Raw genomic sequence first — 57,190 nt, 5'->3', positions numbered from 1 at the left:
GGCGAGCCGGGGGACCACCTGCGGCGGTACCTGCACACCCACGTGCCCGCCTCGGCGCAGTGGCAGGTGCGGTCCTTCCCGACGGTGGAGGCCGTGCTGGCGGAAGCGCCCCACGAAGCGCCGAACCTGGCGGTGGTCGTCTGCCCGCAGGAGGACGCGCTGCTGTGCTTCGACCTGCACCACCTGCTGGAGCATGCCAAGCGGCGCTGGCCCTACACCTTCTTCATCGTGGTGAGCCTGCAGCCCCTGCGCCACCCGGAGGCCCTGTTCGAGCGGTTCGGGGAGATGCCGGTCGTCGATCTGAGCGCGGCCTCGGACCTGGGGGCCGTCATCGAGCGGGAGATGGCGAGCGGCACCTACGGGCTGGTGCGCGGCGTGTCGCTGCCGAGCTTTCTTCAGGTGATGGCCTGGGAGCACAAGAGCCTGTCCATCCGCGTGGAGTCCCCGCAGGGGTGGGGGCGGCTGCACCTGCTCCGGGGCCAGCTCGTGGGGGCCTACTCGAACGTCTCGCGGCGGGAGGGGGAGGCGGCGGCGCTGGAGATTCTGTCGTGGGAGTCGGTCTCGCTTCGAATCGAACGCTCGTACCACAATGGCCGGGGCGGCGAGCTGCGCGACCTCCAGCATCTCCTGATGGACGCCATGAAGCTCAAGGACGAGGACGCCAAGCAGGGAGGGGACCTGCTCGGGGACCTGCTGTTCGACGACGGCCCGGAATCCGGCGGCGCGGACGAACTGGGGCTGGACCTGGGGCTGGACCTGGGGCTGGACCTGGGGCAGCGGCGTCCGGGACCCCCGACCTCCAACATCGGGGAGACGCTCGGCGCGGCGATGCGGGAGCTGGACGGCGCGCACGCCGTTTCGCTCGTGGACTACCAGATCGGCATGGCGCTGGAGACCCAGGGCACGGGCTTCGACTTCGACGCCGCCGCCGCGACCTACACCACGGTGGTGCGCGCCCAGTTGCAGCTCATGGAGAGCCTGGGCCTGGGTGACGGCCCGGAGGACATCCTGATCACCCTGAAAGACCAGTACCACATCCTCGCCCTCGTCCCGAACGAGCCGCTGTTCCTGCACCTGGTCCTGTCCCGCAGGGAGGGCAATCTGGCGGTGGCGCGCTCCACCCTCGGGGCGCTGGGGCACCAGCTCGTCGTGATGTAGACCTGGGCGACGCCGGGCAGGAGTCTCCCGGTTTCCCCGGCCTGCTTGAGCGAGCCTGAAGTCTCGCCGTCCCCCGCTTCCCCTGGGGCGCGGCGACCCGCAAGATGACGGGCAGGAGGCCCACATGGCGCAGCGGGGCGAGAAGATCAAGAAGGCCAAGACCCAGGCGTTGCTGGACGACGCGACCTTTGCCGCCGCCGGGCAGAGCGGCCCCGGCAACGCGCCGATCACACGCACGGGCGCGCACGACGTCGGCAGGCTCGGCAGGACCGACCTCGCCGAGCAGGTCGCCGGGCGCACCAGCCTGAGCAAGGGGCAGGCGGCGGCGGCCATCGACGCGCTGCTCGGCGGGGTCGTGGAGGCGTTGCGCGGCGGCCAGAGTGTGGGCCTGCCCGGCCTGGGCACGCTCTCCGTGCGCGAGACGGCGGCCCGGACCGGGGTGCGGCCCGGCACCAGCGAGAGGATTCAGATTCCGGCGGGCAGGAAGGTCGCCTTCAAGGTCGCCTCCACCCTCAAGGGCGGCCTGGGCACCGAGTAGACCCGCCGGGCCGGGTTCCACCCCGCTCCCCCGCCGCGTAGCCGTGGGGTCCACCCCACACCGTCAGGGCAGGCCACACCGACCTCGACAGGACACCACCCGGTGGGGGATGGGCCGCCTCTCGCATCCGCGCGGAACAGTATCTTGACCCCGTGACCATCCCGTCCACGGTCTCCCCGGCGGTGCCTGTCCCCCTGAGCGAGCATCTCCAGAACGTAACCGAGGCGCTGGCCGCCGCCCAGACGGGCGAGGCGGTCTTCCGGGTCGTCCTGACCCCCGCCCTTACCGCCCTGAACGCCGTCGCGGGCGCGGTCCTGCTCGTCAGCGACGACGGCACACGCCTGGACCTCGCCGCCAGGCAGGGCTACCCTCGGCAGCGGGATGAACGTTCCCGTGATCGTCGGGGGCGAGGTGCGCGGCATCCTGGGCCTGGGGCGGCCCGGAGACCTGCGGTGGGAGGAGCGCGAGAAGGCCGTCGTGCGCGCGGTGGCCCGTGGCCTCGCCCTGGCCTTCGGGCGGGCCGAGCAGACCCGGCGTCTGGAGGCGCAGAACGCGGAGCTGGAGGCCCGGACCGGGGCGCTGGAGGGCTTCGCCCGCCTCACCCAGGACCTCGCCGTGCGCGACGACCCGCGCGCCTTCGTCCGCCGCGCGCAGGAGCTGATCCTCTCGCTGCTGCCGCCCGGCTACGCCCTGTACTACGAGCGCGAGGGGGACCGCTGGCGCAATCAGGTGCAGGTGGGGGACGTGGGCAACGCCGAGTTGCAGGCCCCTTCATCGACGCGGGGCCGCCCGTGGGGGTGGTGACGCCCTCGGTGGACGTGCCGTGGACGACCGGGCAGCCCTTCTATCAGGACGCCTACGCCCAGGGCAGCGACACCCCGGCGGAGCTGGTGCAGCAGGTCAACGCCGCCGCCTCGCTGCCCGTCTTCCGGCGCGGCGAGCCGGTGGGAGTGCTCATCGCCGTGCTGTTCGAGGGGCGGGCGTGGACCCGCACCGACCGGGCCGTGCTGGAGACGGTGGTGGGCAGCCTCGGCCTCGCGCTGGAGCGTGTGGCGGGCGTCGCGGAGCTGGAGGCGCGCACGCGGGAGGTCAGCGGGTGGCGCGAACGCTACGAGGTCGCCGTGCGCGGCTCGGGCCACCTGCTCTACGACTGGGACCCGGCGACGGACGCCATCGTGTACGGAGGCGCGGTCGAGGGGATCACCGGATACACGGTCGAGGAACTGGACGGCCATCTGAGCGACTGGACGGGGCGACTGATCCACCCCAACGACCGCGAGACCTTCGCGCGGGAGATCGCGTCGGGTGACGAGGCCCACGTGGCGTTCCGGCTGCTGCACAAGGACGGCAGCGTCCGCGAGGTGGAGGACGACGGGTACTTCAAGCGGGACGCGGGCGGCGGGGTCACGCGCATGGTGGGCTTCGTCAGGGACGTGACCGAGCGCAGGCGGGCCGAGGAGGCGCTGGTGCGGCAGAGCGAGGAGTTGCGCCGCAGCAACGGGGAGCTGGAGCAGTTCGCCTACGTCGCCTCCCACGACCTGCAAGCGCCCATCCGGGCGGTGACGAGCCTCGCCGAACTCACCCTGCGCCGCTACGGCGACCTGCTCGACGACCGGGGGCGGCTGTACCTCCGTCAGATCGCTCCGTGAGGTCGTGGAGAGCGGGGAGCACATGAAGCGGCTGGTAGACGACCTGCTGGCCTTTTCCAGGGTGCATACCGGGCGGCGCGAGCCGTCCCCCGTGGACTCCGGCGCGGTGTTCGACGCCGTGCATAGGCGTCTGTCCGGCGAGAGCGAGGCGGGGGGAGCGGACGTGACGCGGGGCGGCCTCCCCACCGTGCGGGCGGACGCGCGGCAGCTCGACCAGCTCCTCCGGAACCTGATTACCACCGGGCTGAAGTACCGCCGCGAGGGTATCCCGCCGCGGGTCCACGTCACGGCGGCGCGGGAGGGCGACTTCTGGCGCTTCGCCGTCTCGGACAACGGCATCGGCATAGAGGCCCAGTACCACGGGCGCATCTTCGTGATCTTCCAGCGGCTGCACGGGCGCGAAACGTACGAGGGCACCGGAATCGGGCTGGCGGTGTGCAAGAAGATCGTCGAGGGGCACGGCGGGCGGCTGTGGGTGGAGAGCATACCGGGCGAGGGGTGTCCACCTTCTTCTTCACGCTGCCGGGGGCGTGAGGGCGCTGCTCCGGGGCAGGCCGCCGAGCGCCACGGGTTCGGGGAGCGGACAGGCCCTGTACCTCATGGGCCACCGCCGGGAGTCGGGGGGCGCGGGTCCGGTCCGGAAGCAGGAACCGTCGCCGTCGCCCCGGCCCAGGCAAGAGAGGATCAAGGTGGGGCGCATAGATGTCATCATGCTGACCGTCAGCGAAGCATCACCCGCCGCAGGGACCCTTCGCTCCGCTCACGGTGACAAGCTGCGTGAGCTTCGCCCTGACAGGTGAACGTCGGCCACGCGCCCACCACCGACGGGAGCACGTGATCGAGGAGGCGGGGCGAAACAGCGAGGGTCAACCCTGCCGCACACGTCGCGGAAGGCAGCGGGCCGACCACGTGTGCGCCCGCCCTCTGCCAACGGAGCGGGTGAACGATACGGCGTCACCCGGCAAGTTGCAAGGAAACCCTTATCCGACCCTTACACCCCGTCGTCATGCTGGGGAGCAAGGTGTGGGGTGCAGGCGGGCCACGACGTCGCCCCACCCGGATGTCACTCAAGTTCACCTGTTCGGCGGCGGCCACGGTGTCGTCCGTCCCCTCATTCCTCCGTGGGAAGGTCCTCCTGTGTTCAAACGCACCCTCTGGCTCCTCGGTTCCGCCCTCCTGCTCAACTCCTGCACGCTTATGACCAACACCTCCGGCACAAGGGTCTACAACCTCGACTTCGACGCCAACGCGTTCCGCCCGGTGACGACGCAGGTGAACGGCAGGGAGGTCCGCTACCGCGCCTACGAGCGTGTCGTCTACGTGCGCAGTCCCCAGGACACGACCTACCAGAGCATGAACATCTACGTCCCCGAGGAGTATTTCGGGGGCCGGACCATCGGGGCGTACAACGCGCAGACCGCACCCATCTTCCTCCCCAACGGGGTCGGCGGCTATATGCAGGCGGAGCCGGGGACGGCGGGCAACGACGAGCGCACGGGGAGTCCCAACGCCGCCCTCGTCGCGCTGTCCAGGGGCTACGTGGTGGCCGCTCCCGGTGCCAGGGGCCGCTCCACCAAGAACGCGGCGGGCGAGTTCGTCGGCAAGGCCCCCGCCGCCATCGTGGACCTCAAGGCCGCCGTGCGCTACCTGCGCTACAACGACCGGGCGATGCCGGGGAACGCGGAGAGGATCATCTCCAACGGCACGAGCGCGGGCGGGGCACTCTCCGCCCTGCTGGGAGCCTCCGGCAATAACCGGGACTACGAGCCGTACCTGACCGCCCTGGGTGCGGCGCAGACACGTGACGACATCTTCGCCGTCTCCAGCTACTGCCCCATCACCAACCTGGAGAACGCCGACGCCGCCTACGAGTGGCAATTCGGCGGGGTGAACGACTACACCCGGCTGCAAATCGCCAGGGACACGGACTTCCGCATCCAGCGCACGCTCGTTCCGGGGACGCTGACGGCGGAACAGATCGCGCTCTCGAACGAGCTGAAGCCGACGTTCCCGGCCTACCTCAACGGCCTGCGAATCAGGAGCGGCAGCGGAGGTGGCAGCAGCGTCCTGACCCTGGACCAGAACGGCAACGGCTCCTTCAAGGAGTATGTCGCGTCGTTCATTCAGGCCTCCGCGCAGACGGCCCTGGACGCGGGGCAGGACCTCTCCGCCGCGACCTATCTCACGGTTTCCGGCGGGCGGGTCACGGCGGTCGACTTCGACGCCTACGTTCGCGCCGTGGGCCGCCAGAAGATACCGCCAGCCTTCGACGGCCTGAGCCTGGAGAACGGCGAGAACGAGCTGTTCGGGACGAGCGCGGCGAATGCGCGGCACTTCACGGCGTTCAGCCAGCAGCGGAGCAAGGCGGGCGGCGCGGTGGCCGAACCCGAGGTGGTCCGCCTGATGAACCCCATGAACTACGTCGGGGCGACGGGCACCCAGCGGGCGCTCCACTGGCGGATTCGGACGGGCACGGCGGACCGGGACACGTCCCTGGCCGTCCCGGTGATCCTGGGAACCCGCCTCATCAACGCGGGCTACGACGTGGACCTGTTCCTGCCGTGGAACGTCCCTCACAGCGGGGACTACGACCTCGATCAACTCTTCGCGTGGATGGACAGGGTGGCGGCACCGTAGGTCATGCGGGGAGGCGGGGAAGAGAAGGAAAGTCAGGCCAAAGGGGAGGACGCGCAAAGGTCGCCGCTGCCTGGCGGCCTTCGACTTTTGTGTGTAGAGCGCCGTTCCAAACACATCTGAACCAGAGCTGGTGTGGGGGGCAGAGGACGCCCACGCCCCCTCCTCGACCTCCTCGTCCGCTGCGGTGAGGTCTCCGATGTGCGGGGAGCGGTCCTATACTCGGGGCCACACCCGCCGCCCCGCCAGCACTCCCCCGGAGGAAGCATGTTCAAACGCGCTCTGCTCACCCTCGCCCTCCTGTTCGCCCTCCCGCAGCCCGCCTCGGCCCAGGGCCTGGGCGGCAGCGCCTCCAGCCTGTCGAGTTCGATCTTCAAGCTGATGAAGGGGGTGAGCGGCCCGGCGGCCCCGGCGACCGGGGGGACAACCACCGGCCAGACCCCGGCGACCCCTCGCCCACCCGCCCCGGTCGCCCAGCCAGGGGCGCTGAACTTCAAGGTCAGCCCGGCGGTGCGCCGGGGGGTGATCGACACCTTCGTGGGCGAGGTCACGGCGGCCAGCCCGGAGTCGGGGGCGGAGTGGCAGAAGCTCTTCACGGGCGCGGACGTGTTTGCCGAGATCGACCGGCAGATGAAGACTCTGTTCGGCCTGAGTTCCACCAACGTCGCCGACGTGTGGGCGCTGTACTGGAGCTACGCGTGGCTGATGACCCAGAGCCGCACCGACGACCCCACGCGGGCGCAGGTGGTCGGGCTGCGCGACCAGTTCCGGCCCCTGCTGCTCTCCATCCCTGCCGTCGCCGGGCTGAACGACACCCAGAAGCAGGAGATGGCCGAATCATTGCTGCTGCAAACCGTCCTCTTCGGCGCGCTGGCCGAGGCCTGGAAGGACGACCCCGCCAGCCGCGCCGAGTTCGGCCAGGGCCTCGCGCAGGGCACGGCGGAGCTTGGTCTGGACCTCGGCCTCGTGGACCTGACCGAGCGAGGCTTCACCGTCCGCAAGTAGCGCGGGACGCGGAGGCTCAGCGCCCGCCCACCCGCTTCAGCCACGACCCGCCGATATTCAGGCGCTCTCCCCGTGTCGGGTCGTCCCCCAGGAAGACGGCGGGCTGGGGATAGACGAACAGGCGCTGAACCCGGCCATCGTCGAACGTGAGGGTCAGCCAGTTGTCCTTCACGGTGAGCTTGCCCTGTCCCCCTTCCGTGCGGGTGGAACTTCCGCCGCCGACCGCCCCGCCCAGCACCGGATTGGGCGAGATCAATGTGGAACTCGACGAGCTGGACTTCCACTGGAAGCCCCCCTGCGGGGTAAACAGGTAGCCGCCTGACAGCGCGTTGTAAACCCCGACCCCGCCGCCGAGGGCACCACCCGCCGGGCCGCTTCCGGTGAAGTCCTCCGACGTGTACACCCCGGCCAGCGCGGCGGCGGTGAGGGGCGTCACCCGGACGTACCGCGTCTCCCCCAGGGTGAAGCCGTCCGCCGTCTTGCGGTAGGCCTGTGGATCGTCCCAGGTGCCGTCGTCGTCCTGGAAGAGCAACTGGCCGCCTTTCAACGTGTAGCGTTCGCAGAAGGGGTCGCCGTTGGGCCGGGTGCGGGTGCAGTCGGGCACGGTGCCCAGTTCGGTGGGGTCGAGGCCGTCCAGATGGAAGCCGCCGGGCCGGAAGAGGGACAGTTCGAGTTCGTACCAGGCCGTGAAGAGGGTCCCGATTATCCGTGGGCGATTTTGCAGGCTGACGAACAGCCCGTCCGGCCCGCCGCCGACCCCCGTGTTCGGTGCGGGCGCGCGGCCATACAGCAGCCCCGGCCTGGGTGTGACCCTCGCGCGGCAGGTGGCGATCAGGGTGGTGGTGCTCTCTCGGTAGAACAGCCTGGAGTCGGTGGTCTTCTCAGTAATCTCCAGCTCGCGGTTGCCGTGCTCGTCCTCGTCCATCTCACCGACGGAGAGGTCGAACGGGCCGCCCGTGAACTGCACGAGGCCCGCCCAGTCCCCCGAGCGGCTTCCCGAGAAGACCAGCCGGGTGCGCCCGTTCCCCCTCGGGGTGGAGTAGGTGCCCGCCCCGAAGTTCAGGGCGTAGGGCGAGCCGCCCCGCGCGTCCCGGCAGGTCAGCGCCTCCGTGCCGACGCGCTTGCGGGTCAGCTCCAGGCGCAGGGCCTCGGCCCTCGGTCCGGCCTGATAACACAGGACTCCCCTTCGAGTTGCCGCGTGCTCGGCCTGGAAGGTCTGGCCGTCGTCGTCGTTGCCCCGCACGTAGCTTCTGGAGGCCGTCAGCGGACCCTCCAGCGTCAGGGTCGGCGTCTCCCCCGCCGCCTTGGGCTGTGTCCAGCGGCCAGACGTGCGCGTGGTGCCGTCCGTCAGGGTGTACGTGCCGCCCGCCGCCACCGCCACGCGCAGGTCGGGCGTCGGCGTCATGGCGCGCACGTCGTCGCGGTTGTACTCGCCCACGAAGTAGCAGTCGAAGGCGTCGGGCAACAGGTCCGTGCGCGGGTCCAGGCCACGCTTGCGGGCCGCTGGATACGTGACGGCGGCGGTGGAGGCCGCCACGCGGTCCGCGCGTCCGGTGGACCACGGCACGGCGGGCAGCCGGGGTAGCGCCTCTCCCCTCGCCGTCAGCCCCGACGGGCGGAAGGTGACGGTGCCCAACGGCTCCATCGCCTCGTCGATGTCGGCGTCCGCGCCCGCCAGCAGGAGCGCCAGCCCCCACTGGCCTCCCCGCGCGAAGAAGAAGTAGACCTGCACGTTCCCCTCCCCGGTGGTGGGGTCGGTGACGCCCCCGCTGTAGGCGAGCACCTCCGCGCCGTCCACGCTCTCACGGGCACCCAGCCGGACGGTGCTGTTCTTCCCCCGCGTGAGGTCGGCGACCGTGGCCCCGGCGACCGCCTCCAGCGTGCGGCCCGCGAGCGGTTCCGGCGGCGTGAACAGGTACGCGGCACCCCCCACCGCGAACGCACGCACGCCGTCTTGCACCGACTCCTTCGCCCCGTCCGGCAGCGTGAACGCCCACGCGCCGAGGGTGTAGGTCTTCGCGGCGGCGGCCCCGGCCAGCAGCAGGGCGAGCAGGCAGATTCTGAGCAAGTGCGTCATTTCTTCCACCAATCATGCTCGCCCAGCAGGGTCCAGTCCACGCTCTTCTCCCTGCGCTGAGCGCCGTAAGCCAGCGTATAGGTCGGCCCGCTGCGGACGCCGCCCCCGTCCGGGCGCAGGGTCAGGGTGAAGGAGGCCGGGTCGTAGCTCCAGCGCCCGCCCGCCTGGCGATCCCCGTTCGTGCCGCCCCCGACGTTGGGGCCGCTGACCACCGTGAAGCTCGTATTGGCCGAGAGATAGCGCCCGCCCTGCCGCAACTCCAGGTCGCGGTCGCTGCGGGAGAAGACGGCGGTGCCCCCCACGCTCGACGACGAGGTGCTCACCGTGCCGAAGATGCCCACGAGGTCGGCGGGCTTCAGGGGCGCGGCCTCGCGGTAGGTCGTGCCCCCCGCCGTCAGGGTCGCCTGCGGGCCGTTCTGACTCAGCCGGTAGACCGTCACTCCACCGTTCGGGGCCGTGACCTGAAAGCCGCCCGAGACTGCCTTCCACGTCGCGGGCAGCTCGCCCTCGCCCACGCGCCGCAGGTCGGGGGCGCGGTAGTCCGGCTCGGGATCGGCGCTCAGGAAGACGCCGCCGGGGAGAAAGGCCGCCAGCCGCACGTCCTGATAGGTCTGCATGACGAGGCCGAGGTCGCCGCCCGGCACTGCCATGACGCCCGTGTTGATGTACGCGAAGACCCGCGCCCGCTCGCCCCGCGCGTAGCCTTCTGCGATGGCCCGTTGCAGAGTGGCGAACCGCGCCGTGCGGGCCGTCAGGTCCTTCCTGACCGCCTCCGGGCTGAGGCGCACGCTGTCGGCCAGCGCGGTCAGCACGGCGAGGCGCGGGCCGGACACGTCCCCCTGCCGAAAGCCGTACAGCTCCAGCGGCAGGGTCACGCCCCCCTGGTCCAGCAGGACGAAGAGCGAATAGTCGGGGTCGTCGTCCTGAGCGTCGTCCGCGCGGGAGAGCACGGCCAGCGTGACCGTCACCCCACCAACCTTTTCACTGCCGCTGTTGAGCACCCGGACGACCTCGCCCCGGCCCTTTTCCATCCACGCGGTCAGGCTCGCCAGGGCACCCGGCCCACCTGCGGGCAGCGCCTCGTGGACGCGGATCAGCGGGAAATCGTCGGTCACGTCGCCCGTATCCCCCTCGTACACCACGCAGCGGCCAGGGCAGTTGTAGCGGTAGGCGTCCGTCACCTTCATCCCCGGCGGGTCCTGCCAGGTGACGCCCGCATACCGGGCCGGGGCCGCGCCCGCCGGGGTGGTCAGGGCCAGCGCGGCACTCAGCACGGCGGCGAGGAGGGGGAGTGGGCGAAAGGGTCCGGGCATGGGTCCTCCGTGGGTCTCGTTCTGTGGGGTGGGTGCTCAGTATGGAGCTATCACAGAAAAGAGGAGGAGGCACCTGTCCGCCGGGGTGGAACTGGGGATTCCTGCTCTGGCCCGTCGGGATGCGGGAGAGCGCCCTGCCCGAACGCCTCACCGACGGCACGGACGGGGGCAGCTCCTCCGGTGGCGTCTGCCCGTCTCGCGGACTCGAAAGGAGGTTCGGCGACGCCCTTCAGTGTGCGGCCACCAACTCATACAGATTCCGATTGAACAGTTACAAAAACTGTTCAATCCGAGCGGAGCGAGAAGGAACGTTTAGGGTTGCCGGGAAAGGAGTTATCAAATCGGGAGGACGCCGATTTGATAACGGATTGGACGGAAACCGTATCAGACACGGATAATTCCTCGCCTCACCTCCGCTTTCCCGCGAGGTCGGCGGTGTGCGGTGCCGGGGCCGCCGCGTGGGGGTGCTCCTCCGGCCCGGCCCTTCCGAGAAAGCCCAGCAGCGGGCGGGCCAGCGCCATGTCCTCCGTTCCCAGGCTGAGGACCGTGGAGAGGTGGTTGTGGCCGGGCACCTGAGAGAAGTGGGGGAGAGCGCCGTACTTCTCCCCGTACGCGGAGAGGAAGCGGAGGCTGGGCCGCTCGATCTCCTCCGGGTCGAACTCCGCCGTCATGAACAGCAGGGGCACCGTGTCGCCCCGGTACGCGCGGAGCAGGCCCAGCGGGGCGTTCGCGTCGATCTGCGCCCCGTCCGCCCCGAAGTACGCCTTCGTGACCTCCTCCCGTGGGCCGCCGTGCGGCAGCGTGCAGGGCGTGGAGAGCAGCACGGCGCGGGCCACCCCCGGCGTGCCCCCCTCTTGCAGCTCCTGACGAAACAGGTAGGTGGCAGCGTGAATGGCCCCCGCCGAGTTCCCGAAAAGGGTGAGGTCATGGGCGTCGCCGCCATACCCGGCGATGTGCTCGCGTGCCCAGGCCACCACCCGCGCCACGTCCTCCCCGCCGCCGGGAAAGCGGACGTGCGGGACCAGGCGGTAGTTCGCCACCACCGCGACGACGCCATGCCGCGCGAGGAAGCCGCCGAGGTTGGCATAGACCAGGCCCCCCGACTCCGGGAGGGTCTTGTCCCCCGTCCACAGGCCGCCGCCGTGGAAGAACAGCACCACCCCATGCGGTCCCGGCGCGGCGGGCCGGTATACGTCCAGGCGGTGACGTTCATGGGGGCCGTACGGGAGGTCACGGGTGACGCGCACGCCCTCCGTGCTCTCCCCGGAGAGTCGGCGGTGGACGGGCAGGTAGGCGGCCAGGGTCTCGTCGGCGACCGTCTTGTTCCAGGCGGGACCGAAGCGGGCGATCAGGTCCGGGGCCGGGGAGGGGACGGGGGACGGGGGCATCAGGCTGACTCCGACGGGACGAACGAGATGTCGAGGGTCTGCTCGGCGCGGGCGAGGTCGGGCTGATCGCCGGGGGCGGGGGACCCGTCGGGGAAGACGGGGTACGCCCACGCCTCCCCCGCCACGGCGAAGAGTTGCTCGATCCCCGCCCCCGCGTTCATCGTCAGGAGGCGGGTGCTGCTGCCCTCCAACGTGTAGCCGTGGACGCACCCGGCGGGAATGTTCACGCAGTCGCCGGGATGCGCCACCGTCTCGGCCCCGTCCAGCGTCACGCGCAGCCGCCCGTCGAGGACGTACAGCACCTCGTGGGTCCCCCGGTGGACGTGGGCGGGCATCCGTGCCCCCCTCGGCCCCTCGATGACCGCCTTGCCGAGCACCCCGCCCGTCTGGGCGCCGCCCGCCAGGACCGTGCAGAGCTGCCCGAACATCACGTGCCGCTCGCCGCAGTCCGCCCGCAGGAAGTACGAGGTCTCCCGCTCCGGCAGCGTCTCGTTCATCGGCCCCGTCCCGGCGGCGAAGGGCTGGAGGTCGCGGCGGAAGCTCACGTCATGCAACTCCTGCGCCCGGCCCAGCCGCTCGAAGGGGGGCGGCGAGGTGTCCACGGGCGGAAAGACCGGCCCCCCGTATGGGTTGGAGGTGGAGACGAAGAACTCCTCCCAGCCGCCGGGAGTGATCGCGCCGACCATCTCCGTCCGCTGCCCGAGGAAGCCGTAGGCGTGCGGGCTGCCGGGGGCGACGTAGGCGAAGTCGCCGGGATTGAGGACGTGACTCTCCCCGTCCGCCCAGAGCTGCATCTGCCCGCGCGTGACGAGGAAGGTGTCGCGCGCCTCCCGGTGGCTGTGGAAGGGGATGGGCTTGTCCTTCGGCCCGAGGACCATGACGACGGCGAGGGCACCCCCCGACTGCGCCCCGCCCACGAGGATGCGGGTGGTCTGGCCGAGCAGGACGCCGGACGTGCCGCCCCCGGCCTCCAGCACATAGGGCGTGGTCGTGTCGGGCAGCGTGGTGACGGGGGTGAGTGAGGGAGAGGTCATAGAGGCTCCTTCAGGTGAGAGGGTCAGGTGAGAGGGTGGGAGTCGGCAGGTGGCAGGGGTTGGGTCACATGCGGCCTCCTTGAGTCGTGAAGAGGGGAGAGCGGGCGACCATCACCGCTCCACCACGGGGTCCCGCCGCTCCCGCACCGGGCGCAGGGCCGAGGAGGCGTCCACCGGACTCACGCCGGAGAACGGCTGCCCCCCGGTCAGGGCACGCACCACGGCCTCCTGCATCGGCAGAACGGGCGAGTAGGCGTTGACGAGCGTCTTGCAGCGCGGCGCTTCAAGGGCGTAATACGGCGTGCCGAGCGAGACGATGGCCGTGGGCAGCACGTCCCAGAAGCGTTCCATCGCCCGGAAGGGGTTGCCGTGCAGCTCCATCCAGTCCAGCCGCAGGTCGTCCCTCACCATCAGCCCCTCCTGCGCCACCACGTAGAGCAGGGCGTCGAAGTCGTCGGGGCTGACCCGCGTCCCCGGCGTGTACAGCGTGACCTCGAAGCCCGCCTCCCCCAGCAGGTCGGGCACGCGCAGGTCGGGCAGCGGGAAGCCCAGGCCGTTCGTGCGGCGGGGCTGGCGGATGACGAGCAGGCGGCGGTGCTTGGTGGGATCGAGCGGCAGGAGGTTCTGGGTATCGCTGACCAGCGTCACGGCCCGCTCCGCGCATTCCTCCGCCCAGGCGAGATGTTCCGGGGCGCGGAGCGTGCTGGCCTCCGGGAGAGCGGTGCTCCTGTGCAGCCCCAGCGACGCCTTGAGCGCCAGGACGCGCGTCACCGCCTCGTCCACCCGCGCCCCCGTCAGCCGCCCGTCCGCCACGCCCCGGCGCAGGAACTCCAGGTCGCGCTCCACGTCGGTGGGGAAGAGCAGGATGTCGCAGCCCGCCGCGATCACCTGGGGCACGGTGTCCTCCCGCCGTCCCTGCGAGGTGAAGCCGCCCATCTCGGTCGCGTCCGACACGACCACGCCGCCAAAGCCCAGTTCCTCCCTCAGCAGCGTGGTGGTCAGCAGGGGCGAGAGGGTCGCGGGCAGGTCCGCCTCGTCCGGCCTCCCCCGCGCGTGGGCATAGGCGGGGAACGTGATGTGCCCCGGCATGACCGTCCTCACGCCCGACGCGATCAGGTGGCGGAACACCGCCCCGTAACTCGCCTCCCACGCGGGCAGGTCCAGCGTGTTCTCACTGGTGACGAGGTGCTGGTTGCGGTCGTCCATCCCGTCGCCCGGCCAGTGTTTGGCGCAGGCAGCGACCCCCTCGGCCTGGAGGGCCTGAATCGTCGCCTCACAGAAGGCCGTCACCCGCCCCACGTCACTCCCGAACGAGCGGGTGTTCACGATGGGGCTGCGCGGGTTGAGGTCGAGGTCCGCGACCGGCGAGAACGTGAGGTTGAAGCCGACGGCCCGGCCCTCGCGGCCCATCACCTGCCCGAGCCGCTGGGCGAAGACGGGATCGTCGGTCGTCGCCACCGCCATCTGGTTCGGGTAGGGCGTGCCCGCCGTGCCGCCGACCGAGGCGAGTTCCCCGCCCTCCAGGTCGGTGCTGAGCAGCATCGGCACGCGGCTGCGTTCCTGCAGGTAGGTCGTGGAGTCGCGGAGCGCCCCCGGATCGACGGTGACGAAGCGGGACACGCCGCCCACACCGAGGGCCAGGAAGCGGTCGAGTTCCGCGCGGTCCAGCCGCAGGCCGATGGGGACGAGCAGTTGCGCGAGCTTCTCGCTCAGGCTCAGCCCGTCGCGCGTGCGGGCGACCCAGGCTTGCGCCTCGGCGTCGAGGAAGAAGGGGGATGCGCTCAGATCGGGGAGTGTCATGGTTTACCTCGGAGGGGGGGAGAGGGGGTGGCAGCGTGGTGAGGGTGAGTTACGTCGTCAGGTCCACCCCACGGGGACTGAACATCTCCCGCCCGTCGGGCAGCGCGGCGGTGAACGTGTAGACGCCGCTGCCGACATTTACCCGAACCTCCCCATCCCGCGTCTCGATCCCGGACACTCCCGCGCCGGAACTCAGGGGGTGTCCGTCCACCTCCACATGCTCGACCGGGCCGGGCAGGTGGACGGTGGCCGTGGTGCCGGGGGGGACCGTGACCTCCACCTTGAGACTGTCCCCGTCCCGCGTCCACGCGACGGCGGCGGGACCGTACACGGTGTCGTGGCTCAGGCGGACGGAGGTCAGCCCGCAGCCGAAGTCGGGCCGCACCGCGAAATGCCGGTATCCTGGCGTAAGCCGCCGCAGGCCGCCCAGGTGACGGTACATCCAGTCGCCCACGCACCCGAAGGCGTAATGGTTGTACGAGACGGGCTGGACCTCCCCCTCCGGCGTGATCGCCCGCCAGTTCTCCCAGATCGTCGTCGCGCCGCGCTCCACCTCGTACAGCCACGACGGGCACTCCGTCTGGAACAGCAGCCGGGAGGCCACGTCCGGGCGACCGCCCTCACACAGCACGTCGAGCAGGAAGGGCACCGACGCGAAGCCCGTGTCCAGCCGGTCCCCGTTCGCCTCGATCATCCCCACCAGTTGGCCGAGCACCTGCGGTCGGCGCTCCTCCGGGATCAGGCCGAGGTGGAGCGCCAGGACGTAGACGCCCTGAAAGTGTGCCCTCAGCCGCCCGTCGGGCGAGAGGTACTCCCCGGCGAACGCCTGACGGACCCGGCGGTTCAGTTCGGCGTATCGCTCGGCGTCCTCCACCTTCCCCAGAACCCCCGCGACCTGTGCCAGAAGGTTCGTCGAATAGGCGTAGAAGCAGGTGGCGACGAGTTCTCTGGTCGCCATCGCCCCCTCCACCGGGTGGGGGATGCTGGGAATCAGCCAGTCGCCGAAGTGGAAGCCGGTGTTCCACAGATACCGCTGTCGCTCCCGTTCCGCAGGAGAGAGTTCTTCGGCAGAACTATTCTCCGGCAGTCCCTCCGCCGCCTGCCGTTCGATGTACGCCACCCACCGCTGCATGGTGGGATAGTTCTCCGCGAGCACGCCCTCGTCCGCGTACTCCCCATACAGCACCCACGGAACGATGATGCACGCGTCCCCCCACCCCGCCGAGGAGGGCGCGCCGAAGGGGTCCACCATGCTCGGCGTGGTCGGCACGAAGTTGGGAATCTGCCCGTCGGGCAGTTGCTCCCGCTGAACGAGGCGGAGCCAGCGCGTCAGGAAGGCGTTCACCCCCATGTTGAATACGGCGGTGGGCGCGAACGCCTGAATGTCGCCCGTCCAGCCCGTCCTCTCGCGCTGGGGGCAGTCGGTGGGGATGCTCAGGAAGTTTCCCCGCTGGCTCCACACGACGTTGGCCTGGAGGCGGTTGAGGCGCGGGTCGCTCGTCTCGAACGTGCCCGCCATCGGGAGGTCGGACGCGAGCACGACCGCCGTGAAGTCCTCCGCGCGAACCGCGCCCGGAGACCCGATCACCCTCACGTACCGGAAGCCGTGGAAGGTGAAGGTCGGCTCGTACGTCTCCTCGTCCCCACCCCGCAGGATGTACACGTCCGTCTGGTCCTTGTTGCGCCACGTGATGTTCTGGAAGAAGTTGCCGTGCTCGTCCAGCACCTCGGCGTGTTGCAGGAAGACTTCCGTTCCCGCCGCTCCCCGCACCGTCATCCGCACCCGGCCCGCGATCACCTGCCCGAAGTCCACCACCGTCTCCCCGGCGGGGGTCGTCAGCACCTGAAGGGCGGGGAGCGTCATGACCGCGCGCACCGCCTCCCCGTATTGCATCACGAGGTTGTCGTATCCGTACTCCGCGAGCGTGACGGGGGACCACCCGGAGTCGTCGAACGCGGGCGTGCTCCACCCCGGCATCTCCCGGCGGGCGTCGTACCGCTCCCCGATGAACAGGTCGCTGTAGACGAGGGGGCCGTCCACGGAGGAACGTATGTTCCCGTCGGAGGCGACGGTGAGCCGCACGCCGTCCTCAAGCTCAATCTCTAGCTGGAACAGCACCCCGAGGCGGTCGCCGAAGTTCAGGCTGTCCCCGGCGGCGCTGGTTCGCCCGGCATACCAGCCGTCGGCCAGGGTGACTCCGAGCGCGTTCTGGCCGAGCTGCACTTGCCCCGTCACGTCGTACGTCTGCACCATCAGGAACTGCGGGTACGACGTGTTCTCCGGGGTCAGTTCGCGGTCGCCCACCCGCTCCCCGTTGAGGTCCAGCGTGTAGAGGCCGTGGGCGGTGGCGTAGAGCCGGGCTTTGCGGACAGGACCAGGAATCTCGAAGGTCCGGCGCAGGCGCGGGCAGGGGTGCAACTTCCCCGGAAGCGTCCGCGTCTCCTCCGGCGTGCGCGGCCCCATCCCCATCGCCGCGAAGAAGTTGATGGGCGGCTCCGGGGTGACGGGTTCCTGCCGGGGTTCCACCCAGCGGGCCTGCCAGTCGTCCGGGTTCAGGAGGCCCATCTCCCAGAGGCCGGGTTCGCTCCAGCCGCTCACGGTCCCCGCCTCGTCCCAGACCCGCACCTTCCAGCAGTACCGCCGCCTCGATTCCAGGGGTGGGCCGTCATACCGGACGTGCGCGGACCCCTCGGAGGAGACGCGGCCCGTGCCCCACAGCGCGCGGTCGGGGGTGAGATCGGCCTCCTCCCCGGCGACGAGCACTTCATACGCGGTCTGCCGCACGCCCCGCCGGTCGCTCTGCAAGACCCAGCTCAGCCGGGGCTGACGCTCGCCCAGGCCCACGGGGTCGCGCATGAATTCGCAACGCGGCTCGGCGGGAGTGGGCGTCACGGGCACGCCTCCGGGGGTGGGCTGGCGGTGGGCTGAGGCACGGAACGTCATGGGAACTCCTTGTCGGGGAGGCAGCCAGGGGCAGGGGAGGACAGGCCCGGTCAAGAACCGTTCCCGCCGCGCCCGCGAGGCCTGGGAAGCCTGACGGGTGCGGCGAGAAGCGGGACCTACACGGCGAGGTCAGGTCGCACCGGGGCGGGACCCTCGGCAGACTGGGGCAGCGGACTCATCTCCGGGATGGGGGCGACGGCCACGGCGCTCAGAAGACCGAACAGGGCGAACACGCCGAAGAAGAGGGGGAAGCCTCCCAGGCCGATCAGCGCCGGGGCGAGGGCGGGCGCGATGGAGTTGGGGAGCGCCCCGGCGATATTCATGATGCCGAAGTCCTTCGCGGCGTCCGCCCTGTTCGGCAGGATGCGGGCGATCAGCGCGATGTCCACCGCGAGGAAGGCCCCGAAGCCGACCCCCAGAATCGCGCCGCCGATCATGAACACCGGGAAGCCGGGGGCGAGCGCCTGAATCAGCAATCCGAGCGCGAGGATGACCGCCGAGACGGCCACGAAGGGCTTCTGCTTGCGCGTCCGGTCCGAGAGCATTCCGCCCAGCACCGAGGCCACGGCGAGGCCCACCGTCGAGGTCAGGGTGACGAGCGCCATCATGCCCGCGACCCGCTCCTGGGGCACGCCGAAGCGCTGGATCAGGTACAGGGCACCGAAGGTCTGCGTGGCGAAGGCCAGCCCGGCGAGGAGGCGCACGGCGAACGCCCACGAGAAGGCGGGGTAACGGCGGGGGTCGGGGTAGATGCGCGCGAGCCGCTCGGGGAAGCTCAACCGCTGCGCCGTGGGGGCGACGTAGTGGTGCTGACGTTCGCGGACGAGCAGACAGGTGACGAGCGCCCCGACCACCGAGACGAGCGCGAGGATGTTGAACTTGCTTCCCAGCGAGAGGCTGTTGACCGCCGTCATCAGCGTGAAGCCGAGCATGATCGCCAGCGGGTTGAACATGCCGATCAATCCGGAGGCCGTGCCGCGCCGGGACTCCGGCACCTGATCCGGGATGAGCGCGGAGTACGCGGCGCTGGCGAAGGTGTACCCGACCTGAGCCACGCACCACAGGAGGATGACGGCGGGGACGGTGGTGGCCCCGCCCAGGGCGACGAGCGCGGCGGCCCCGACGAGCGTGCCGAGCAGAATCCACGGGCGGCGGCGACCGACGGCGAGGCCGGTCCGGTCGCTGATCGCCCCCCCGACGAAGTAGCTCACGAGGCTGACGAGCGAGCCGATGCCCACCGCCGCGCTGAAGTTCGCCGTGACCCGCTGCGGGTCGAGCGCCAGGAACTTGAAGGTGAGCAGCAGCGCGAGCGGAATGACCGTCGCCAGCGTGTACCCGAACTGGCCGATCACCATGCCGCTCAGGAGGCGGCCAAAGGGGGTGGCGGGCCGCTGGGGAAGGGGGAGGGGGGCAGAGGTTCCGCTCATGGTGGTCCTGCCTTTCTGCTCGGCCACGGTGGGCGAGCGGGGGAGAAGTGGCAGAACCCCGCGTCGGAAGTCAGTCGCCTGGTTCCGGCAGTCCCGCCTGCTGGTGCGCGGACGGGGAAACCCCCGCCGGGCACGGCCTGTGTTCGACTCGTTGTGTGGCCCCACTGTGCGCCACGGCCCGGCCCCTGACAATCCCCTCGTTTCATATACTGGGACCGAACTCGAATCCACGGCGCGCGCCGCAGAGGCAGGAGGTCCCCATGCTGGGAACGCTGGAGAAGGCCGGGCAGGTGCTCGATCTGTACTCGGACGATCAGCCGGAGTGGGGCGCGACGGGGGTGGCCGCCGCGCTGGGGATTCCGAAGGCCAGCGCCCACCACCTGCTCGCCTCGCTCGCCGGGATCGGGCTGCTGCGGCGCACGGCGGCGGGCCGCTACCGCCTGGGCTTCAAGGCCCTCGCGCTGGGGCGCATCCTGCTCAGGACGACCCCCTGGCGCGAGGCCGCCGAGCGGGAGATGACGGCCCTCGTCGCGGAGTGCGGCGAGACCGTGCAGCTCGCCGCGCTCGACAGTGGCCACCTCGTCTGCGTCACCCGGCTGGAGGGCACCCGGCCCGGCTGCCTGCGCGCCTCGGAGGTCGAGGGCAGCTTCATCCCGCCCCATTGCAGCTCGAACGGCAAGGTGCTGCTCGCCTCCCTGCCGGGCGAGCGGGTGGGGCAGGTCCTGCACAACCAGGGCATGGCCCGCTTCACGGAGAACACCATCGTCACGCCCGACGAGCTGGACTCCGAGCTGGAGCGCGTCCGGGCGCAGGGCTTCGCCTACGACATCGGGGAGTTCCGGGGGGGCGTGTGCTCGGTCGGTGCCCCCATCCGCAATCACCTCGGCGAGGTGGTGGCCTCCCTGAGCCTCGGTGCCCCCGCCGGGCGCTTCCACGAGCGCAAGGCCGCGTACCGCACGGCGGTCATTCGCGTCACCGAGCGCATTTCCCTCCGCATCGGCTACGGCCCGGCGGCGCTGTCCTGAGCGTGTGGGCGGGAGGGGAGAGGGGCGGTCCCGTCCCATACGACGCCTGCTGTGAACTGCGGAGTGGGCAGTGAAGGCTTGTTCGTCGTCCGGCGAGAGGACGAGTGCTGTTCGTCACCCCTCTCCCCGGCCCTCTGCTTCGCGGCTCTCCGGGTCTCCCACGAGGAGAGAGGGAGGAGAAAGCACAGGTGGGACGCTGGTTTTGTAGGGCACATCAGGCGTTTAGAGCAGTTGACAGAAGAACGGTTGTCACCCTGAGCGAAGCGAAGGGCCTCGTTCATTTCGTTTCGAGATGCCTCGCTGACGCTCAGCATGACCATGTTGGTGTCAACTGCTCTACGGGCGGACGCTCAGGCCGGGTCGTCCGTGGAGTCGGGGCGCGAACGGCCACGTCGTCTGGGCAGGGACCGCAGCTCCTCCCGGCCCGCCTCCGAGGTCCACACCCACCGCCCCTCGCCGGTGAGCAGGGGAGTGAACCCGATCAGGGCCGAGGCCCGCTCCCCCGCCGAGGTGACCGCTTCCCTGACCTCCCGCGCCCGCACGGCGCACCGCTCCACGGGCAGGCCGACGCCCAGCGCCGCGATGGCCTCCCCGTTGTGGTTGCGAATCGGCGCGGCCACCCAGCACGGGTCCGCGTGGTGCTCGCCCACCTCCAGCGCGTAGCCCTGCGAGCGGATGCGGGCGAGTTCCGCCATGAGGACCTCCGGCTCCGTCGAAGTGTCCGCGTGCTGCCGCAACGCCGCCTCCACCACGTCCGGGGGGCGGAAGGCCAGCAGCACCCGTCCCCCCGGACTCGCGGGCGCGGGCAGGGCCGCTCCCACCCCCGGCGGCGGGAGGCTGTCCGCCCGCCTCCCACCCAGCGAGGCGACCGTGACGAACTGCCCGCCGTCGAGAACGCCGAGCTGCACCGTCTCTCCGAACCGCTCCGTGAGGGGCCGCATCTGCGCCTGCGCCACGTCCCGCCACGGCGTGTTCGCCAGCAGGACCTGACTCAGGGCGAGCAGCTTGAACCCCAGCCGGTAGCGTCCGGCGAGCGTGCGGTGGAGCAGCCCCAGGTGCGCCAGCGAGGCGAGCAGGAGGTGGGCGCTCGACGTGGGCATTCCCAGATGCCGGGCGACCTCGCTCACCCCCCACTCGGGCTGCTCCGGGCTGTACAGGTCCAGCACGCGCCGGGCCTTCTCGAACGTGCCGAGCATCGTGGCTCCTCCCCGGTCGCGTGGCATGGGTCCGGCTTCCAGGATAGCTGGATAGGAGGCTTGCGGGCCGTGCCGGGAGCGCGCAGATTGGGGCGGATCAGTCGAGTAGGGTCCAACCGTCTGACTGTCGAACGGTCTAACGTTCCTGTCCCTTGAATCGAAGTTCGCCGCGCCCCGCCGACGTGCCGGGGGAAGGAGACCCCATGTCAGCCACACGTACTCAGGTCGGGATCGTCGGGGCGGGACCCGCCGGGCTGTTTCTCGCCCACCTGCTGCATCGCCACGGTATCGAGAGCGTCATCCTGGAGACCCGCTCGCGTGAGGAGGTCGAGGGCACCATCCGGGCGGGCGTGCTGGAGCAGTGGACCGTGGACCTGATGAACGAGCTGGGCCTCGGCGGGCGGATGGGGCAGGAGGCGCACTTCCACCGGGGTATCACCCTGCGCTTCGGCGGCGGAAGCCACCACCTCGACTTCGAGGACCTGACCGGCGGCAAGCGCGTCACCGTCTACCCCCAGCACGAGGTTCTCAAGGACCTGATCGCCGCGAGGCTGGCGGATGGGGGAGATGTCCGCTTCGGTGTCCGCGACGTGGAACTGCACGATCTGGAGACGGAGCGGCCCCGCCTCACCTACCGGGACGGGGACGGCGGAGTCTTTGAGGTGTGCTGCGACTTCATCGCCGGATGTGACGGCTTCCACGGCCCCAGCCGTCCGCACCTGGCGGGCCGCACCGAGTACGGCAAGCTCTACCCCTTCGGCTGGCTGGGCGTCCTCGTCGAGGCACCGCCCTCGCACCACGAGCTGATCTACGCCCGGCACGAGCGCGGCTTCGCCCTGCTCAGCACCCGGTCGCCGGAGATTCAGCGCCTGTACATCCAGTGCGGCCCAAAGGACGACCCGGCGGACTACCCCGACGAGCTGATCTGGTCCGAACTGCACCGTCGGCTGGAGGCGGAAGACGGCTGGACCTTGACCGAGGGCCGCATCTTCCAGAAGGGTGTGATCGGGATGCGCTCCTTTGTGTGCGACCCCATGCAGCACGGGCGGCTCTTCATCGCGGGGGACGCGGCGCACATCGTCCCGCCGACCGGGGCGAAGGGGCTGAACCTCGCGGTGGCGGACGCGGTGTACCTGTCGCGGGGGCTGGAGTGTTTCTACCGCACGGGCCGCCGGGACCTCCTCGAACGCTACAGCGAGACGTGCCTGCGCCGCATCTGGCGCGCCGAACGCTTCAGCTGGTCCATGACGACGATGCTGCACACGGACCCGCACGAGTCGGCCTTCGAGGACCGCATTCACCTCGCGGACCTCGACTACGTGGTGCATTCGCGGGCCGCCGCCACCGCCCTCGCCGAGAATTACGTCGGCCTGCCGCTGGACTGACCCGTTTGGACCGACCCGTTCCCGTCCGGTCCTGGGATTGGCCGAGCGCGTCCCGCCCAGGAGGACATGAGGGGACTCCTCGTCGGGGCGGTGTTCACAGAATCTTTGCAGCCCCCGTTCAACCTGGGTCGAAGGAGGGGAGTGACCTTTGAGCGAAGGTCGGTCGAACTTCTCCACGAGGCAACGACAGGTGAAAGCTCACCGCACAGCACACGGCGAGCCGCCCGTGAGGTGGCTGAGAACCGTGTGGCCGGGCCGGGGTGCCGAGCGTCGGAGAGGGAGAGTGGCTTGGAGGACCCTGCCGAGGCGTGAGGAGATGATCCCCACTCCCGCGCCGACTTCCACCCCTGGAACCCCTAGAACCCGCCTCCTGACCTTCCTCCCCCTCCTCTCCGAAAGGAACACCCATGACCCCCAGAGTGACCCGCCACGGCCCCCATCCCGTTCGTCGCCGCCTGCTCGAAGTGCGGCGCGTCACCGACCTCACTCCCCACCTGCGGCGCGTGACGCTGACCGGGGACCTGGACGGCTTCCGCAGCGAGGGGGCCGACGATCACGTCAAGCTGTTCTTTCCAACACCCGGTGCCACGGCTGAGGCCCTGCTCGCCGGGGAGGAGGGGGCCGTCCTCGCCCGGCGCGACTACACGCCCCGCCGCTTCGACCCCGGCGCGGGGGAACTCGACATCGAGTTCGCGCTGCACGGCGACGGCCCTGGGAGCACCTGGGCGGCCCACGCCCGGCCCGGCGACCCCCTCCTGCTGGGCGGGCCGCGCGGCTCCACGGTCGTGACCTACGACTTCGACGCCTACCTGCTCGCCGGGGACGAGGCGGCGCAACCCGCCGTCAGCCGCCGCCTGGAGGAGCTGCCGCCGGGAGCACGCGCCCTGGTATTTCTGGAGGTGGACGGCCCCGAGGGCGAGGTGCCGCTGAGCACGCAGGCCGACGCCCGGATCACCTGGCTGCACCGGTCGGGAGCCGCGCCGGGCACCACGGACCTGCTGGAGCGTGCGCTCCGGGAGGTCAGGTTGCCGGGGGGCGACGTGTTCGTCTGGGTGGGGTGCGAGAGCGCGGCGGCGGGGCGTATCCGCCAGCATCTGCTGGAGGAGCGCGGGCTGAACCGCGAGTGGGTGCGCGTGGCCGGGTACTGGAAGCGCGGCGTCCCCGGCCACGAGGAACCCAAAGGCTGAGCGCGGTTCACTCCTGAGGCTTTCTGTGGAGGTCGCAGAAGGCAGAAGGTCAAAGGCAGATGGCACCCGGCACGCGCTGTCGGCCTTCTGCCTGCTTCTCCGACGTTCGCAGGGGCCTGTGCGTCCCTTCGGGCATTGGACGCCGGGAGGCGGCGCTCCCGAGGCGCTGATCGTCGGAGCAGCGCGGGAGAATGGAGCCGAGCAGGACGGAGAGATGGAGCCGCCTGGACGGGATTCCTCCAATTCAGGGAGGGGGAGACCGCCGGAGGCAGACCGAGACTCGGTGCCTGGCGCTGCTTCCCAGAAAGACTCTCCTTTAAACCATAGTAATTTGATACCCGCCACTTCATCCCGTTCAGCGTGACCGGCCCCGCCGCCACGGCCATCCGCGCCACCGTGGGCGAGGCGATGAACCGCCTGGGCATCAGGCCCGAGGTCCGCGTCGCCCACTGGACCGTGGTGGACGCCCGAGTGCTGACCCGCCACTTCCGCCGCCTGACGGTGGACGTGTCCGGCGAGGGCAGCCTCGACTGGCGTCCCGGCTACGCCTGCCGCTTCGACGTGCCCGGCCAGGAGCACGGGCGGCCCTACACCCTGCGCCGCGTCCACCCGAACGCGGGAACCGCCGAGATCGACGTGTACTGCCACGACGGCACCCTGGGCAGCCGTTGGGCCGAGGGCCTGCGGGCCGGGGACCGCGTGACGGCGCGGGGCGGGCGTCAGGAGGGCCTGCCGGACTTCACGGCTGGCCCCGCCCTGCTGCTGGGCGACGAGACGGCGCTCCCCACGATTGCGGCGCTGCTGGAGGGCTGGGCCGAGGAGTTCCCGGTGCGCGTGCTGCTGGAGGTTGGGGACGCCGCCGAGCAACGGTACCTGGACGACGTTCACCTGCCCCCCGGTGCATACGTCAGTTGGTTGCCCCGCGTGGGCGAGAGCGGTGCCTCGCTGCGCGCGGTGCTGGACACCCTGGAGACTGCCCCCGCCGCCGTCTGGGGTGCGCTGGAGGTGAGCGGTGCCAGGACGCTGCGGAACATCCTGCGCGCCGACCATCCGGGGGCCGACGTGCGGGTCGTCGGCTACTGGCGGGTGAACGAGGGGCAGTAGGGCAAAGCTCATCCAGGTCGTCACCCTGAGCGCGGCGAAGGGTCCCCGCGACCAGAGAGGCTTCGCTGACGCTCGGCGTGACCACACCTGTGCGCCCTGCCCCGGACCTCCCGTGAATGTGAGCGTCGGGGAGCACGAGGCAGAGGGCGGCGTGGCCGGTGCTGTTGGCCCTCCGCCCTCTGCGACGTTGGCAGGAAACCTCGTCTCAAGGCTGGCGTTGTCCGACTTCACGTCCGCGCGGGGGAAAGGCCCCACTTCGGCGAGCTTCGGGACTTCTGGTGGGGCCGCTCCTCCCTCACCCCGAACAGAGGGTCAGCCGTGCCGGAGGTGGATTCCTCGCGCGGCTGACCTTGTTCCTGCGGTTCCTGTACTCCTCGCCCGTTACTTGATGTTGCCCTTGATCTCCTTGAGGGCCGCCGCGAGGATCGTCGCGTAGTTCGGGCTGGCCTTCTGCACACTCTGGGCGACGGCGCTGCCCCAGGGTCCCCAGACCGCGCCCATCTCCGGCACGTTCGGCATCGGCGTCCCGGCGGAGATGGCCCGGCTGAAGCCCGTGACCACCGGATCGGCCTTCAGGCGGGTGCGCGCGGCCAGGCTGACGGGGATGCGCCCGCCCGCCTGATTGAAGGCAAGCTGCGCCGGGCTGGTCGCCAGCGCCCGCGCAAATTGCGCCGCCGCCGCCTTGTTCCTGGAGTAGGCGTTGATCACCACGCCCTGCACGCCCACGAAGGGACTCCACCTGCCGGTCGCGCCGGGGGGCGTCGGGATGGTGGTGATGCCGTAGTCGATGCCCGCCTTCCTGATGTCGCCCATGTCCCACGGCCCGGTCACGACCATCGCCAGGCGACCGTCCACGAACGCACTCTTGGCCGCGTCGGCGGACACGCCCTCGGGAATCAGCCCGTACTTGAAGCGCAGGTCGTTCATCAGGGCCAAAGCCCTGGCGGCCCCAGCGTTGGCGATGCCCACGTCCGAGACGTTCAGGGTGCCGCCGTTGTTCTTGAAGATGTACGAGCCGTAGGCGCTGAAAAAGCCGTAGTTGGCGTAGGCGTTGGTCAGATCGACCAGGAAGCCGAACCTGCCGTTCCCGGTGTTCTTCTGCGCCGCACCCAGAAACTCGTTCCAGGTGGTCGGTGCCCTCGGCACCAGCTTCTTGTTGTAGATCAGCGCCACGGATTCCGCGAACATGGGCAGCCCGAAGAGCTTGCCCTTGTAGGTCATGGCCTGAACCGCCGTGCGGTCGAGGTCCGTCTTGCTCACGACGTAGCGGTCCATCGGTTCCACCACGCCCGCCGACGACAGTTGGCCCAGGCGGTCCTGCGGCAGCGTCACCACCATGTCCGGCCCCTGGCCCTTCGGTGCGGCCTGAATCAGCTTATCGGGAATCTGGTCGAGCGGCAGGCTGACAATCGTGACCTTATTCCCCGTGGACTTGGTGTAGGCGTCGGCCTGGGCGCGCAGCCAGGAGACCTCAGCGGCGTCCGTGAAGTGGCTCCAGACGGTGAGGGTAGCGGCGCTGGCTGGGGTCGCCAGGGCCAGGGACAGCAGAACGAGCATCTTTTTCATGGTCTCTCCTTGATTGGAACCCCGGAATGCTCCGGTTGCTGGCTGAATGGGGTCTGACTCAGGCCGTTCTTCATGCGGGCACCTCCGAACGTCGGAGCGGGTGGGCGCTGACCGGCCCCAGCTCCTGCCCCTGCCAGGTGACGGCGTGACTGTTCCAGTTCTGAAGCAGCGTGACCTCACCGCGCCGCGAGAGGCGAACGCCCTCGGGAAGCCGCGTGGGCTGGACTCCCGCCCCGCTCAGCACCTCCTCCAGCACCTCGGCGATCAGGGTCTCGCTGTGGGCACCGATCACCGTGACGTTCCCGTGGCGAATCACGGCGCTCTCGCCGTCCAGCGGGCCGCCCCGGTAGCGGGAGAGGGTGTGCGCCCCGTCCGGCTCATAGCTCTCCGCCCAGTGCCGGGCGAGATGGGACACTCCCCCCGCCACGACCTCCTGGCCCATCCCCGCGCACAGGCTGTCGTAGCGCAGGAGCGAGGCCCCGACCAGTCCGCTCAGCTCGCCGAACTGCCCCTCCTCGGGCGTGCGCCCGGACCCGGTGCGGAAGGCGGTGCGCGGCCCGAAAATGAGGTGGCTGTGTCGGGCGGCGGCCTCCAGATGCCGGGCACGCTCCGGGGTCATCAGTGTCAGGGCCGGGGCGACGATCACCGCGTAGCCGCCCAGGTCCCGGTCGGGGTGGAGGATGTCCACGTCCAGCCCGACCGAGCGCAGGACGCGGTAGTAGGCGAAGGTTTGCGCCCAGTAATTCATCCCCTCAGCGTGGGGCTGCATGTTGTACACCCACAGGCTCTCGTAGTCGTGCAGCAGGGCGACCCGCGCGGGCACCTCGCCGTTCGGGAACCGCGCCGTGTCGAGCGCCGCCACCTCCTCGTAGCCCCGGTCGGGTCGCCCACCATGCCGCAGGAGGCCGGAGTGCAGGACCTCCTGGGCCATCGTGGCGGCCCGCCAGCGGAAGTAGCTCACCACATCGGCCCCGTGCGCCCACGCCTGCGCCGTCCACAGTTCCACGGCCCCCCGCGCGGGCAGCGGGTTGGAGGGTGCCCAGTTGACCTGCCCGCACTGCTGCTCCATCACCCAGAAGCCCGGTGAGTGGTCAGTGGTCAGTGGTGAGTGGGTTCTATCTTTCTCCACTGAGCACTGACCACCTCCCACGGACCTCCCGACCATCCCCCGGTACAGGTCGTGGTTGAAGCCCGTCACGTCCGGGTGTCCCGTCCGGGCGAAGTCGAGGGCCAGCCGTGGGTCCGCGAGCTTCCACTCCCTGACGGCCTCCAGCGTGCCGGTCGGGTAGCTGTCCCAACTGGCGAAGTCCAGGCACTCGCTCACGCGGTAGTGGTCGAAGCCGCCGAAAAAGCCCATGTAGTTGTGGGTGACGAAGCGTCCCGGCGAGCACTCCCGCAGGATGGCGACCTGTTCCTCCTGAAAGGTGGCGATCTGGTCACTGGAGAACCGCAGGAAGTCGAGGGCGTGGGAGGGGTTGACCTCGGCCACCGCCCCGTTCGGGAGGGGAATCTGGTCCCAGGTCCCGTACTCCATGCTCCAGAAGACGTTGCCCCACGCCTCGTTCAGCGCCTGCGTCGTGCCGTACCGCGCTTCGAGCCAGCGCCGGAAAGCGGAGAGGGCCGCCGGGCTGTAGCTCTGGGCGGTGTCGCCCCAGCCGAACTCGTTGTCGGTCTGCCAGCCGACGACGGCGGGGTGCTGGCCGTACCGCTCCGCCATCGCCCGCGTGATGCGGCGGGAATGCTCACGGAAGACCGGGCTGGAGGGGTCGTAGTGCCGCCGGGAGCCGAAGGTCTTCACCCGCCCGTCCCGCCCGACCGGCAAAATCTCCGGGTGACGCTCGATCAGCCACGCGGGCGGCGCGGCGGTGGGCGTGCAGAGCACCACCTCCAGGCCCGCCGCCGCGTAGGTCCGGGTGGCCTCGTCCAGCCACGCCCAGTCGTACTCGCCGGGGCGGGGTTCCATGCGGCTCCACGCGAACTCGGCGATGCGGACGAAACGCAGTCCCAGCGCCTTCTGAGCCTCGGCGTAGGTCTGCCAGCGGTCCTGCGGCACGTGCTCCGGGTAGTCGCACACGCCGAGTTCGAGGTGGGAGGGGTGGGGGGGATGGGATGGGGTCATGGCTACCTCTGACAACATCTCCGGCACACGGGGATGCGCCGCAGGGTGGGATCACAGCGTCGGTGCTGTGCTGGGGAAGACCGGTCGGCCTCCCGGATGCTCGGATTGATGGCGCTATATTAGGAGGTGTTAAGGCTAACACTTGCGTGGCGTATCACTTTTCATCGCCCCACCGCGTCGGGCCTTTGCCGTCGCCGAAGTTCACCTGTAAAAACATCGCTCCAGGCAGTTGATGTTATGAGGTCTGATCTCCAGTCGCTTATGAGGCATCCGTCCTTGAGGCATGGGTTCGAGACGCCAACGGGATTTCCTCGCTGCTTAAGTGACTCTGTGTTAACCTTAACACCTAAGCGGAGGTGGGGGTGAAGACCGGAGGCAAGGCGGCGACGTTGGCGGATGTGGCGGAACTGGCGGGCGTCTCGCAGCAGACGGTCTCGCGGGTCGTCAACAACCAGGGGCCGGTGGCCGCCCGAACCCGCCTCCGGGTGATGGAGGCGGTGGGGCAGCTCAACTACGTGCCCAACCGTCTGGCGCAGGGGCTGGCCCGGCAGCGCAGTCAGTCCATCGGGTTCGCCACGAACGACATCTCCCTGCACGCCCCCTCACAGCTCACCTCGGCTATCGAGGGCGCGGCGCGGGAGGCGGGCTTCAGCCTGATCGTCTCCATCGTGCCGGGGTACGGGCTGGGCGGCGTTACCCAGGCGGTGCGCGCCCTCAAGGAACGCCAGGTGGACGGGGTGCTCATCAACGCGTCCCTGAGCCGTGCGGACGCCGCCGAGGTCGCCCGGCGGTTCGCGGACGTGCCCTGCGTCTTCATGGACGTTCCGCCCGGCTCGGCGGTGAACGCGGCGTTGCTGGACCAGTACCACGGCGCGGCGCTGGCCGCCCGGCATCTGGTGGAGCTGGGACATACGCGGATCGCCTGCGTCCATGCTCCCCAGGACGCGGTGGCCGAACACTCCCGGATGCAGGGCTGGCGGGACGTGCTGGCCGAACACGGCCTCACCCTGGTGGCGGGGCAGGAGGGGGACTGGAGTCCGGCGAGCGGCTACCGGGCGGCGGTGGCGCTCCTGGCCTCGGGGCTGAGCTTCACGGGCCTGCTCGTCGGCAACGATCAGATGGCGGTGGGCGTGTTGCGGGCGCTGTGGGAGCGGGGCCTGAGCGTGCCGGGCGACGTGTCGGTGATCGGCTACGACGACACGGCGGAGAGCGCGCTCCTGATTCCGCCCCTCACCACCGTTCGGCAGGACTTCCCGACCCTCGGACGGCGGGCCTTCGGGCACCTGGGGGCCTTGTTGGACGGGCAGGAGGAGCCGCACACGACCCTGACCCGGCCCGAGCTGGTCGTGAGGGCCAGCACGGCCCCGCCCCGCGTGGGCGAGCGCCTGCGGTTGCAAGAAGCCCTTCACCTCCTGCAACGCCACCTGGGGGAGGGGTCGGGCGAGGGTTGATTCCGAAAAGACCTCCTGCGAACGTGGGTGTTGGGGAGGGCAGAAGGTCAAAGGCACAACGCCCTCGTTGTTGGCCTTCTGCTCTCTGCCTTCCGCAAGGTTCGCGGGGAGTTCTCCCGTCCCGCGCGCCGCTCCGTCGAAGGACCAGAGCTGAGCGTCGGCTGGGGCGAGACTGGCCTTCCGTATCCCCGATTCCCTCCGACGGACGGCCCGGCCCCATGCCATGCTGAGGCCACCCCATGTCCCCCCTGCCTCCTCCAGCGATTCCCCCCGTTCCCGTCCGCAGTTGGCGGGCGGCGGAACTCGGCGGGCTGGACCTGCTCCACGGCAGCTTCACCACCCACGCCTTCGCGCGGCACACGCACGAGACGTACAGCATCGGGCTGCTGGGGCAGGGGGCGATGACCTTCGCGTGCCGGGGAGCGACCCACACGCTGCGCCCCGGATGGATCGGCCTGATCCACCCGGACGAGGCGCACACGGGCCACGCGGAGGACGCGCAGGGCTGGACGTACCGCAACCTCTACCCGCCGGTGGAGGCCATGCGCGGTGCCTTCGCGGACCCCGGAGCGAAGGCGGGCACGGCCTCCCCGCCCCGCCTCCCCGTCCTGATCCACGACCCGCCCCTCCTGCAAGCCCTCGTCACGGCGCACCGGGCCTTTGAGGAGCGCGCGTCCAGCCTCGCCCGCGAGTCGCTGATGCGGGAGGCGCTCACGCAGTTGGTCCTTCGTCATGCGGCCCGCCCGCCCGCGCTGCCCGTCCCCGGTCGGGAGTCCGGCGTCCTGGCACGGGTGCGCGCCTACCTGGAGGACGACCCCGCGCGCAACGTCACGCTGGACGACCTCGCCGCCCTCGCGGGGCTGAACGCCTTCACGCTGCTGCGGGCCTTTCGCCGGGCCTACGGGCTGCCGCCGCACGCCTATCAGGTGCAGGTGCGGCTGCGGCACGCCAAACGCTTCCTGCGGGAAGGGAACACACCCGCCGAGGCGGCCCTGCGCGCGGGCTTCGCCGACCAGAGCCACCTCGGGCGGCACTTCCGGCGGACGTACGGGGTCACGCCGCACGCCTACCGCCGGGGGGCGTCAGGAACGTTCTAGACCGGAGGTGCGGCGCGGCCCTAGCGTCCTCCCATGCAGGCCTCGCCCCCCGTCCCGGCCCAGGGTTCCCTCCTCGCACGTGGGCAACTCGCGCTCGCCATGCTCCTCGCGGGCAGTTCGGTCGTCCTCACGAAGATCATCTCGGGGAGCATCCCCCCCTTCCTGGCGAACGTCCTCGTCCTGCTGCCCGCTACCGCCGTGCTGCTCGCCCTTTGCCTGTGGCGGGAGGGCGGCGTGCGCGTGCCGCCGGGGGCGTGGCGACCGTTGCTGTTGCAGGCGCTATGCGGCGTCGTGCTGTTCCGGGTGTTCCTGTTCTATGGGCTGCCCCTCACCTCGGCGGCCTCGGCGGGCATCCTGACGAGCACCGTGCCCGCCGTGACGGCGCTCCTCGCATGGGCGGTGCTGCGGGAGCGGCCCGGCGCGCGTGGGTGGATGGGCGTTCTCCTCACGGGACTGGGCGTCCTCGTCCTCACCGTGCCGGGGTCATCTGCTGGCGCGGGGCCTCACCCCCTCCTCGGCAACCTGCTCGTCCTCGGCGCGGTGGCGGGGGAGGCGGCGTGGAACGTGCTGAGCAAACTCACCTCCGCGCGGGTCAGTCCCCTGACGGCGACCACCCTCGTCACGCTGCTCGCCCTGCTGATGTTCGTGCCGCTCGCCCTCCCGGAGGTGCCCGCCTTCGACCCCCGTGGCCTGCGCCCCGCCGACGGGCTGGCGATCCTCGTCTACGCCCTGGGTGCGACCGTCCTCGCCTACCTCCTGTGGTTCGCCGGGGTGCGGCGGGTGAGCGCGGGCACGGCGGCGGTCTCGACGGGCTGGCTCCCCGTGAGTGCGGTGGCCCTCTCCGCCCTCGTCCTCGGCGAGCCGCTCACCGTGTGGCACGCCCTCGGCCTGGGCTGCGTCCTGTGCGCGACCTTCGTCCTCGCCCGCCCGTAATCCCGCAAGGAGTCAACCCATGCCCCTCCTCACCACGACCGACCGCTGGCACGCCACCTTCCCCGGAGGGCACGTCGGCACCCTGCTCCTCGGTGGGGTGGACAACACCCGCCGTCCCACGCCCCTCGATGCCCGCAAGCGCGAGGTGGAGGCCCGGTTGCGCGACCGCTTCGGCCCCCTCTCCCGCGCCGAACTGCTGGGGGTGGACGTGCTACGGGCCTACCGGACCTACTACAGGAAGTTCGACCAGACCTACCACGTCCAACTTCAACTGGAGTCCGTGGTGCACAAGGGCAAGGCGCTGCCCGACGTGACTCCGCTTGTGGACGCGAGTTTCGCCGCCGAGCTGGACACCCTGATCCTCACGGCGAGCCACGACGCCGACACGCTGAGGCCGCCCCTCGTCGTGGACGTGACGCGGGGTGACGAGGCGTTCATGGGCATGAACGGCAGGGTCTGCACGCTGAGGCCGGGCGACATGATGATGGCCGACGCCGTGGGCGTGATCTGCACCATTCTCACCGGGCAGGACGCGAGAACGCCCGTCACCCCGGCGACCCGCCGCGCCCTGTACGTGACCTACGCCCCGCCCGGCGTCCCGGAGGAGGCGGTGCGGCGGCAACTGGACGCCATCCGCGAGAACGTCCGCCTCTTCGCGCCGGAGGCGGAGGTGGAGGGGCTGGAGGTCTACACGGCGAGCGGGTAGAGGCTCATACCAAATTGCGTTGATTCCCTGGAATCAACCGAGCGGAGCGAGAAGCGAAAGATACGGGATGACGGCGATGGAAGAGCATCCGGCGCTTTCCCGGATGTTCTGGAATCAGAGCAACCCCGTATCCATCCGTCGGGGGAGGACCCCACCCGTCGCCCGTCATCCGCGCCCACTGACATGCCGGGTCCGTGTTAAACCGGGGCCATGAGCGACCTCGACCCGGTGCCGACCCTCCCTGCCGCCGACCCCGTGCCCACCGCCTACGCCGCAGCGGTCCTCGACTACCTCGCCGAGGAAGGCTTCCGGCCCCGGCTGGACGAGGACGGCGACGTGTACTTCAAGTACGAGGGCAGCACGTATATCGTCGTGACGGGCACGAACGACCCCACGGCGCTGGCGGTCGTGTTGCCGTACTTCTGGCCGCTGGAGGACGCGGCGGAGCGCACGCGGGCGCTGGAGGCGGCCATGCTCGCGCAACACAGCGTCCGCATCGGGCGCGTCACGGTCTTCGACGACAACGTGAGCGCCAGCGTCAATGCCTACCTGCCCGACGCCGACAGCTTCCGCGCCGTGCTGCTCAGGAGCGTGGACGGCCTGCGCTTCCTCTCCGTCCAGTTCCGCGAGCAGATGCGCGCAGTTGGAGAACTGAGGTCGTGCGGTCGCCAGTCGCCAGCTTCCAGTCGCCAGGGGAGACGCCACACCCCTTCCCCGGAGGCCCCACCTCGAACCCACCCTGAACCCCCTTCGCCGTGGGGGATGTATCGGCGGGGCCGCCCATACCGGACGAGCTATTCCGAAACCTGAGTCAGAGCCAAGCTCCCCGTGTTTTCGCTGAAAGCTGAGGGCTGATCGCTGACGGTTCCCCCTCCCGCCTCACTTGATCGTCTCGGTCTCCTTGTTCTTCAGACCGTCGAGGCTGTGCCCCAGCATGAGCTGGCCTCCCGGCTCCTGGCGCAGCTCGCGGGGCACCTCACCGCCCATGCTGCCCTTCGCGGGCGTCACGCCGCCGTCGGCGAGCCACAGCGCCCCGGTGACGTAGCTCGCCTCGTCGGACGCGAGGAACGCGAAGACGTTCGCCATCTCCTCGGGCGTGCCCCGGCGGCCCATCGGCGCGGCCTCCACGAGCGTCTTCTCCAGCTTGGCGTCCATCGGCCCGGTCTCCTTGTGGGTCCAGGCGGTGTCAATCGCGCCGGGGCAGACGCAGTTGGCGCGCACGCCGTACTTGGCCTGCTCGACCGCCACGCCCATGATGAAGGCGTGGACGAAGCCCTTCGTGCCGCCGTAGGGGGAATTCTGCGCCTCGCCGTTGAAGCCCGCCTCCGAGCCGGTCGCCACGATGTTGCCCCGCGTCTTCTGGAGGTAGGGCAGCGCGTGTTTGGTCATCAGGAAGGGCGTGCGGACGTTGTTGCGGACCGTCGCGTCGAACACGTCCACCGGGTACTTGTCCGTCTCGGCGGTGGCGAGGAAGACGCCCGCGTTGTTCACGAGGACATCGAGCTGGCCGTAGGTACTCACCGCGAGTTGCACGCACGCCTCGGCGCTCGCGTCCTCCGAGAGGTCCCCCTTGTAGGAGACGGCCTGTCCGCCCTGCTGCACAATCGCGCGCACCACGTCGTCCACCGGGTCGCTGTCCAGCCCCGCGACGACCACCTTCGCCCCCTCGCGGGCGAACTTGTGCGCCACCGCCTCGCCGATGCCCGTGCCCGCGCCCGTCACGATGGCGACCTTGCCCGCCAGCCGCCCGTAGGTCATGCCCTGCCCGCCCGTCATAGAAGTGTTCGTCATGTCCGTCTCCTGTGCCCGTTTCCGGGGTGTGGTTGAGAGGAGTTCTTACCGCTCTAGCTTTCCTGCGAAGGAGGCAGAAAGCAGAAGGCGAACAATGGCGGTCCGCCTTCTGCCTTCGCCCCTCCCCTGGCTTACGTCCGCCCCATGCCCCCGGCCACGCCGTAGACCTCGCCCGTGACGTAGCTCGCTTCCTGCGAGGCGAGGAAGACGTAGACCGGCGCGAGTTCGGCGGGCTGGCCGGGGCGACCCAGCGGCGTCTGCCCGCCGAACTGCTCGATCTTCTCCTGCGGCTGTCCGCCCGTCGGCTGGAGGGGCGTCCACACCGGCCCCGGCGCGACGCCGTTGACCCGGATGCCCTTCTCCGCGAGCTGCTTGGCGAGCGAGTGGGTGGCCGCCATGATCGCCGCCTTCGTCTGCGCGTAGTCGAACAGCAGCGGCGAGGGCTGGTACGCCTCGACCGACGTGGAGTTGATGATGGCCGCGCCAGGAGGCAGGTGCGGCAGCGCCGCCTTCGTGATCCAGAACAGCGCGTACACGTTGGTCTTGAAGGTCTGGTCGAACTGCTCGGTGGTGATCTCGTCCAGCGACTTCTCCGCCGTCTGCTTGCCCGCGTTGTTCACGAGGATGTCGAGGCCGCCGAGTTGCGCCACGGCGTCCTGAACGAGCTGAAGGCAGAACGCCTCCTGCGTGATGTCGCCGGGAAGGGCCACGGCCTTGCGCCCCGCCGCCTCGATCAGCCGGATCACCTCGCGGGCGTCCTCCTCCTCGTCGGGGAGGTAATTGATCGCCACGTCGGCCCCCTCCCGCGCGTAGGCGATGGCGACCGCGCGCCCGATGCCCGAATCCCCGCCCGTGATCAGCGCCTTGCGCCCCGCGAGCCGCCCCGACCCCCGGTAGGTGGTCTCGCCGTGGTCGGGCTTCGGCTGCATCTCGTGGACGGTGCCGGGTGCCCCCTGTGGCTGCTGCGGAAAGGGCGGCTGCGGGTACTGGGTGACGGGGTTCTGCATCGTGTACTGGCTCTTGCCGGACTGGCTCTGATCTTCGCTCATACGGACACCTCTGGAGTGGGAACGTTGTGTCGGAGTTTGGCCGCCGGGATGTGGGCGTGGACGCCCCACACAGCTTCCAAGTGTGAAGTTCTCCCCATCCCCCGGCGTGAGGTGGCCGTGAAGCGCATTTGCGGCGTTTGGACCCTGAAACCCGAAGGAGGTGAAGAGCCGCCCATCTTCTGAAACGTATGCTCCTCCCCCACAAACGCCCGACGTAAATTAAGAAATAAGCGTACCGGATGTGCTTTCCGCTCCCTCTCCCCCTGCGGGTGACTCGTAGAGCTGCGAAGCAGAGGGCTGGGGAGAGGGGTGACGAGCACCGCTCGTCCTTCTGCCAGACGGCAACAACACCTCCACTGCCCGGTCTGCAATTCACATCAAGCGTCACAAGAGTCCGGGCAGCCCTCACGCTTGACAGGGACCGTCGGGCGGCATAGCTTCGAATCCTGAGTCAAAAAGTCGGAATTAAGCCGCCCTCACCTCCCCCTGGAGTTCCCATGCGTCCTGTGAACAAGCTGGCCCTGCTCGCCGCCCTCCTCGTTTCCCCCGCCTCCGCTCAGTCCACCTCTCCCCAGGCGTGTGCGGGCCGCCTCGTCACGCACGCGCTGGGGCAGAGTTGCGTGCCGCGCAAACCCGTGCGCGTGGTCGTGCTGGACGCGGGGCCGCTGGACACGGCGATTGCGCTGGGAATCAGGCCCGTGGGCGCGGCGAGCAAGTTTCCGGGGGACGAGACCTTTGTGGACTACCTCGGCGACCGCACGCGCGGCATCGTCAGCGTGGGCACGATCACCGAGCCGAGCCTGGAGCGGATTCTGGCGCTGAGGCCCGACCTCATCCTGAGCAGCAAGGTGCGGCATGGAACCGTCTACGCGGCACTCAGCCGTATCGCGCCCACGGTGATGAGTGACACGGTGGGGGCGACGTGGCGCGAGAACCTGCTGCTGTGGGGCGAGGCGCTGGGCAAGAAGGCGGACGCGCAGCGCCTCCTGAACGGCTTCCGCGCCCGCGCCCGCGCGCTGGGCCGCGCCGTGCCTGCGAACACCACCGTCTCGGTCGTGCGCTTCCTGCCCGGCCAGACGCGCATCATGCACCGGGCGAGCTTCATCGGCACCATTCTGGACGAGGCGGGCCTCGCGCGCCCCGGCCCGCAGCGCGTGAACGATTTCGCGGCAATCGTCGGCCCGGAGGCGATTCCGCAGATGGACGCCCAGGCGCTGTTCTACACGACCTGGGGACCGGCGGAGGCCACCACCCTGACCACCTTCACCGGGAGTCCCCTGTGGGCGAGGCTCGGCGCGGTGCGGGCGGGGCGCGCCTACCCCGTCTCCGACGACCACTGGATGACCGGGACCGGTATTCTGGCGGCGGGCCGCGTGCTGGACGATCTGGAACGGGTGCTCGTCAAGTGAAACGCCTTCTTCCCCTGATCGCCGCCCTCTCCGTCTCGGCGGCCTCGGCGCAGGCCTTTCCCCTCACCGTGCGGCACGACCTGGGCAGCACGACGCTGACGCGGGTGCCGCAACGTGTCGTGGTCATTCAGGAGGAGACGGCGGAATTGCTCGCGGTCCTCGGCGTGAGGCCCGTGGGTTTCGGCAGCACGCGGGTACAGGGGGCGACGCCGGGGCGGCCCCTCACGGCCCTGACCGCGCCCGCCGCGCGCAGTCTCGGCCAGCCCGTCTTCGTCGGCACGCACGACCAGCCCAGCCTGGAGACCATCGCGGCGTTGAGGCCCGACCTGATCCTGATGAGCGCCGGGGACGACGGCAGCAACACGCTGTACCCGCAACTCGCGCGGCTGGCCCCGACGCTCGCCTTCGACTACGACGCGGGGGCGTCGGGCTGGCGGCGGGCATTGACCGAGGTGGGGCGGGTGCTGGGCAAGTCGGCCCAGGCGCGGCGCTACCTGGCGACCTACGACGCCCGCGTGGCGACCCTCAAGGCCCAGATCGCGCCCGTGACAGCGGCGGGGCCGAATACTGCCCTGCTGTACATGTTCGATCCGCAGAGCGTCGTGGCGCTGGGAGAGAAGTTCAGCTTCTCGCGGACGCTGGGAAGTCTCGGGTTGAAGCTCGTCGTGCCCGCCGGGATGACGCCTGACCTCGTGTTCAAGGTTCTCTCGCCCGAGGCCCTGACCACCCTGAAGGCCGACCGCACCGTGCTGCTGCGTCTCAAGGTGAACGGCCAGCCCCTGCCCCGGAACGCCACCGACGCCCTGCTCGCCCGCGCGGGGGTGCCCGTCGTGACCTATCTCCTCGACCCGCAGGAGCCGTCCAGCGGCCCGATCACGGACCTGCGGCGCATCGAGGCGCTCGCCAGATTGCTCCGGTAGGTCAGGAACCGCCCTCGCCCGGCGGCCAGCGCCCCGTCCCGATCAGGTCGAGAAACGCCCCCACCACGCGGGGATCGAAGCGCGTTCCCACCCCCCGCTCGATCTCTCCGACCACTTCCGCTAAAGGCCACGCTGCCTTGTAGGGCCGGACACTGCTCAACGCGTCGTACACGTCCGCCACCGCCACCAGCCGACCGACGAGCGGGATGTCCTCGCCGCCCAACCCCCGTGGATACCCCTCCCCGTCCCACCGTTCATGGTGTGTCCACGCAATTTCCTCCGCCATCGCCAATAACGGCGAGTCCCGCCCCCCGAGCATCTGTGCCCCCACCGTCGTATGCGTCTGGATCAGGGTCCACTCGTCGGGGGTCAGGCGACCGGGTTTGAGCAGGATGTCGTCGGGGACGGCGATCTTGCCGATGTCGTGGAGACGGGCGGCGAGGCGCAGCATCCGGACCTCTTCCTGCGGCACTCCCAGATGCCCGGCGAGGAGGGCGGCGAGGGTGCCGACGCGGCGGGTGTGGTCGGCGGTCTCGGCGTCCCGGAACTCGGCGACGACGGCGAGGCGCTCCAGAAGGGCGAAGTGGCTGGCCTCCAGTTGCTGGGTGCGCTCCTGCACCAGCTCCTCCAATTCCTGAGAGCGCAGGCGGTGGAGTTCCACGTCGTAGCGGGCGCGGGCGAGGTGCCAGCGGGCCTCCGCCGACTCGTCACGCAGGGCGAGTTCGAGGGTGTGAAGCTGCCGCAGGGCCGCCAGCGCGGACGTGGTATCGCCAGCCAGCTCGTGCAGGTCCACGAGGTCGCGCAGCACCATGACCGTCTCGTGACGGGCACCCGCCGCGTCCAGAAGGAGCTGGGCCGCCGTGAGTTCTCCCAGAGCGCCCGCCACGTCCCCCCGCTCCCGCCGCTGCCGGGCGGCTTCCATCCGGGCGTAGGCCTCGGTGGCGCGGTCCTCGCCGCCCCGCGCCGCCGCCACGGCCCGCGAGAACCACCCCTCGGCGGCCTCCATCCGGCCCAACTCGAACTCGGCCTGTGAGGCGGCGGTGGCGGCGAACGCGACCTGACGCAGATTCGCCAGCCGCGTCCCGATCACGACGGCCTCCTCCAGCAGGGGGAGGGCCGCTTCCAGCTCGGCACGCGCGCGCGCAGCGTCGCCCCTGGCCCCGGCCCGCACGGCGAGTTCGACGCGGGTGGCACCGACATACGACAGCCCGTACCCCATTCCGCGCTCATGGCCCGCCTCGCGGTGACGGGCCAGGGCGAACTCGTGGAGCGGAAGGGCCGCCCCGAACTCCCCCCGGTTGGCATGGACGACGGCGATGTGCTGGGCCGTCTTCGCCTCCTGCATGGCGTGTCCCAGGGCGGCGTAGCGGTCGCGCGCCCGCAGAAGGGACTCCAGGGCCTGGGCGTGGTCCCCCAGGCCGCCGAGGACGCCCCCCAGGTTCATCAGGGTATCGGCCTCACCTCCCACGTCCCCCACCCTGGTAAACAGCGTCAGGGCCTCCTCCAGCGGCCCGAAGGCCCCCAGGAAGTCACCCGTCACGTACCGTCCCAGGCCCAGCAGGAACAGCACCTCGGCCAGGGTCACGCTGTCGCCGAGGGCGCGGGCGAGCGGCAACGCCTCCTCCATGAGCGGCCCGCCCCGCCTCGCCTCGTTCGCGCGGGCGGCACGGGCCTCCTCCAGCAAGGCCGTCAGCCGTTCGGCCTCGGCGGTCTGGATGGAGGAGGGGGAGGTGTCGATTCGTCGCAGTTCTCGCATGGGGCCTGGCTCGGCTGCCGGAGCGTTCCTCCGCCCCCGACGCCTGACTCATGTATATCCCATGAGCTGTGAGTAAGGCCGCGAGGAACTCGGCAGTTCCACCCATGCCGGACATCGGGGGGTGTGGGTGTGGCCCCAACGACCGCCCGGTTCACGTCCACGAGGGTCAGAAGGTCAAAGGCAGAGGACAAGGGGCACCCGTTGTCGGTCTCCTGCCCTCTGCTTTCTCCCTTGCTTGTGCGACTTCCGCAGGAGGTCTAGTAGAAGAAGCTCCCCCCGTAGTCGCTCTCCTTGTCGCGCCAGATCGTGTGATAGTGAATCTGGTCGGCGTAGACCACCCCGTTCTGACACACGAACTCGATCCAGACGTGTGGGCCGCTGATCCGCACGTAGTCGGCGTTGGCGTTCAGGGCGGTCGTGCCGGAGTAGGCGACGTACGTCCGGTCCAGCTCCGCACGGTAGGTGGCGAGCAGCCGGGCGGCGGCGTCCCCGCTCGCGTCCCGGACCCACGGGGCGATGGCGGCGAGGACCAGCGCCCGTTGCCCCTCGTTCAGGGCGGAGACGGGGAGGCCCTGTTCCTCCTGCGGAAACTGGCCGTCCTTGCCCGGCCCCAGCAGCACGTCGCTGAAGCGGGGACTCAGCCTCGCGCGCTCCCGCTGCGTGGCGCTCAGGGACGCGAGCAGGGCGCGCATTCCGCCGCGTTCCTGATTCAGGGGGGCGTAGGTTCTGCCTCCCGTCGTCCACGTCCTCGGCTCGACGCCCACGAACTCCGGGGTGCTGCCCGCTACCCTGCCGCCCTTGAAGGTGACGTTCACCGCGAGGTGGTGCCCGCCGAACTGGAGCTGCCAGGTGCCCGTGGTGGAGGGCGTGCCCAGGAAGGCGATGAAGTAGAAGTCGGCGTCGTAACCGCTGAGACCACCGCCGGGACCACCGCCCGGTCCCCCGGCTGGAGGTCCGCCCTCCGGCGCTCCGGGTGGGGGGCCGCCGTTCGGGTCTCCTCCGGGGGGCGGTCCCGAGGGTGGGCCACCCGCGCCCGGTCCCCCGCCCTCCCCGCTCGCCTGCGCGGCCCCCAGCACGTCGTCCGCCGCGCGAATCTGCCGCACCTCGTCGAAGCCCTCGTTGGCCGTGCGGCCCGTCGCGGCGGCCACAACTGCCTCGGCGGCGGCCCGCTGCGCGGCGGTGAGGTCGCTCAGTTGCACTCCCACCCGGCAATTCGAGCCGCACGGCAGGTTCGACCACTTCACCGCGTTCGTCGCCGAGTAGTCCTCAAGGAGGGTCTCCCGCTGGGACGCGCTCAGGGTCGCCATGAAGGCGTCGGCGGCACAGACCACCCGCGCGGTCGTGTCGCTCTGGGTGCAGGACGCGGAGGCGGAGGGAGCGCCCCCACCCCCGGCGGCCCCGTGCGCGAGGAGGGCGAGGGGCAGCGTCAGGGCCGCGCCGATCCAGAGTTTGAGGGGAAAGCGCATAGGGGAGACCTCCGTGGGGATGTTCTACTCCTTCCCCTTGAACGTTTGGTGCGAGGTGGTGTTGGGAGGAGTGTTTATCGTCTGGCAGAAGGACGAGCGGTGGTCGTCACCCCCTCCCACAAACGCCTGATGTGAATTGCGAGTTGGGCGGTGGAAGCGTCTTCGTCGTGCAGCAAGAGGACGAGCGTCGCTCGTCACCCCTCTCCCCAGCCCTCTCCCGCAAGGGGAGAGGGAGTAAAAAGCACGTTCGGCACGCTGGCTTTCTATTGCACATCAGGCGTCACAAGGGGGGAGAAAGGAGACGTGGGCATCGGCTTTTTAGCCCCTCCCCCTTGAGGGGGGAGGCCGGGAGGGGGTGAACGAGCCTGGCCCCCCAAACAGTCAATACCTCAATTCCCTCTCCCTCACCCCACCTCACGGCAACGGACGCCCCACGCCGGGTCCCTGACGCGAAACCAGCGTCGCCAGCACGGCCAGCACCGCGAGGCCGCCGATGATCCACATGGCGTGAGTGCCGAGTCCGTCGGCGAGGAGGCTCAGGGGGTTGTCGGTTCCGAGGAGGCGCTGCCCCAGCCAGCCGAGCGCCGCCAGCGCCGCCACGCCCGCCCCGACCACGCGCACGGGGGTATAGACGGACGTGCGCGCGAGGAGGATGAGCCACGGCATCGTCACGGCGATGACGAGCAGTTGCATCAGCTCGATGCCGATGTTGAAGCCCAGCAGGCTCACCGCCATCTGCCCGGCGGTGAGGTCGAACTCCGCCAGCGTGAACGAGAAGGCCAGCCCGTGAATCAGCCCGAAGCCCGCCGCCACCCCCGCCTCCCGACCGGGGAAGATCGGGCGCAGCGCGTGGACCGCCGAGACGAGGATGGAGAAGGCGATCAGCGCCTCGATGGGTTGCGTGGGCAGCTCCACCAGCCGGAAGGTCCCCAGCAGCAGCGTCAGCGAGTGTCCAATGGTGAAGGCCGTGACGATCTTGAGGATGTTGACGAGCGAGCGCCGCGCCCCGCCGAACTCCCCCCAACGGGGCGGTTTCAGCGCCGTGCGCGCCAGCAGCGGGGCGGGCAGCAGCAGCACCAGGAGGAAGAGCAGGTGGTCGGTGCCCTCCGCGATGTGCGTCATCCCCAGCCGCAGCAGGCCGACAAAGCCGCCCCACAGACCGCCGCCCTCCCGCTCGACCACGAGGGGCGGCACCGTGCCCGTGCGGGTGTCGGTGCGGATGACGCCGAGTTCCAGCGGGTGTTCGGGGGCCACGCCGCCCTCCCAGTCCTGCCGGATGGAGACGAGAACGTTGTGCGTGACGACCTGATGCACGATGGCGTCGTACTTCACGGTAAAGGCGCGGCTGCTCGCCCCGGCGGGCGGCGTGAGGCGCACGGGCACGATGAACTCCTGAAACGGTCCGGTTGCCGTCTGCTCGGCCTCGGAGACCTCCGGCTCGCCGACGCTCACCGTCCACGGCTGCCCGCCCGGCGTCGTCACCGTCAGGTGTTCGCGCAGATACGCCCGCACGCGCTCCCCGTACTGCGCCAGCGCGTTCGCGTTCCCGACGAGGTTCCAGCGCGTCGCCAGTTGCAACTCGTTGAACGGCAGGTCGAGGTCGGCGTCCACATACCCGCCGTGGATGTTGAGTTGAACGAGCGTGGTCGGCATGGGATGTGCCCCCGCCCGGCCCAGCAGGGCGAGGACGAGGGCGAGAAGCCAGGGCAGCAGGGGAATTCGGGGCAGGGTCAACTCGAGTCTCCTCGGAAGCGAAGGAGGCGGGAAGACCGATGCACCTGTCTCCCCGCCCGTTGAAATGGAATCTACGACATTCGACCGATGGGTTCTGGCGACTGGCGACTTCCTAGAACGAGTAGCTCGCCCCGTAGTCCCGCGTGTGGTCGCGCCAGACGGTGTGGTAGTGAATCTCGTTGCGGTACACGATGCCGCTCTGACACACGAACTCGATCCACACGCTCGGCCCGTCGATCCGCACGTAATCGGCGTTGCTGCTCAGGGAGGCGTTGCCCGAGTAGGCGACGAACGTACTGTCCAGCTCATCCTCGTAGATCGCCAGCAGGGCGGCGGCGGTCGTGTCGTCCACGTCCTGCACCCAGGGCGCGATGGCAGCGAGGACGAGGGCCTTTTGCGCGGTGCTCAGGCCGCTCACCGCGAGGCCCGACTTGGTGGTGGGAAACTCGCCGTCCTCGCCCGGCCCCAGCAGCACGTCGCTGAAGGTCTGCGAGAGTTTGGCGCTGGCGAGCTGCGTGCTGTCCAGGCCCGCGAGCATGGCGACGAGCGCCTGCTGCTCCTGATACAGCGGCGCGTAGGTGGTCGTGCTGCCGCTGGTGCCGGGGCCGGGCAGGTGCCGCTGATGACGGTGGTCGTGCTGCCCGTCACCGACCAGCATTTGGGTTCGATGCCCGTGAACTTGGGCGTGCTGCCCGTCACCGACCAGCATTTGGGTTCGATGCCCGTGAACTTGGGCGTGGTGCCCGTCACCGCACCGCTGTTATAGGTGATGTTGTAGGCGAGGTGGTGCCCGCCGAACTGGAGCTGCCATTGCCCCGTCGTGCTCGGCGTGTTCAGGAAGGCGAGGGAATACAGACCGCTGCCGTAGCCCGACTGCGACTGCGCCAGAACGTCGTCGGCGGCGAGGAGTTGCGTGGTCTCGTCGTAGCCCTCGTTGGCGGTCGTGCCCGTCGCGGCCTTCACGACGGCGAGGGCGGCGGCCCGCTGTGTGCTGGTCAGGCTGCTCAGGGCGATGCCGTTGCGCGTCACCGAATTGACCGGGAGGTTGGACCACGTGGTCGAGTTCGACTCGGTGCGCGTCAGCACGACGCTCGACTGCTGGGTGCTGGAGAGGGTGGCGAGGAAGGCGTTGGCCGCCGTGACGACCTCGCTGGTCGTGCCCGTGCTGATCGCTTCGCCGCCCGTGCTCGTGCCGTCGTCCGTGTCGTCCGTGGTCGTGGTGGTGCCGCACGCGCCGAGCAACAGGGCGAGGCTGCGCGGGCAGGTGATCGCCTACCTGCTGCAAACGGACACGCCGCCCAGACTGGACGCCCTGAGCATGGCCTTTCTGGAGCGCACGGCGCGGGCGACCCTGCTCACCGCCCTGGGGTCGGGCTGATCGCCGCGCTGGCCGGGCTGCTGCTCACCCGCCGCCTGCTGGCTCCCCTGCGCGAGCTGGGCCGGGGAGTGCGGGCGCTGGGGAGTGGCGAGCCTCCGCCCACCCTGCCCCCCGGACCCCCCGACGAACTCGGCGAGCTGACCGCCGCCTTCAACGCGATGGGTGCGGAGCTGGAACGCCGCCGTCAGGCCGACCGCCGCCTCACCGCCGACATCGCCCACGACCTCAACACGCCCCTGACCGTCATGCGCAGCACGCTGGAGGGGCTGCTCGACGGCACCTTCCCCACGACGCCCGAACGGCTGGCCCGGCTGCACACCCAGACCCTCCACCTCGGTCGGCTCGTGGGCGACCTGCGGCTGCTGGCCCTCGCGGAGACGGGCGACCTGCACCTGCGCCGCGAGGGGCTGGAGGCGGGGGCGCTCGTGGGGGACGTGGTGGCGGGCTTCGCTGGCCTCGCCGAGCGGGAGGGCGTGACGCTGACGGCCCGGCTCCCCGACCGTCCCCTCTCCCTCCACGGGGACCCCACCCGGCTGACGCAGGTCCTCGGCAACCTGATCACCAATGCCCTCACCCACACCCCGGCGGGCGGGCGCGTGGAGGCGGGGGCCACCGCCGAACCCGGCCACGTCGTCCTGACGGTGCGCGACACAGGCCGGGGCATCCCCGCCGCCAGCCTGCCCCACGTGTTCGAGCGGGCCTACCGCGCCGACGCGGCCCGCGCGGGCACGGGCACGGGGCTGGGCCTGAGCAGCGCCCGGACGCTCGTGGAGGCCCACGGGGGCCGGATCGACCTCACCAGCGAGGAGGGCCGGGGCACGACCGCCCGCGTGGTGCTGCCCGCCGCCGGGGCGTGAGGGCCTGTTCTGGAAGTCGGGCCGGACGACTCGTCGGCGCGGTGGAAGGCGCGGTGGAAAGGGAGGGTTCGTCTCTCCCACCCCACTCCTCAAGTCTGCCGTCCGGCGGCGTCAGTCTCCCTTGTGACGCCTGACGCTTCATAGAGGTGGCGAGTCGGGCGAAGAGTGGGTTTCTCCCGTCTCCCAGCCGGGTAGGCCACGTTCGTCATCCCTCTCCCTGACCCTTCCACGAGCCGCGCCAGGAGTTCACGGAAGCAGGAACCGGCACGCCGTCCCCGCGCACTTCACGGAGGATAGGCACCTTTTTCAGGCTCCGGGGAGTAGTGGGTGGGACGCCCAAGCCGTGTCGCCCCTCACTCCCGCACCGTTGGTCTCCTCCTGGTGAAGGATGTCCCTCCCTCCGGCAGCCGCCCGACTCGGTGCCGGAGCGCGGGCCTCCTCATTCCCCCGACTGGCGGCGTGAGCCTGCGTCGTCGGTCGTCCTTGCGGCGGGCCGGGAAGCGTGCAGAATGGGGAACGTCACACCTCCCAAGAGCAGCGAACACGCGGACGGAGCGTGCCGTCTCCGGTGTTCGTCTCCCTTTCCCGCACGCCTGGAGCCGCATGCAAATCTTCGACCCCACCATCTTCCCAATCCTCGCCGCCGACGGGCTGACGAACGGCGCGGTGTATGCGCTGCTCGCGCTGGCGACCGTCCTCGTCTTCGCCGTCACGCGGGTGATCTTCATTCCCCTCGGCGAGTTCGTCGTCTTCGGCACGCTGACGCTGGCCTCCTTTCAACTAGGAAGGGTGCCGGGCACCCTGTCGCTCCTGCTCGTGGTTCTGGGAGTTGCCGCCGTCATGGAGGCCTTCACGCAGGTACGGCGGGGCCGGGCCGGGCGCGCGGGGCTGACGCTGCTGGGTGCGCTGGTGCTTGGCGGGGTGGTGTCTGCCCTTGCCGGGTGGATTGTGCCCCTCAAGCCGCCGCTGTGGATTCAGGCGCTCCTGACGCTCGCCCTCGTCGCCCCGCTGGGACCGCTGCTGTACCGCACGGTCTACCAGCCGCTGCAAAACGCCTCGGTTCTCGTGCTGCTGATCGCCTCGGTCGCGCTGCACCTCGCCCTGACCGGCCTCGCGCTCGTCTTCTTCGGGCCGGAGGGGTCGCGCACGCCGCCCTTCGCACCGGGCAACCTCACGCTCGGTCAGGTCACGCTCAGTTGGCAGAGCCTCCTCGTGATCCTCGTCTCCGCCCTGCTGATGCTCGGCCTGTTCGTCTTCTTCGAGCGCACCATGCCGGGCAAGGCGTTGCGGGCCACGGCGGTGAATCGCCTCGGCGCGCGGCTCGTCGGCATCAGCCCCTCGTCGGCGGGAATGCTGACCTTCACGCTCGCGGCCCTGATCGGCGCGCTGGGCGGCATGCTGATCGGTCCCTCGGTCGCCATGACCTACGACTCCGGCTTCCTGATCGGGTTGAAAGGCTTCATCGGCGCGATCATCGGCGGGCTGGTGAGCTATCCGCTCGCGGCGGCGGGCGCTGTTCTGGTGGGGCTGATCGAGAGCTTCGCGTCCTTCAGCCTGTCCGCCTGGAAGGAGGTCATCGTCTTCACGCTGATCCTGCCCGTGCTGCTGTGGCGCTCGCTGACCACCCGCCATATCCCGGAGGACGAGGAATGACCCGGCCCCAGGAGATGACGGCCACCCGCCCCGGCCTCCCGGCCCGCACGATTCTGACCGCCCTCGCCGTCCTCGTGGCCCTCGTGCTGCCGCTCGTGTTGCCGCTGTTTCAGGTGACGCTCCTCGTGAACATCCTGATCTTCGCCATCGTGGTGACGGGATTGGTGCTGTTGACGGGCATCGTGGGGCTGACCTCCTTCGGGCAGGCGGCCTTCATGGGGGTCGGGGCGTACACGACGGCGGTGCTCACGACGGGGGCGGGCTGGAGTCCGTGGCTGACCCTGTTCGCCGGATTTGGAATTACCGCGCTCATCGCGTGGCTCCTCGGCCTGATGACGTTGCGGATGCAGGGGCACTACCTCCCGCTCGCCACCATCGCGTGGGGCATCAGCCTGTACTACACCTTCGGGAACACCCCCGCCCTCGGCGGCTTCACGGGCCTCACCGACATCCCCGCCCTGAACCTCTTCGGGCTGAGCCTGACCTCGCCGCGTGCCTTCGCGTACCTGGCGCTGCTCGGTCTCGGTCTCGTCGCCCTGGGTGCCCAATTCCTGCTCTCCAGCCGCACCGGGCGGGCCATGCGGGCGCTGCGGGGTGGTCCCCTCGTCGCCGAGGCGTTCGGGGTGAACACCTTCCGGCTGCGGGTGCAGGTGTTCGTCCTCGCGGCGTTGATGGCCTCGCTGGCGGGGTGGCTGTACGCGCACAGCCAGCGGTTCGTGAACCCGACGCCCTTCAGCCTGAACGCGGGGATCGAGTACCTGTTCATGGGGGTGGTCGGCGGCTCTCAGCACGTGTGGGGCGGCGTGCTGGGCGCGGGGCTGATCACGGCGCTCCGCGAGTGGCTGCGCGACGTGCTGCCCGCCATCACCGGCGCGCAGGGCAACTTCGAGGTGATCGTCTTCGGCGTGCTCGTCATCCTCGTGCTGCAATTCGCGCGGCGCGGGCTGTGGCCGCTCGTCGAGCGGGTGTTGCCCCAGGCCCCCGTGCGCCTGCTCCCGGAGGGAGAGGGGCTGCCCACCCGCACCAAGCCCACCACGGGCGCGCCGCTCCTCACGGTCGAACACGCGGTGAAGACCTTCGGCGGGCTGAGGGCCGTGAACGACGTGTCCTTCGAGCTGAGGGCCGGGGAAATCCTGGGGCTGATCGGGCCGAACGGGGCGGGCAAGAGCACCCTGTTCAACCTCATCACGGGGGTGAACCCGGCCACCTCCGGGCGCGTCACCTTCGCCGGAGGGGACGTGACGCGGCTGAGCGCGGGGCAGATTCACCGCCTGGGCATGAGCCGCACCTTCCAGCACGTCCACCTCCTACCCGACCTGACCCTGCTCGCCAACACGATGATGGGCGGCTACGCGCGCGGGAAGGCCGGGATGCTCGCCAGTCTGCTCCACCTCGAACGCCGCGAGGAGGCCGCGCTCCAGCACGAGGCGCTGAGGCAATTGCGCCGCGTCGGGCTGGGCGAGGGGGCGTTCACCCTCGCGGGAAATCTGCCCCTCGGCCAGCAGCGCACGCTGGAGGTGGCCCGCGCCCTCGTGGCCGACCCCACCCTGCTGCTCCTCGACGAACCCGCCGCCGGGCTGCGCTACGGGGAGAAGATGGAACTCGCCGCCCTGCTGCGGAGGCTGCGCGACGAGGGCGTGACGATCCTGCTCGTGGAGCACGATATGGACCTCGTGATGAGCCTCGTGGACCGCCTCGTCGTCATGAATTACGGCGAGAAGCTGGCGGAGGGCACCCCCGCCGAGATTCGGTCCAACCCCGCTGTCCGCGAGGCTTACCTCGGCGTGGACATGGACGAGGGGGCGGCGTGACGGCCCTTCCCCTGAACGAACTGCCCCTGAACGAATCACGCGTGGGACCCCGGGAGGCGGGCGAGGTGCTGCTGGAGGTCCGGGACCTCCACACCCGCTATGGCCGGGTCGAGGCCCTCTCCGGTGTGGGGGTGAGGGTGCCTGCCGGACACATCGTCTCCGTGATCGGCGCGAACGGGGCGGGCAAGACGACGCTGATGAACTCGGTGATGGGCGTGCTGCCGTCGCAGGGCGAGATCACGTACCGGGGCGAATCGCTGCGCGGCGTGCCGCTGGAGGGCCGGGTCTCACGCGGCATCAGCCTCGTGCCCGAACGCCGTGACCTCTTCGCCTCCATGACGGTGGCGGACAACCTGCAACTCGGGGCCTACAGCCGCCGCCGTCAGAACTGGCGCGCGGACCTGGGCGACGTGTACGACCGCTTCCCCCGCCTGCGTGAGCGCCGCACCCAGCTCGCGGGCACCCTGTCGGGCGGAGAACAGCAGATGCTCGCCATTGGCCGCGCCCTGATGGGGAGGCCCAGGCTGCTGCTGCTGGATGAACCGAGCCTCGGCCTCGCGCCCCTGATCGTGCGCGACATCCTGCGGATCGTGCAGGGCCTCAAGGCGGAGGGCGTCACCATCCTCCTCGTGGAGCAGAACGCGCGGGCGAGCCTGGCGATCAGCGACGAGGCCTACGTGCTGGAGACCGGGCAGGTCAAGATGCACGGCCCCGCCGCCGAACTCGCCCGCAACCCGGAATTGGGCGCGAGTTACCTGGGCGGGTAGGGGAGGGGTGCGCCCGGCGAGTGCGGGGGAGCACCCCTTCCTCTCATCCACCGAACGGAGGACCGCGATCAATCTGTCTGCGTCGGCAGCGTCGGCAGCGTCGGCTGCCTCGGCCACGCGAACCAGAAGGTCGCGCCCTCGCCGGGCCGTCCCTCGCCCCAGACCCGGCCCCCGAAGCGTTCGCACACCCGCCGGACGACGGCCAGCCCCAGGCCCGACCCCTCGTAGGCGCTGGACGGATGCTGCCGCCCGAAGAGCCGGAACAGCCGCTCCCCCCCGTTCGGGTCAAAGCCCACCCCGTTGTCCTCCAGGCCGACGTGGTACTCGGTGTCCGTCTCGCGCACGTGGAAGTGCAGCCGCGCCTCGTCACGCGTGCGGGTGAACTTCAGCGCGTTGGAGACGTACTCGGTGAGGATGACGCTGAGCGCCTGACTGTCGCCCTCCACGGTGGGCAGGGGACCACCCGTGAGCTGCACCCGGCGGTCGGCGAGCAGCCCATGCAACTCCTTGAGCACCTCGCGCAGCACGGCGTTGAGGTCTACCCGGCGCAGGCGGGCACCCATGTGCCGGACCTGCATGTAGCGGTCCACCGACTCCAGCAGCGCGAGGACCTGCTGGGTCGAGCGTTCGGCATGCAGCAGCGGGCGGGCGACCCCCGGCGGCGCGTCCCCCAGCACCCGGCGCAGCAGCCTCAGCGCACTCATCGCGCGCCCCACCGGTCCCTGAAGCTGCCCGATGAAGGCACCGACGACCTGCTCCAGTTCCTCACCCTGGGCCTGCACCCGCGCCGTGTGTTCGAGGTCCACCGCCTGCCGCCCCGGTCCGGAGGGGGCGAGGTCGGTCGCCGTCAGGTGGCAGCGGCGGGCCTGCCCCTCCCCCTCCCCGCCCCCGCCGGGGGCCACGGCGTCGAGCCGCACCTCGCGGGGGGGGCCGTCCGCGTGGCGCAGCCGGACCTCCCCCCACCTCACCACCGGGGCCTCGAACACCCGCCCCAGCAGCCTGTCGAGGACGGGCCGCGAGCCGGGCACCGCGAACTCTCCCAGCCGCCTCCCCCGCACCTCCCCCGGCGGCAGCCCCAGCAGGGCCGCCCCCGCCGCATTGACCTCCTCGATCCGGCCCTCCGCGTCCAGCACGAGGGAGGCGACGGGCACCGCGTCGAACAGCGCCCTTGCCCGCTGCTCCCGCGCCTCCAGGTCCCGCACCTGGACCTCCAGCGCGCGCACGCGGGCCGGGAGTTCGGAGGCCGGGGCCTCTGGCGGGAGGGCAGGGGAGAGGTCGTCGTGGGTCATGGGGAATGAACGTCACTCTAGCGCCCCCTTCCCCAGCGGCTGTGCCAGGATGTCTGCCGTGTCCGTGCCGTCCGTGTCCGCCGCCGCCCCTCCCGGTGCCCCCCGCCTGCTGAGCGCGGGCCTGCTGCTCGTGGTCCTCGCGGTCGCCTTCGAGTCGATGGCGGTCGGGACCGTGCTGCCCCGCGTCGCCGAGGAGTTGCGCGGCCTGCCCCTCTACGGCTGGGCGTCGGGGGCCTTTCTGCTCGCCAGCCTGTTCGGGGCGGTGGCCTCCGGGGTCCTCACCGACCGCCGGGGGATGGCGTCCTCGGCGACGCTCTCGCTGGCGGTGTTCGCGCTCGGCCTCGCGGTGGCGGGGCTGGCGGCGTCCATGCCCGTGTTCGTGTTCGGGCGGCTCGTACAGGGGCTGGGGGCTGGGGGGCTGGGGGCGCTGCCCTTCGTGGTGATCGCCGCGCGCTACCCGGAGGAGGGGCGCGCGCCCATGCTCGCCGCCGTCTCCGGCGCGTGGCTGCTGCCCGCACTCGTCGGCCCACTCGTCGCCAGCCTGATCGCGGACACGTGGTCGTGGCGGGCGGTGTTCTGGGGCCTGATCCCCGTCCTCGCGCTCGTCGCGCCGCTGTGCGTGCTGCCGCTGCGGGGCGGGACGGGCCGGGGGTCGGCGTCGGGGGACCGCGCCCTCCTGTGGCCTGCGCTCGGCCTGACCCTCGCGGCGGGGGCGGGGCTGGAGGGCCTGCGCCGGGACGACGCCCTCGCCCTGCCGCTGACCCTGCTCGGGGTGGTCGGAGTGGTCCTCGCCTCGCGCCCGCTGTTTCCGCGCGGGATGTGGCACCTCGCCCCCGGCCTGCCCGCCGCGCTCGTGGTGCGGGGCTTCGCGGCCTTCGCGCTGCTGGGCACGTCCTCCTTCCTGCCGCTGGCCCTGCGTGAGCTGCGCGGCCTGAGCCTCACCGAGGCCGGGTGGCTCCTGAGCGTCGGGGGCGTGTCGTGGACCCTGGGTGCCTCCGTGCAGGCCCGGCTGGACCGCCGCCTCGGCCCAGGGTCGCGCCCGGCGCGCATCCGCGTGGGAATGGCCGTCCTCACCGCCGGCCTGCTGGTCACGGCGCTCGCGGTGCTGGGGCACCTCCCCCTTCCCTGGGCCTACGCGGGGCAGGCGCTGGCGGCCCTCGGCATGGGCGTGGGCTACAACAGCAACAGCCTCCTTGCCCTCGCCACCGTCCGCCCGGAGGACTCGGGGCGGCTCTCCGGCCAGCTCGCCAACGCCGAGGTCCTCATGACGGCGGCGGCGGCGGGCGTGGGCGGTGCCCTCCTCGCGCGGGTCGAGCCGCTGGGCACGGCCTTCGCCCTCGCCTTCCTCGTCACGCTGCTCGGCTCCCTCGTCACGTGGCTCGCCGCCGCGCGGGTGGGGCGGGGCTGAGCGCGGGGGTGGGGCGGGAGGTGGAGTCGGGGGAGAAAGCAATTTCCCTGACGGAGTGCTGGCACCGCAAGGCTGGCGACGGGCAACCCTCCCGAGGTCAGCCTCCCCACCCCCGCCCTGACCGCTAGGGCGTGGGCGGCGACAGGTGGTACACCGTGCCGCTGAGGTCGTCGCTGAGGTACAGCCCGCCGTCCGGGGCCACGGCAGCGTCCACGGGGCGGCCCCAGCGGGTCTTCGCCACGGGGTCGGTCACGAAGCCCGTCACGAGGTCGCGCCCCTCGCCCAGCGAGCCGCCGACCGCCGGGAACAGGACGAACCTGTGGCCGCTGAAGCTCGTGCGGTTCCACGAGCCGTGCTGCCCGACGACCGCGCCCCCCGCGTAGGCGGCAGGCACCCCAGGCCCCGTCCAGAAGGTCAGACCCAGCGGCGCGGCGTGGGCGGGCATCCCGACGGTCACGCGGTCGGCAGTCCCGCAGTTCAGGCGGCTTCCGTCCGCGTTCGTCTGTACGTCACGGTCGAAGGGCATGTTCAGGAACCCGCCGTCGGGGTTCGGGTTGCAGAAGGGCCAGCCGTAATGGCCGCCCGCCCGCACCCGGATCAGCTCCTCGGGCGGATGGTTGTCCACGTAGGAGGGGACGACCTTGCCGTAGTCGTCCTGCCCGTCCCCCGTGATGTCCCCGTGGAAGGGGTAGGCGAGGTTGTCGCGGTTGTTGACCGTCACCCACAGGTCGCGCGCGCCGGGCGCGATGGCGAGGCCCTCGGCGTTCCGCAGCCCCTGGGCGTAGAGGGTGCCGCCCGTCCCGGTCTGGCCGAGGCGGTTCGCGTCGTAGGTGTACACCGCCCCGCGCTTGGGCGTCGCGGCGAGGTCGGCGGGGTCGGCGTTCGTCGCCGAGGCGATGGAGACGTACAGGGTGCCGCCGTCGATGGCGATGTTCTTCAGCGCGTGGCCGTAGCTGCCCCGCAACTCGGGCAGGCTGGCGTCGGGCAGACCGGAGACGACCGTTTGTCCCGCTCCCGCGTCCGGAACCCCGCCCACCAGCGGGTAGCGGCGCACCCGGTCGGTCTCGCTGACGTACAGGTACGACGTGCCGCCCTGGGTCGAGAGCACGAGGTCATGCGGGGACTTCAGGCCGCTCAGCAGTACCGAGGCCGCTTTCGGGTCACTCGGCGCGGTGCCGGGCTGGAGTCGGACGACCCGGCCCTCCCACGGCTGCGAGACGAGCAGGTCGCCGTTCGGAAGCGGCAGCAGGAACCGCGCCGCCCCCACCCGCGCCACGACCGAGATGCGCGAGCCGGTCGGCACCCGCAGGGTCCGCGTCTGGTCGAAGGGGGCGGCGCGCATCCCGGCGGGCACCGTCACGGTCCGCGACACGAGCGGGGGCGTCGCCGCGCAGGTGATGGTCGGGTCGATCCAGTCGGCGTGATCGAAGCTCTTGCCGTCCCCGCCGTCGGTCACGACCATGCGGAGGGTGCCCCGCCCGCTCACGTCCACGTCGATCTGCCGGGTGGTGCTCGCGCCCGTCATCCTGCCGCTGTCGAACAGCTTCTCGCCGTCCCCCCAGACCTGAAAGACCACGCTGCCCCGGCCCCCCACCTCGTCGTCCACCCCGACCGCCGCCCGGAAGCGCGTACAGGCCGAGCCGTCCGTGCTCGTCAGGGCGTACTTCTGCTCGGCGGACGCATGCACACCGAACCCCCTCGGGTGGGCGGTGCCGTTCAGGGTGAGGGTCCCGCCGTCGCCCGCCGCCCGTTCCCCGTTGCTGCGGTCCACCTCGATGGGACCCCAGCCGCTCGTGGCGCTCAGGGCACGTTCGTAATACAGGGTGTTGACCCCCACCGTCAGGGCCTGCGGGGTCAGGGTGGGCGGGAAGGTCCACGTGCCGTCCACGTGATCATAGTTCTCGGCGGCCCCACTCCCCGCCGGGTCGGTCGGCTGCGAGCAGGCCGCCAGCATCAGCGTGACCAGAGCCACGGGCAACGGGCGCATAGGCATTCCTCCTGCCGCGAGGGTAGGGGCGAACTGTGGGGTCAGCGTGAGGAGGGGCGGACGACAGTAGGCCGGGACACACGTCCCACTTCTCACGCCCGGGCCGTACGCTGAAGACGGAAGCGCGGCCCCCACGAGCGCGGCCTCGGTCGTTTCCCCCGTTTCGAGTTCAGGGCACCGCCGTTCGGCGCGAGGAGGGTCTCCATGTCCGACGCCCAGCCTCTTCCCCCCGTGGGCCGTTCCCTCCGGCCCCCCGCTCTTCGGCCACTGGCCGCCCGCGTCCTGGCCTCCCTGCTGCTCGCCGGGCTGGCCTCCGCCCACCACGGCTGGAGCGAGTACGACGCCAACCGGACGCTGGACCTCACCGGGGTCGTGCGCGCGGTGGGGTACGAGAACCCGCACGTCACGGTGCGGCTGGAGGTGGGCACCCCGGCCCGCACCTGGGTGGCGATCCTCGCGCCGCCCGCCCGCATGGGGAGCCGGGGGATTCCCGACGGGATGCTGAGGCCGGGCCTGACCGTGCGGGTCGTGGGCTACCCGCACCGCACGGAGGCCAACGAGCTGCGCGCCGAGCAGATTTACCTCCCCTTCGAGCTGCGCTGAAAGCCCCACCGCGAGGAGGGACCCATGCCCCGTCACGCTTTGGCCGCCGCCCTGCTGCTTGCCGCCACCGCCACCGCCACCGCCACCGTCGCCCTCGCCTACCACTCCTACACGGCGCTCTTCGACTCCAGCCGGAGCGTGACCGTTTCCGGCACGGTCCAGAAGCTCGACTACGGCAACCCGCACATCGAGTTCGACCTCGTGACCGCGAACCCGGCGCGGACGTGGCGCATCGACCTGCGGCCCCGCCCGGCGCAGGCCCTCGCCCTGGGGCTGACCGAGGAGACCCTGCGGGCGGGCACGCGCCTCACCGTCACCGGCTGGCCCGCGCGGGACGGCACCCATACGCTCGCCGGGCAGACGGTGGTCCTGAACGGGCGCACCATCGACACCTCCTGATCCCCCGATGGTCGCCGTCGAGCGTCTGCTGACATGGCTGGAGCAAACGCCGCCCGCCGTGGCGCTGGCCCGCTCGATTTGGCTGTACCCGGCGGTGGAGAGCGTGCATATTCTGGGCTTCGCCCTGCTCGTCGGGGCGGCGGCGTGCCTCGACCTGCGGCTGCTGGGGGTGTCGCGGCGGCTGCCCGTGGGGCTGGTGGCCCGGCACGCGCTGCCGCTGGTGTGGCTCGGCTTCGCGCTCGCCGCCGTGAGCGGGGTGCTGCTCCTCGCCACCGACGCGACCGAGACGGGCCTCAAGCCCGTGTTCCTCGCCAAGCTCGCCCTGATCGCCCTGGCCGGGGTGAACGCGGCCTTCTTCCACGCGCGCGTCGCCCGGAGCGTGACGGCCTGGGGATTGGGGGTCATGCCGCCCCCTGCCGCCCGGCTGGCGGGCCTCCTCTCCCTGACCCTGTGGGCGGCGGTGCTCGTGTTGGGGCGTCTCATCGCCTACGTGTGACCCGCCCCGCCCGAATGGATGGACTGCTCTTCGCCCTCGCCGACGGCTCCTCTGTCCAAAAGAAAACCGCCCTCCCACACGGGGAAGGCGGTGCCGTATTGGGTTCGCTTACTCCAGGAAATCCCGCAGGCTGCTGCCCCGGCTCTCCAGGTACTTGAGCTTCCGCAAGGCCTTGCTCTCGATCTGGCGCACGCGCTCGCGGGTCACGTTCAGGAACTGGCCGACCTCCTCCAGCGTGTGCTCGCGGCCATCGACGAAGCCGTGACGCAGCCGCAGGACCAGGCCCTCGCGCTCGTTCAGGGTCGAGAGCGCCCGCTCCAGGGCCTCGCCCATCAGGCTCTGGTTGGCGTGCTCGGCGGGCGAGCCGAAGCGCTCGTCGGAGATGAAGTCGCCGTAGAAGGAGTCGCCCTCGTCGCCGATGGGGGCCTCCAGCGAGATCGGCTCCCAGCGGACCTTCTGGGTCTCCTCCACCTTCGCGGCGTCCCAGCCCGGCCCCATCGCCTCGGCGATCTCCTCGTCGCTCGGCTCGCGCGACAGCTCCATCTCCAGTTGCTGCGACATACGGCTGAGTTTGTTGATCGTCTCGACCATATGCACGGGCACGCGGATGGTCCGGGCCTTGTCGGCGATGGCGCGGGTCACGGCCTGCCGAATCCACCACGTCGCATACGTGGAGAACTTGTAGCCCCGGCGGTACTCGAACTTCTCCACCGCGCGGATCAGGCCCGTGTTGCCCTCCTGCACGAGGTCGAGCAGGCCCAGGCCCCGGTTGGCGTACTTCTTGGCGATGCTCACGACGAGGCGCAGGTTGGCCTCGATGAGGGCCTGCTTGGCCGCCGAGCCGTCCTCCACCCGGCGTTGCAGGCGGCGGCGCTGCACATCGTTCAGCTCGGCCTCGGTCTCCAACTGACGCCGCGCCTCCTCACCCTCCTCGTAGCGCCGCGCGAGGTCGATCTCCTCGGCCACGCTCAGCAGCGGCACCCGCCCGATCTCGTGCAGGTACTGGCGCAGGGCGTCGCCCCGGTAGGCCTCCGCGCTCGCGTCGAGGGTGAACTCCTCCTCGCCCTCGGCGCTCCTCGCCGTGGTGGTCTCGGTTTCGTCCTCGTCCTCCGCCTCCGGCTCCAGCGCGTCCTCGCCCTCGGGGGAGAGCAGGGCGTCCAGTTCGTCGATGTCTTCGGGCAGGCGCACCTCGTCGGGAACGGCCCGCTCCAGCACGGCGGTGGTGCCACCCTCCGGCGCTTTCGTCCGGCGGGAGGTGGGTTTGGTGGTGGTTGATTTGCTCGGCATGGTGGTCTCCGGGGGCAGCGTTCCGCACGGCTCGCCCACTCTCTCGGGCAGGCCAGGGAACGAGGGCGCGGTGGGTGGCTCGGGTGGAAAGCCCACCCCTCATGACGTTGGGGCCGCTGTGGTCGCGGCCTGTTCTCGTGTTAGACGACAAAAACCCCGGAGCGGGGCGGAAGCAAAACATCTGCGTGAGCAGAAGTTTCTCGTGTTGAAGGGTGCTGCCAAAGGGCTGGGAGACGAGAACACGACGCGGAAGAGGCCTGAGAGCAACTGTAGAAAGGAGGTGATCCAACCGCACCTTCCGGTACAGTTACCTTGTTACGACTTCACCCCAGTCATGCGCCACAGCCTAGACACCTGCCTTGCGGCTCCCGATGGTTTTAGCTGCGACGTACTC

The 57,190-nt window shown here is 70.7% G+C and carries 45 protein-coding genes, 1 rRNA gene and 1 pseudogene (1 of these 47 cut by a window edge); 26 read left to right on the top strand and 21 right to left on the bottom strand.

The window, feature by feature from the left end:
* From V3W47_RS15220 to V3W47_RS15190, 7 genes are all read left to right on the top strand, one after another.
* Positions 1 to 1,158, top strand: the 3' portion of a protein-coding gene (locus V3W47_RS15220; protein WP_331826069.1) for a DUF4388 domain-containing protein. 42 nt of this gene lie to the left of the window's left edge; only the last 1,158 of its 1,200 coding nucleotides appear in the window; its start codon lies beyond the left edge, outside the window; its stop codon occupies positions 1,156 to 1,158.
* A 124-nt stretch (positions 1,159 to 1,282) separates the two neighbouring features.
* Positions 1,283 to 1,696: an HU family DNA-binding protein gene (locus tag V3W47_RS15215; RefSeq protein WP_331826068.1), complete on the top strand. Its 414-nt coding sequence runs from the start codon at positions 1,283 to 1,285 to the stop codon at positions 1,694 to 1,696.
* Between the two features lie 381 nt (positions 1,697 to 2,077).
* Positions 2,078 to 2,500, top strand: a complete 423-nt coding sequence (locus V3W47_RS15210; RefSeq protein ID WP_331826067.1) for a GAF domain-containing protein — start codon at positions 2,078 to 2,080, stop codon at positions 2,498 to 2,500.
* Positions 2,497 to 3,345: a PAS domain-containing protein gene (locus V3W47_RS15205; RefSeq protein WP_331826066.1), complete on the top strand. Its 849-nt coding sequence runs from the start codon at positions 2,497 to 2,499 to the stop codon at positions 3,343 to 3,345. Before V3W47_RS15210 ends, V3W47_RS15205 begins: the two co-directional genes overlap by 4 nt.
* A gap of 22 nt (positions 3,346 to 3,367) precedes the next feature.
* The gene (locus V3W47_RS15200) at positions 3,368 to 4,114 is read left to right on the top strand and encodes a sensor histidine kinase (protein ID WP_331826065.1); all 747 of its coding nucleotides are present in this window, start codon (positions 3,368 to 3,370) and stop codon (positions 4,112 to 4,114) included.
* Positions 4,115 to 4,542: 428 nt separating this feature from the next.
* On the top strand, positions 4,543 to 5,982 hold the full coding sequence (locus V3W47_RS15195) for a subtype B tannase (protein WP_331826064.1): 1,440 nt from the start codon (positions 4,543 to 4,545) through the stop codon (positions 5,980 to 5,982).
* A gap of 264 nt (positions 5,983 to 6,246) precedes the next feature.
* Positions 6,247 to 6,984 carry a DUF6683 family protein gene (locus V3W47_RS15190; RefSeq protein ID WP_331826063.1) on the top strand — a complete coding sequence of 246 codons (738 nt, stop codon included), beginning with the start codon at positions 6,247 to 6,249 and terminating at the stop codon, positions 6,982 to 6,984.
* A gap of 16 nt (positions 6,985 to 7,000) precedes the next feature.
* Here V3W47_RS15190 and V3W47_RS15185 read toward each other — a convergent pair whose 3' ends face one another.
* The 7 genes from V3W47_RS15185 to V3W47_RS15155 form a co-directional block, all read right to left on the bottom strand.
* Positions 7,001 to 9,061, bottom strand: coding sequence for a hypothetical protein (locus V3W47_RS15185; protein ID WP_331826062.1), 2,061 nt, complete (start codon positions 9,059 to 9,061; stop codon positions 7,001 to 7,003).
* A complete protein-coding gene (locus V3W47_RS15180; RefSeq protein WP_331826061.1) occupies positions 9,058 to 10,374 on the bottom strand; it encodes a hypothetical protein in 1,317 nt (438 codons plus the stop codon). The genes V3W47_RS15185 and V3W47_RS15180 overlap by 4 nt, the downstream gene beginning before the upstream one ends.
* A gap of 407 nt (positions 10,375 to 10,781) precedes the next feature.
* Positions 10,782 to 11,762: an alpha/beta hydrolase gene (locus tag V3W47_RS15175; protein ID WP_331826060.1), complete on the bottom strand. Its 981-nt coding sequence runs from the start codon at positions 11,760 to 11,762 to the stop codon at positions 10,782 to 10,784.
* Positions 11,762 to 12,796 (bottom strand): quercetin 2,3-dioxygenase, encoded by a 1,035-nt coding sequence (locus V3W47_RS15170; RefSeq protein ID WP_331826059.1) that lies wholly within the window; start codon positions 12,794 to 12,796, stop codon positions 11,762 to 11,764. Before V3W47_RS15170 ends, V3W47_RS15175 begins: the two co-directional genes overlap by 1 nt.
* 111 nt (positions 12,797 to 12,907) lie before the next feature.
* On the bottom strand, positions 12,908 to 14,596 hold the full coding sequence (locus V3W47_RS15165) for a glycoside hydrolase family 3 protein (protein ID WP_331826058.1): 1,689 nt from the start codon (positions 14,594 to 14,596) through the stop codon (positions 12,908 to 12,910).
* A 49-nt stretch (positions 14,597 to 14,645) separates the two neighbouring features.
* On the bottom strand, positions 14,646 to 17,540 hold the full coding sequence (locus tag V3W47_RS15160; RefSeq protein ID WP_331826057.1) for a family 78 glycoside hydrolase catalytic domain: 2,895 nt from the start codon (positions 17,538 to 17,540) through the stop codon (positions 14,646 to 14,648).
* Positions 17,541 to 17,656: 116 nt separating this feature from the next.
* Positions 17,657 to 18,967, bottom strand: a complete 1,311-nt coding sequence (locus tag V3W47_RS15155; protein WP_331826056.1) for an MFS transporter — start codon at positions 18,965 to 18,967, stop codon at positions 17,657 to 17,659.
* Positions 18,968 to 19,227: 260 nt separating this feature from the next.
* Here V3W47_RS15155 and V3W47_RS15150 point away from each other — a divergent pair, with 260 nt between their 5' ends.
* Positions 19,228 to 19,992, top strand: a complete 765-nt coding sequence (locus V3W47_RS15150) for an IclR family transcriptional regulator (protein WP_331826055.1) — start codon at positions 19,228 to 19,230, stop codon at positions 19,990 to 19,992.
* A 350-nt stretch (positions 19,993 to 20,342) separates the two neighbouring features.
* Here the strand turns inward: V3W47_RS15150 and V3W47_RS15145 are convergent, their stop codons facing one another.
* The gene (locus V3W47_RS15145) at positions 20,343 to 21,215 is read right to left on the bottom strand and encodes an IclR family transcriptional regulator (RefSeq protein ID WP_331826054.1); all 873 of its coding nucleotides are present in this window, start codon (positions 21,213 to 21,215) and stop codon (positions 20,343 to 20,345) included.
* A gap of 176 nt (positions 21,216 to 21,391) precedes the next feature.
* Here V3W47_RS15145 and V3W47_RS15140 point away from each other — a divergent pair, with 176 nt between their 5' ends.
* The 3 genes from V3W47_RS15140 to V3W47_RS15130 all read left to right on the top strand — a co-directional run bounded on the left by V3W47_RS15140 (position 21,392) and on the right by V3W47_RS15130 (position 24,864).
* Positions 21,392 to 22,573: a 4-hydroxybenzoate 3-monooxygenase gene (locus tag V3W47_RS15140; RefSeq protein ID WP_331826053.1), complete on the top strand. Its 1,182-nt coding sequence runs from the start codon at positions 21,392 to 21,394 to the stop codon at positions 22,571 to 22,573.
* Between the two features lie 407 nt (positions 22,574 to 22,980).
* Positions 22,981 to 23,760: a siderophore-interacting protein gene (locus V3W47_RS15135; RefSeq protein WP_331826052.1), complete on the top strand. Its 780-nt coding sequence runs from the start codon at positions 22,981 to 22,983 to the stop codon at positions 23,758 to 23,760.
* 360 nt (positions 23,761 to 24,120) lie between these two features.
* Entirely contained in the window at positions 24,121 to 24,864 is a 744-nt protein-coding gene (locus tag V3W47_RS15130; RefSeq protein WP_331826051.1) for a siderophore-interacting protein, read from the top strand.
* A gap of 381 nt (positions 24,865 to 25,245) precedes the next feature.
* Here the strand turns inward: V3W47_RS15130 and V3W47_RS15125 are convergent, their stop codons facing one another.
* Both V3W47_RS15125 and V3W47_RS15120 read right to left on the bottom strand, forming a co-directional pair.
* Positions 25,246 to 26,430, bottom strand: a complete 1,185-nt coding sequence (locus tag V3W47_RS15125; protein WP_331826050.1) for a sugar ABC transporter substrate-binding protein — start codon at positions 26,428 to 26,430, stop codon at positions 25,246 to 25,248.
* Positions 26,431 to 26,500: 70 nt separating this feature from the next.
* Positions 26,501 to 28,549 (bottom strand): beta-galactosidase, encoded by a 2,049-nt coding sequence (locus V3W47_RS15120; protein WP_331826049.1) that lies wholly within the window; start codon positions 28,547 to 28,549, stop codon positions 26,501 to 26,503.
* 362 nt (positions 28,550 to 28,911) lie between these two features.
* Between V3W47_RS15120 and V3W47_RS15115 the strand changes: the two genes are divergently transcribed.
* The 5 genes from V3W47_RS15115 to V3W47_RS15095 all read left to right on the top strand — a co-directional run bounded on the left by V3W47_RS15115 (position 28,912) and on the right by V3W47_RS15095 (position 33,546).
* Positions 28,912 to 30,000: a LacI family DNA-binding transcriptional regulator gene (locus V3W47_RS15115; protein WP_331826048.1), complete on the top strand. Its 1,089-nt coding sequence runs from the start codon at positions 28,912 to 28,914 to the stop codon at positions 29,998 to 30,000.
* Between the two features lie 239 nt (positions 30,001 to 30,239).
* A complete protein-coding gene (locus tag V3W47_RS15110; RefSeq protein ID WP_331826047.1) occupies positions 30,240 to 31,097 on the top strand; it encodes an AraC family transcriptional regulator in 858 nt (285 codons plus the stop codon).
* A 33-nt stretch (positions 31,098 to 31,130) separates the two neighbouring features.
* On the top strand, positions 31,131 to 32,030 hold the full coding sequence (locus V3W47_RS15105; RefSeq protein WP_331826046.1) for a DMT family transporter: 900 nt from the start codon (positions 31,131 to 31,133) through the stop codon (positions 32,028 to 32,030).
* 19 nt (positions 32,031 to 32,049) lie between these two features.
* Complete coding sequence (locus V3W47_RS15100) at positions 32,050 to 32,736, top strand: phenylalanine--tRNA ligase beta subunit-related protein (RefSeq protein ID WP_331826045.1); 687 nt, start codon at positions 32,050 to 32,052, stop codon at positions 32,734 to 32,736.
* A 210-nt stretch (positions 32,737 to 32,946) separates the two neighbouring features.
* On the top strand, positions 32,947 to 33,546 hold the full coding sequence (locus V3W47_RS15095) for a hypothetical protein (RefSeq protein ID WP_331826044.1): 600 nt from the start codon (positions 32,947 to 32,949) through the stop codon (positions 33,544 to 33,546).
* 69 nt (positions 33,547 to 33,615) lie between these two features.
* On the opposite strand, the gene V3W47_RS15090 is transcribed toward V3W47_RS15095, so the two are convergent.
* Together V3W47_RS15090 and V3W47_RS15085 are read right to left on the bottom strand one after the other, a co-directional pair.
* Positions 33,616 to 34,527: an SDR family NAD(P)-dependent oxidoreductase gene (locus V3W47_RS15090; RefSeq protein WP_331826043.1), complete on the bottom strand. Its 912-nt coding sequence runs from the start codon at positions 34,525 to 34,527 to the stop codon at positions 33,616 to 33,618.
* Between the two features lie 131 nt (positions 34,528 to 34,658).
* A complete protein-coding gene (locus tag V3W47_RS15085) occupies positions 34,659 to 35,576 on the bottom strand; it encodes an SDR family oxidoreductase (protein WP_331826042.1) in 918 nt (305 codons plus the stop codon).
* Between the two features lie 497 nt (positions 35,577 to 36,073).
* On the opposite strand from V3W47_RS15085, the gene V3W47_RS15080 reads away from it, so the two are divergent.
* On the top strand, positions 36,074 to 36,985 hold the full coding sequence (locus tag V3W47_RS15080) for an ABC transporter substrate-binding protein (protein WP_331826041.1): 912 nt from the start codon (positions 36,074 to 36,076) through the stop codon (positions 36,983 to 36,985).
* A complete protein-coding gene (locus tag V3W47_RS15075) occupies positions 36,982 to 37,905 on the top strand; it encodes an ABC transporter substrate-binding protein (RefSeq protein WP_331826040.1) in 924 nt (307 codons plus the stop codon). Before V3W47_RS15080 ends, V3W47_RS15075 begins: the two co-directional genes overlap by 4 nt.
* Position 37,906: 1 nt before the next feature.
* On the opposite strand, the gene V3W47_RS15070 is transcribed toward V3W47_RS15075, so the two are convergent.
* From V3W47_RS15070 to V3W47_RS19725, 5 genes and pseudogenes are all read right to left on the bottom strand, one after another.
* A complete protein-coding gene (locus V3W47_RS15070) occupies positions 37,907 to 39,661 on the bottom strand; it encodes an HD domain-containing phosphohydrolase (protein WP_331826039.1) in 1,755 nt (584 codons plus the stop codon).
* Positions 39,662 to 39,918: 257 nt separating this feature from the next.
* Positions 39,919 to 41,127, bottom strand: a complete 1,209-nt coding sequence (locus V3W47_RS15065; protein WP_331826038.1) for a DUF3500 domain-containing protein — start codon at positions 41,125 to 41,127, stop codon at positions 39,919 to 39,921.
* Positions 41,128 to 41,541: 414 nt separating this feature from the next.
* Entirely contained in the window at positions 41,542 to 42,861 is a 1,320-nt protein-coding gene (locus tag V3W47_RS15060; protein ID WP_331826037.1) for a HupE/UreJ family protein, read from the bottom strand.
* Between the two features lie 112 nt (positions 42,862 to 42,973).
* Positions 42,974 to 43,519 (bottom strand): DUF3500 domain-containing protein, encoded by a 546-nt coding sequence (locus V3W47_RS15055; protein WP_331826036.1) that lies wholly within the window; start codon positions 43,517 to 43,519, stop codon positions 42,974 to 42,976.
* A gap of 107 nt (positions 43,520 to 43,626) precedes the next feature.
* Positions 43,627 to 44,103 (bottom strand): annotated as a pseudogene (locus V3W47_RS19725) (DUF3500 domain-containing protein); the annotation flags it as partial.
* Positions 44,104 to 44,235: 132 nt separating this feature from the next.
* Here V3W47_RS19725 and V3W47_RS15045 point away from each other — a divergent pair.
* The 4 genes from V3W47_RS15045 to V3W47_RS15030 all read left to right on the top strand — a co-directional run bounded on the left by V3W47_RS15045 (position 44,236) and on the right by V3W47_RS15030 (position 49,327).
* Complete coding sequence (locus V3W47_RS15045; RefSeq protein ID WP_331826084.1) at positions 44,236 to 45,096, top strand: sensor histidine kinase; 861 nt, start codon at positions 44,236 to 44,238, stop codon at positions 45,094 to 45,096.
* 603 nt (positions 45,097 to 45,699) lie between these two features.
* Complete coding sequence (locus V3W47_RS15040; protein ID WP_331826035.1) at positions 45,700 to 46,749, top strand: branched-chain amino acid ABC transporter permease; 1,050 nt, start codon at positions 45,700 to 45,702, stop codon at positions 46,747 to 46,749.
* Positions 46,746 to 48,560 (top strand): branched-chain amino acid ABC transporter ATP-binding protein/permease, encoded by a 1,815-nt coding sequence (locus V3W47_RS15035; protein ID WP_442877233.1) that lies wholly within the window; start codon positions 46,746 to 46,748, stop codon positions 48,558 to 48,560. Before V3W47_RS15040 ends, V3W47_RS15035 begins: the two co-directional genes overlap by 4 nt.
* 26 nt (positions 48,561 to 48,586) lie before the next feature.
* Complete coding sequence (locus V3W47_RS15030) at positions 48,587 to 49,327, top strand: ABC transporter ATP-binding protein (RefSeq protein WP_442877234.1); 741 nt, start codon at positions 48,587 to 48,589, stop codon at positions 49,325 to 49,327.
* 68 nt (positions 49,328 to 49,395) lie between these two features.
* Here V3W47_RS15030 and V3W47_RS15025 read toward each other — a convergent pair whose 3' ends face one another.
* Positions 49,396 to 50,616: a sensor histidine kinase gene (locus tag V3W47_RS15025; protein ID WP_331826034.1), complete on the bottom strand. Its 1,221-nt coding sequence runs from the start codon at positions 50,614 to 50,616 to the stop codon at positions 49,396 to 49,398.
* Positions 50,617 to 50,674: 58 nt separating this feature from the next.
* On the opposite strand from V3W47_RS15025, the gene V3W47_RS15020 reads away from it, so the two are divergent.
* Positions 50,675 to 52,024, top strand: a complete 1,350-nt coding sequence (locus V3W47_RS15020; RefSeq protein ID WP_442877232.1) for an MFS transporter — start codon at positions 50,675 to 50,677, stop codon at positions 52,022 to 52,024.
* Positions 52,025 to 52,148: 124 nt separating this feature from the next.
* On the opposite strand, the gene V3W47_RS15015 is transcribed toward V3W47_RS15020, so the two are convergent.
* Positions 52,149 to 54,011 carry an NPCBM/NEW2 domain-containing protein gene (locus tag V3W47_RS15015; RefSeq protein WP_331826032.1) on the bottom strand — a complete coding sequence of 621 codons (1,863 nt, stop codon included), beginning with the start codon at positions 54,009 to 54,011 and terminating at the stop codon, positions 52,149 to 52,151.
* Between the two features lie 204 nt (positions 54,012 to 54,215).
* Here V3W47_RS15015 and V3W47_RS15010 point away from each other — a divergent pair, with 204 nt between their 5' ends.
* The 3 genes from V3W47_RS15010 to V3W47_RS15000 are packed head-to-tail and all read left to right on the top strand — an operon-like array spanning position 54,216 to position 55,509.
* Complete coding sequence (locus tag V3W47_RS15010) at positions 54,216 to 54,614, top strand: DUF6152 family protein (protein WP_331826031.1); 399 nt, start codon at positions 54,216 to 54,218, stop codon at positions 54,612 to 54,614.
* A gap of 24 nt (positions 54,615 to 54,638) precedes the next feature.
* Entirely contained in the window at positions 54,639 to 55,013 is a 375-nt protein-coding gene (locus V3W47_RS15005) for a DUF6152 family protein (protein ID WP_331826030.1), read from the top strand.
* A gap of 7 nt (positions 55,014 to 55,020) precedes the next feature.
* Positions 55,021 to 55,509, top strand: coding sequence for a hypothetical protein (locus V3W47_RS15000; protein WP_331826029.1), 489 nt, complete (start codon positions 55,021 to 55,023; stop codon positions 55,507 to 55,509).
* Between the two features lie 108 nt (positions 55,510 to 55,617).
* Here V3W47_RS15000 and rpoD read toward each other — a convergent pair whose 3' ends face one another.
* Both rpoD and V3W47_RS14990 read right to left on the bottom strand, forming a co-directional pair.
* On the bottom strand, positions 55,618 to 56,796 hold the full coding sequence (rpoD, locus tag V3W47_RS14995; protein ID WP_331826028.1) for an RNA polymerase sigma factor RpoD: 1,179 nt from the start codon (positions 56,794 to 56,796) through the stop codon (positions 55,618 to 55,620).
* 273 nt (positions 56,797 to 57,069) lie between these two features.
* Positions 57,070 to 57,190: ribosomal RNA gene (locus V3W47_RS14990) — 16S ribosomal RNA — on the bottom strand; the annotation flags it as partial.

The organism is Deinococcus sp. YIM 134068, from assembly GCF_036543075.1.
Classification (GTDB): domain Bacteria; phylum Deinococcota; class Deinococci; order Deinococcales; family Deinococcaceae; genus Deinococcus; species Deinococcus lichenicola.
Note: the sequence above shows the minus strand (reverse complement) of the source record. Positions and strands in the feature narration are given on the sequence as shown.

Bases quoted from the DNA above. Each gene is read 5' to 3' on its own strand.
- V3W47_RS15125 (WP_331826050.1), bottom strand. From the start codon at position 26,430: ATGAAAAAGATGCTCGTTCTGCTGTCCCTGGCCCTGGCGACCCCAGCC.
- V3W47_RS15215 (WP_331826068.1), top strand. From the start codon at position 1,283: ATGGCGCAGCGGGGCGAGAAGATCAAGAAGGCCAAGACCCAGGCGTTG.
- V3W47_RS15160 (WP_331826057.1), bottom strand. From the start codon at position 17,540: ATGACGTTCCGTGCCTCAGCCCACCGCCAGCCCACCCCCGGAGGCGTG.
- V3W47_RS15135 (WP_331826052.1), top strand. From the start codon at position 22,981: ATGACCCCCAGAGTGACCCGCCACGGCCCCCATCCCGTTCGTCGCCGC.
- V3W47_RS15175 (WP_331826060.1), bottom strand. From the start codon at position 11,762: ATGCCCCCGTCCCCCGTCCCCTCCCCGGCCCCGGACCTGATCGCCCGC.
- V3W47_RS15140 (WP_331826053.1), top strand. From the start codon at position 21,392: ATGTCAGCCACACGTACTCAGGTCGGGATCGTCGGGGCGGGACCCGCC.
- V3W47_RS15155 (WP_331826056.1), bottom strand. From the start codon at position 18,967: ATGAGCGGAACCTCTGCCCCCCTCCCCCTTCCCCAGCGGCCCGCCACC.
- V3W47_RS15035 (WP_442877233.1), top strand. From the start codon at position 46,746: ATGACCCGGCCCCAGGAGATGACGGCCACCCGCCCCGGCCTCCCGGCC.
- V3W47_RS15070 (WP_331826039.1), bottom strand. From the start codon at position 39,661: ATGCGAGAACTGCGACGAATCGACACCTCCCCCTCCTCCATCCAGACC.
- V3W47_RS15180 (WP_331826061.1), bottom strand. From the start codon at position 10,374: ATGCCCGGACCCTTTCGCCCACTCCCCCTCCTCGCCGCCGTGCTGAGT.
- V3W47_RS15120 (WP_331826049.1), bottom strand. From the start codon at position 28,549: ATGACCCCATCCCATCCCCCCCACCCCTCCCACCTCGAACTCGGCGTG.
- V3W47_RS15005 (WP_331826030.1), top strand. From the start codon at position 54,639: ATGCCCCGTCACGCTTTGGCCGCCGCCCTGCTGCTTGCCGCCACCGCC.
- V3W47_RS15195 (WP_331826064.1), top strand. From the start codon at position 4,543: ATGACCAACACCTCCGGCACAAGGGTCTACAACCTCGACTTCGACGCC.
- V3W47_RS15090 (WP_331826043.1), bottom strand. From the start codon at position 34,527: ATGACGAACACTTCTATGACGGGCGGGCAGGGCATGACCTACGGGCGG.
- V3W47_RS15010 (WP_331826031.1), top strand. From the start codon at position 54,216: ATGTCCGACGCCCAGCCTCTTCCCCCCGTGGGCCGTTCCCTCCGGCCC.
- V3W47_RS15000 (WP_331826029.1), top strand. From the start codon at position 55,021: ATGGTCGCCGTCGAGCGTCTGCTGACATGGCTGGAGCAAACGCCGCCC.
- V3W47_RS15150 (WP_331826055.1), top strand. From the start codon at position 19,228: ATGCTGGGAACGCTGGAGAAGGCCGGGCAGGTGCTCGATCTGTACTCG.
- V3W47_RS15170 (WP_331826059.1), bottom strand. From the start codon at position 12,796: ATGACCTCTCCCTCACTCACCCCCGTCACCACGCTGCCCGACACGACC.
- V3W47_RS15040 (WP_331826035.1), top strand. From the start codon at position 45,700: ATGCAAATCTTCGACCCCACCATCTTCCCAATCCTCGCCGCCGACGGG.
- V3W47_RS15105 (WP_331826046.1), top strand. From the start codon at position 31,131: ATGCAGGCCTCGCCCCCCGTCCCGGCCCAGGGTTCCCTCCTCGCACGT.
- V3W47_RS15025 (WP_331826034.1), bottom strand. From the start codon at position 50,616: ATGACCCACGACGACCTCTCCCCTGCCCTCCCGCCAGAGGCCCCGGCC.
- V3W47_RS15190 (WP_331826063.1), top strand. From the start codon at position 6,247: ATGTTCAAACGCGCTCTGCTCACCCTCGCCCTCCTGTTCGCCCTCCCG.
- V3W47_RS15055 (WP_331826036.1), bottom strand. From the start codon at position 43,519: ATGCTGGTCGGTGACGGGCAGCACGACCACCGTCATCAGCGGCACCTG.
- V3W47_RS15015 (WP_331826032.1), bottom strand. From the start codon at position 54,011: ATGCGCCCGTTGCCCGTGGCTCTGGTCACGCTGATGCTGGCGGCCTGC.
- V3W47_RS15185 (WP_331826062.1), bottom strand. From the start codon at position 9,061: ATGACGCACTTGCTCAGAATCTGCCTGCTCGCCCTGCTGCTGGCCGGG.
- rpoD (WP_331826028.1), bottom strand. From the start codon at position 56,796: ATGCCGAGCAAATCAACCACCACCAAACCCACCTCCCGCCGGACGAAA.
- V3W47_RS15145 (WP_331826054.1), bottom strand. From the start codon at position 21,215: ATGCCACGCGACCGGGGAGGAGCCACGATGCTCGGCACGTTCGAGAAG.
- V3W47_RS15110 (WP_331826047.1), top strand. From the start codon at position 30,240: ATGTCCCCCCTGCCTCCTCCAGCGATTCCCCCCGTTCCCGTCCGCAGT.
- V3W47_RS15165 (WP_331826058.1), bottom strand. From the start codon at position 14,596: ATGACACTCCCCGATCTGAGCGCATCCCCCTTCTTCCTCGACGCCGAG.
- V3W47_RS15095 (WP_331826044.1), top strand. From the start codon at position 32,947: ATGAGCGACCTCGACCCGGTGCCGACCCTCCCTGCCGCCGACCCCGTG.
- V3W47_RS15100 (WP_331826045.1), top strand. From the start codon at position 32,050: ATGCCCCTCCTCACCACGACCGACCGCTGGCACGCCACCTTCCCCGGA.
- V3W47_RS15085 (WP_331826042.1), bottom strand. From the start codon at position 35,576: ATGAGCGAAGATCAGAGCCAGTCCGGCAAGAGCCAGTACACGATGCAG.
- V3W47_RS15065 (WP_331826038.1), bottom strand. From the start codon at position 41,127: ATGCGCTTTCCCCTCAAACTCTGGATCGGCGCGGCCCTGACGCTGCCC.
- V3W47_RS15200 (WP_331826065.1), top strand. From the start codon at position 3,368: ATGAAGCGGCTGGTAGACGACCTGCTGGCCTTTTCCAGGGTGCATACC.
- V3W47_RS15080 (WP_331826041.1), top strand. From the start codon at position 36,074: ATGCGTCCTGTGAACAAGCTGGCCCTGCTCGCCGCCCTCCTCGTTTCC.
- V3W47_RS15210 (WP_331826067.1), top strand. From the start codon at position 2,078: ATGAACGTTCCCGTGATCGTCGGGGGCGAGGTGCGCGGCATCCTGGGC.